The sequence below is a fragment of the Bradyrhizobium sp. CCBAU 51745 genome, assembly GCF_028128715.1.
GTDB classification, from domain to species: Bacteria; Pseudomonadota; Alphaproteobacteria; order Rhizobiales; family Xanthobacteraceae; genus Bradyrhizobium; species Bradyrhizobium manausense.
On record NZ_LBJP01000065.1, the window covers coordinates 1 to 55,530 of the forward strand.

General features: G+C 59.6%; 33 protein-coding genes and 10 pseudogenes. 25 read left to right on the top strand and 18 right to left on the bottom strand.

Annotated features, from left to right (window positions below; genetic code table 11):
• Positions 1–48: 48 nt before the first annotated feature.
• Both XH98_RS15650 and XH98_RS15655 read left to right on the top strand, forming a co-directional pair.
• Positions 49–243, top strand: a pseudogene (locus XH98_RS15650) (transposase zinc-binding domain-containing protein); the annotation flags it as partial.
• A 392-nt stretch (positions 244–635) separates the two neighbouring features.
• Entirely contained in the window at positions 636–932 is a 297-nt protein-coding gene (locus XH98_RS15655; RefSeq protein ID WP_333932055.1) for a transposase domain-containing protein, read from the top strand.
• A gap of 1,257 nt (positions 933–2,189) precedes the next feature.
• On the opposite strand, the pseudogene XH98_RS41120 reads toward XH98_RS15655, so the two are convergent.
• A pseudogene (locus XH98_RS41120) lies at positions 2,190–2,482 on the bottom strand (integrase core domain-containing protein); the annotation flags it as partial.
• 331 nt (positions 2,483–2,813) lie between these two features.
• On the opposite strand from XH98_RS41120, the gene XH98_RS15665 reads away from it, so the two are divergent.
• Positions 2,814–2,972 (top strand): hypothetical protein, encoded by a 159-nt coding sequence (locus XH98_RS15665; protein ID WP_200469582.1) that lies wholly within the window; start codon positions 2,814–2,816, stop codon positions 2,970–2,972.
• A 17-nt stretch (positions 2,973–2,989) separates the two neighbouring features.
• Here the strand turns inward: XH98_RS15665 and XH98_RS15670 are convergent, their stop codons facing one another.
• Entirely contained in the window at positions 2,990–4,306 is a 1,317-nt protein-coding gene (locus tag XH98_RS15670) for an MFS transporter (protein WP_271596969.1), read from the bottom strand.
• Between the two features lie 70 nt (positions 4,307–4,376).
• Between XH98_RS15670 and XH98_RS15675 the strand changes: the two are divergent.
• From XH98_RS15675 to XH98_RS15685, 3 genes and pseudogenes are all read left to right on the top strand, one after another.
• Positions 4,377–4,863: pseudogene (locus XH98_RS15675) on the top strand (integrase core domain-containing protein).
• A 109-nt stretch (positions 4,864–4,972) separates the two neighbouring features.
• Positions 4,973–5,323: a hypothetical protein gene (locus tag XH98_RS15680; protein ID WP_271619172.1), complete on the top strand. Its 351-nt coding sequence runs from the start codon at positions 4,973–4,975 to the stop codon at positions 5,321–5,323.
• 560 nt (positions 5,324–5,883) lie between these two features.
• Positions 5,884–6,823 (top strand): annotated as a pseudogene (locus tag XH98_RS15685) (IS481 family transposase).
• A 14-nt stretch (positions 6,824–6,837) separates the two neighbouring features.
• Here the strand turns inward: XH98_RS15685 and XH98_RS15690 are convergent.
• Both XH98_RS15690 and XH98_RS15695 read right to left on the bottom strand, forming a co-directional pair.
• A complete protein-coding gene (locus XH98_RS15690) occupies positions 6,838–7,440 on the bottom strand; it encodes a plasmid pRiA4b ORF-3 family protein (protein WP_271619149.1) in 603 nt (200 codons plus the stop codon).
• Positions 7,437–7,639 (bottom strand): annotated as a pseudogene (locus XH98_RS15695) (transposase domain-containing protein); the annotation flags it as partial. The gene XH98_RS15690 and the pseudogene XH98_RS15695, both read right to left, overlap by 4 nt.
• 532 nt (positions 7,640–8,171) lie before the next feature.
• On the opposite strand from XH98_RS15695, the gene XH98_RS15700 reads away from it, so the two are divergent.
• The 5 genes from XH98_RS15700 to hemN all read left to right on the top strand — a co-directional run bounded on the left by XH98_RS15700 (position 8,172) and on the right by hemN (position 14,951).
• On the top strand, positions 8,172–8,453 hold the full coding sequence (locus tag XH98_RS15700) for a hypothetical protein (RefSeq protein WP_271596968.1): 282 nt from the start codon (positions 8,172–8,174) through the stop codon (positions 8,451–8,453).
• Between the two features lie 759 nt (positions 8,454–9,212).
• A complete protein-coding gene (locus tag XH98_RS15705; RefSeq protein ID WP_271596967.1) occupies positions 9,213–9,938 on the top strand; it encodes an outer membrane protein in 726 nt (241 codons plus the stop codon).
• Positions 9,939–11,613: 1,675 nt separating this feature from the next.
• The gene (locus XH98_RS15710; protein ID WP_271619150.1) at positions 11,614–12,330 is read left to right on the top strand and encodes a sulfite exporter TauE/SafE family protein; all 717 of its coding nucleotides are present in this window, start codon (positions 11,614–11,616) and stop codon (positions 12,328–12,330) included.
• A 566-nt stretch (positions 12,331–12,896) separates the two neighbouring features.
• Positions 12,897–13,046, top strand: coding sequence for a hypothetical protein (locus XH98_RS15715; RefSeq protein ID WP_271596965.1), 150 nt, complete (start codon positions 12,897–12,899; stop codon positions 13,044–13,046).
• A 567-nt stretch (positions 13,047–13,613) separates the two neighbouring features.
• On the top strand, positions 13,614–14,951 hold the full coding sequence (gene hemN / locus XH98_RS15720; RefSeq protein WP_271619151.1) for an oxygen-independent coproporphyrinogen III oxidase: 1,338 nt from the start codon (positions 13,614–13,616) through the stop codon (positions 14,949–14,951).
• 406 nt (positions 14,952–15,357) lie between these two features.
• Here the strand turns inward: hemN and XH98_RS15725 are convergent, their stop codons facing one another.
• A complete protein-coding gene (locus XH98_RS15725; RefSeq protein ID WP_271619152.1) occupies positions 15,358–15,876 on the bottom strand; it encodes a hypothetical protein in 519 nt (172 codons plus the stop codon).
• Positions 15,877–16,322: 446 nt separating this feature from the next.
• Between XH98_RS15725 and XH98_RS15730 the strand changes: the two genes are divergently transcribed.
• From XH98_RS15730 to XH98_RS15740, 3 genes and pseudogenes are all read left to right on the top strand, one after another.
• Positions 16,323–16,733 (top strand): hypothetical protein, encoded by a 411-nt coding sequence (locus XH98_RS15730; protein ID WP_271619153.1) that lies wholly within the window; start codon positions 16,323–16,325, stop codon positions 16,731–16,733.
• A gap of 764 nt (positions 16,734–17,497) precedes the next feature.
• Positions 17,498–19,621 carry a prolyl oligopeptidase family serine peptidase gene (locus XH98_RS15735; protein WP_271619154.1) on the top strand — a complete coding sequence of 708 codons (2,124 nt, stop codon included), beginning with the start codon at positions 17,498–17,500 and terminating at the stop codon, positions 19,619–19,621.
• Positions 19,622–20,119: 498 nt separating this feature from the next.
• Positions 20,120–21,446: pseudogene (locus tag XH98_RS15740) on the top strand (IS5 family transposase).
• A gap of 203 nt (positions 21,447–21,649) precedes the next feature.
• Here the strand turns inward: XH98_RS15740 and nopM are convergent.
• Positions 21,650–23,365 (bottom strand): T3SS effector NEL-type E3 ubiquitin ligase NopM, encoded by a 1,716-nt coding sequence (gene nopM / locus XH98_RS15745; protein WP_271619155.1) that lies wholly within the window; start codon positions 23,363–23,365, stop codon positions 21,650–21,652.
• A gap of 708 nt (positions 23,366–24,073) precedes the next feature.
• On the opposite strand from nopM, the gene XH98_RS15750 reads away from it, so the two are divergent.
• Positions 24,074–25,900, top strand: a complete 1,827-nt coding sequence (locus tag XH98_RS15750; protein WP_271619156.1) for an NEL-type E3 ubiquitin ligase domain-containing protein — start codon at positions 24,074–24,076, stop codon at positions 25,898–25,900.
• A 668-nt stretch (positions 25,901–26,568) separates the two neighbouring features.
• On the opposite strand, the gene XH98_RS15755 is transcribed toward XH98_RS15750, so the two are convergent.
• From XH98_RS15755 to XH98_RS15765, 3 genes are all read right to left on the bottom strand, one after another.
• Positions 26,569–27,609 (bottom strand): pectinesterase family protein, encoded by a 1,041-nt coding sequence (locus XH98_RS15755; RefSeq protein WP_271619157.1) that lies wholly within the window; start codon positions 27,607–27,609, stop codon positions 26,569–26,571.
• Positions 27,610–27,829: 220 nt separating this feature from the next.
• Positions 27,830–29,128 carry a glycoside hydrolase family 28 protein gene (locus XH98_RS15760; protein WP_271619158.1) on the bottom strand — a complete coding sequence of 433 codons (1,299 nt, stop codon included), beginning with the start codon at positions 29,126–29,128 and terminating at the stop codon, positions 27,830–27,832.
• Between the two features lie 1,692 nt (positions 29,129–30,820).
• Positions 30,821–31,114 (bottom strand): hypothetical protein, encoded by a 294-nt coding sequence (locus XH98_RS15765; protein WP_271619159.1) that lies wholly within the window; start codon positions 31,112–31,114, stop codon positions 30,821–30,823.
• Between the two features lie 53 nt (positions 31,115–31,167).
• Here XH98_RS15765 and XH98_RS15770 point away from each other — a divergent pair, with 53 nt between their 5' ends.
• The gene (locus tag XH98_RS15770; protein WP_271619160.1) at positions 31,168–31,497 is read left to right on the top strand and encodes a hypothetical protein; all 330 of its coding nucleotides are present in this window, start codon (positions 31,168–31,170) and stop codon (positions 31,495–31,497) included.
• 139 nt (positions 31,498–31,636) lie between these two features.
• On the opposite strand, the gene XH98_RS15775 is transcribed toward XH98_RS15770, so the two are convergent.
• The 4 genes from XH98_RS15775 to XH98_RS15790 are packed head-to-tail and all read right to left on the bottom strand — an operon-like array spanning position 31,637 to position 38,397.
• Positions 31,637–32,806 carry a Wadjet anti-phage system protein JetD domain-containing protein gene (locus XH98_RS15775; RefSeq protein WP_271619161.1) on the bottom strand — a complete coding sequence of 390 codons (1,170 nt, stop codon included), beginning with the start codon at positions 32,804–32,806 and terminating at the stop codon, positions 31,637–31,639.
• A 2-nt stretch (positions 32,807–32,808) separates the two neighbouring features.
• Positions 32,809–36,219: an SbcC/MukB-like Walker B domain-containing protein gene (locus tag XH98_RS15780; RefSeq protein ID WP_271619170.1), complete on the bottom strand. Its 3,411-nt coding sequence runs from the start codon at positions 36,217–36,219 to the stop codon at positions 32,809–32,811.
• 20 nt (positions 36,220–36,239) lie between these two features.
• On the bottom strand, positions 36,240–36,878 hold the full coding sequence (locus tag XH98_RS15785; protein ID WP_271596951.1) for a DUF4194 domain-containing protein: 639 nt from the start codon (positions 36,876–36,878) through the stop codon (positions 36,240–36,242).
• Positions 36,868–38,397 (bottom strand): Wadjet anti-phage system protein JetA family protein, encoded by a 1,530-nt coding sequence (locus XH98_RS15790; protein ID WP_271596950.1) that lies wholly within the window; start codon positions 38,395–38,397, stop codon positions 36,868–36,870. Before XH98_RS15790 ends, XH98_RS15785 begins: the two co-directional genes overlap by 11 nt.
• Positions 38,398–38,720: 323 nt before the next feature.
• Between XH98_RS15790 and XH98_RS15795 the strand changes: the two genes are divergently transcribed.
• Positions 38,721–39,887, top strand: coding sequence for a nucleotidyltransferase family protein (locus tag XH98_RS15795; RefSeq protein ID WP_271619162.1), 1,167 nt, complete (start codon positions 38,721–38,723; stop codon positions 39,885–39,887).
• An 86-nt stretch (positions 39,888–39,973) separates the two neighbouring features.
• Here the strand turns inward: XH98_RS15795 and XH98_RS41125 are convergent, their stop codons facing one another.
• Both XH98_RS41125 and XH98_RS15800 read right to left on the bottom strand, forming a co-directional pair.
• On the bottom strand, positions 39,974–40,303 hold the full coding sequence (locus XH98_RS41125; protein WP_442868592.1) for a transcriptional regulator domain-containing protein: 330 nt from the start codon (positions 40,301–40,303) through the stop codon (positions 39,974–39,976).
• A gap of 160 nt (positions 40,304–40,463) precedes the next feature.
• A pseudogene (locus XH98_RS15800) lies at positions 40,464–40,736 on the bottom strand (DNA -binding domain-containing protein).
• Between the two features lie 690 nt (positions 40,737–41,426).
• Between XH98_RS15800 and hisC the strand changes: the two are divergent.
• The 3 genes and pseudogenes from hisC to XH98_RS15815 all read left to right on the top strand — a co-directional run.
• Positions 41,427–42,527: a histidinol-phosphate transaminase gene (gene hisC / locus XH98_RS15805; protein ID WP_271619163.1), complete on the top strand. Its 1,101-nt coding sequence runs from the start codon at positions 41,427–41,429 to the stop codon at positions 42,525–42,527.
• Positions 42,528–42,818: 291 nt separating this feature from the next.
• Positions 42,819–43,844, top strand: a complete 1,026-nt coding sequence (locus XH98_RS15810; RefSeq protein WP_271619164.1) for an LLM class flavin-dependent oxidoreductase — start codon at positions 42,819–42,821, stop codon at positions 43,842–43,844.
• 8 nt (positions 43,845–43,852) lie between these two features.
• Positions 43,853–44,260 (top strand): annotated as a pseudogene (locus XH98_RS15815) (outer membrane protein); the annotation flags it as partial.
• Positions 44,261–45,653: 1,393 nt separating this feature from the next.
• Here XH98_RS15815 and XH98_RS15820 read toward each other — a convergent pair.
• Positions 45,654–46,484, bottom strand: coding sequence for a class I SAM-dependent methyltransferase (locus tag XH98_RS15820; protein WP_442868593.1), 831 nt, complete (start codon positions 46,482–46,484; stop codon positions 45,654–45,656).
• 1,469 nt (positions 46,485–47,953) lie between these two features.
• Here XH98_RS15820 and XH98_RS15825 point away from each other — a divergent pair.
• The 4 genes from XH98_RS15825 to XH98_RS15840 all read left to right on the top strand — a co-directional run bounded on the left by XH98_RS15825 (position 47,954) and on the right by XH98_RS15840 (position 53,520).
• Positions 47,954–49,429, top strand: coding sequence for an acetyl-CoA carboxylase biotin carboxylase subunit (locus XH98_RS15825; protein WP_271619166.1), 1,476 nt, complete (start codon positions 47,954–47,956; stop codon positions 49,427–49,429).
• 1 nt (position 49,430) lies between these two features.
• Complete coding sequence (locus XH98_RS15830) at positions 49,431–49,934, top strand: acetyl-CoA carboxylase biotin carboxyl carrier protein subunit (protein ID WP_271619167.1); 504 nt, start codon at positions 49,431–49,433, stop codon at positions 49,932–49,934.
• Position 49,935: 1 nt separating this feature from the next.
• Positions 49,936–51,543 carry an acyl-CoA carboxylase subunit beta gene (locus XH98_RS15835; protein ID WP_271619168.1) on the top strand — a complete coding sequence of 536 codons (1,608 nt, stop codon included), beginning with the start codon at positions 49,936–49,938 and terminating at the stop codon, positions 51,541–51,543.
• A gap of 456 nt (positions 51,544–51,999) precedes the next feature.
• Positions 52,000–53,520 (top strand): class I adenylate-forming enzyme family protein, encoded by a 1,521-nt coding sequence (locus XH98_RS15840; RefSeq protein ID WP_271619171.1) that lies wholly within the window; start codon positions 52,000–52,002, stop codon positions 53,518–53,520.
• A gap of 285 nt (positions 53,521–53,805) precedes the next feature.
• Here XH98_RS15840 and XH98_RS15845 read toward each other — a convergent pair.
• A pseudogene (locus tag XH98_RS15845) lies at positions 53,806–53,937 on the bottom strand (HipA domain-containing protein); the annotation flags it as partial.
• 174 nt (positions 53,938–54,111) lie between these two features.
• On the opposite strand from XH98_RS15845, the pseudogene XH98_RS15850 reads away from it, so the two are divergent.
• A pseudogene (locus XH98_RS15850) lies at positions 54,112–54,279 on the top strand (IS630 family transposase); the annotation flags it as partial.
• Here the strand turns inward: XH98_RS15850 and XH98_RS15855 are convergent.
• A partial coding sequence (locus XH98_RS15855) for an NEL-type E3 ubiquitin ligase domain-containing protein (protein WP_271619169.1) occupies positions 54,227–55,530 on the bottom strand: 1,304 nt, incomplete at its 5' end. The pseudogene XH98_RS15850 and the gene XH98_RS15855 sit on opposite strands and share 53 nt — an antisense overlap.

Below are 55,530 nucleotides of genomic sequence, written 5' to 3' on the forward strand. Positions count from 1 at the left end.
CTTGACCGGCTCCGCCTGGAGGTCGTGCCGCCCGGCTGAGCGGACCTGATGGCTCCGGTTCTGGAAGTGGCGGATATCTTCCGCCGCTACGGCGAAGCGTTTCGGCAAGCTCGTGCCGGACATCTGGGCCGCGCCGAGCGGCGCGTCATGGGCGCAATCACGGCATGCCGGACGGCTGTGCTTGGCGGCCACATCGAGCAATGCGACGACTGCGGTGCCACCCGGATCGCCTACAACTCCTGTCTTATGGGCAAAGCCGGTAATGGGGAGCTGGCCGTTATTTGATCGCGCTCCTGCACCAATCACCGCCAACCCCGCTCTCCATTACGAGGTACGCCTGAGAAGTTCGATCAGCTGGTCGGTGGGCTGGAAGACGCCGCGCCGCAGGTGGGGCGGCACGATCGCCTCCATCGCATCGAGCTTCTCGGTTGGATCACCGTTGTCTCAGGAGCCAGTGGCTTGCACGACATCTACGGATCCGCGCTCGCAGCGCAGCCGGGCAAGTCGTAGGGGGCGGCCAAGTAACAAAGCGAGCTCACAGCTCATGGTCATGGCGGCCTGCCACCGTTTCGTGCTCCAGCGCCCTATCCCGGCTTCGACAGACTAATCCGGACGACCAGTCCTCTCCACCGGGTTTGAGCGCTGAAAACATCATGCCCTTTAACAATTGCGCTGAGCGTGCATTGAGAGGCATTGTCTTGGGAAGGCGCAACTGGACCTTCGCTGGCAGCCAACGTGGCGCCGACCGTGCCGCTATCATGCTGACGATGATCACGACCTGTCGCCTCAACGACGTCGATCCCAAGGCTTGGCTCGCCGGCGTCCTCGCCCGGATCGCTGATCTTCCCACGACGCGTCTGCGCGAACTGCTGCCCTGGGAATGGAAGCGCCTGCACCAAGCCGGCAAGTCCGCCGATCAGCAAGCCGCCTGACCTTCACGCAACGCCATCGTAGAACTCGCCGTGCTCGCGCGCATGCGTCAATCAGGCGGCCTTCGTCGTATGCGTACGGCTCATGAGCCGCGCAATGGAAGCACGCGTCGCGGCGGCTTCGGGGTGCGCGTGACGCCGAAGAACCTGGCGCGCGAGGGATCGAACGTGTCGCTCGCAATCCCGAGTGCCTTCGGCTGCGTGCGGTAACGATCGCAGGAATCAAACCTGCAACCGCAGCGCATCAGATTCTCGGCATGCCGGATCGAGAGGGTCAGTCGCCTTTCGCGTTGGCAAGCCCATGACGGCCGTGCCCGAGGATATTGGCGAACGGCGGCAGCGCTACGTCTGTCTCGCCTATCAGGACGATCCGCTGCGCGATCCCGCCGCCCGCAAGTGGGCGGAGAGCCCTTGCGGCCTCCGGCCAAGTAGCCTCGAAGGAAATTTGCATCGGTATCCAGGGGAGCTAAGGCCGATTGTCGGAGTCGTTGCTCGTAGGGCTCCTCCTTTTTGCCGAATTTACACTGCAACCTGTGCGCGACACAGAACTTCGTTGCACTTGCCACTCGGATCGCCTACAGAAAGGGGTGGGAGCTGGAAAATGAATGACAACGCGCCTTCAGCGCAAAGCGATTTGCAGGGACTTAGGTTGATCCGCGCTTTTTTCCGGATACGCGATCAACGGGCCAGAGACCAACTTGTCGAACAAGTCGAAAGGCTCGCCGCGGGCGGGTCGGTTTTGAGCCCGTCAGGTTCACCTGATTTCGCCGAGCATCCGGCGGACCCTCTCAGTTAGTCTCTGCACGCCTCCTTCGTCACCAACCCCACAGGCCGCGTTCCAGTGCCATTCCCGTCTGCCCTCGTTGCAAGAAGCCGACGACCTTGTCCGCAAAGTCGTGATGGTAAGGAAGCCCCTATGTGGCATTGCTTCAAATGCTAATCTGCCGATTAATCCCGCTCTGATCCAGTGCCGCGACAGGGTTGGGTTTGTGGCTCTGCCTCGCAAGAGCTAACGCGTTGCGTCGATGTCTGGTGTTCCTGTCCGAGGACGAGAAGCGGAACTACTCGATGGGTGGCGCGTCCAGCGCTTCAAGTCGACGCAGATGCTGTCATCCGTCCATTCTCGGCGGTCGCGGTCTTGCTACGGCGCGGGGAGCGCCGGTCTTCGCATCGTCACTGCCTCCTCCGCTAAGAACGACGAATTGAAAAACATAGATCGACGCAGCGGGTATCGCCGAACTGGTGGATGTCGCGACGTGGTCAGAGGACGTCGATGAGTCCAAGCCGGCACCGGATATTGTTTAGTCCCGGCATTAGCCGGAGCGGATTGAGGGTGAATCGTTCGGTTTTGTCCAGGCCCTGCAGATGAACTCATAGGGTGTGAGGCCTTTGAGAGTTTTGAGTCGCTTGGCGAAGTTGTAGGCGTTGACGAAGTCTGAGAGGTGGCTGCGCAGCTCGGCGTGAGTCTCGTAGTGGAAGCGCTTGACCGCGGCGACCTTGATCGTTCGGTTCATGCGTTCGACTTGACCGTTGGTCCAGGGATGTTTGGGCTTTTGCGAAAGGCCACGATGATGGCCTCCTCTACCCATAGAGAGGTGGACTTTGGCTCCTTGGGTCCTGTCTTCAGATCAGCGACGGAGCCGCGCCTCTTCAACTTGGCGACCGTTTTGGGATTGATCCCATAGCGCTTAGCCAGCGCTCTTAGGCTCTCTTGACTATTTTGTATTGCTCGACGGACCCCCTCCGTCGGTGGCGCAGCCGTGTAAAATTTGTCGCATCGCGCTTCCTTCGAATTGTGCGATAAGGATGCACCATCAAAGCCCGGGACTAAACATCTAGATGAAGTCAGGCCCCGCGTCTGCGCGGCCGGCTTCGGAGCTGGCGATGATTGCTGCACTGGCAAGAGCAATATCCCGCGCGACGGGAACCAATGTCGATGTCGAGACTCTGAAGATCCTCGTGATCTTCTCCGGCGCGGGCCTCCTGGTCTCGCTCGTGGCCGCGATGATCTACGGACAGGCGCTCAACGCCGCTCTGTTCTGAGCGCGTTGCAATTGCCGTCAGGCCACCGGTTCCTTGGAACGGCTTCGCTCACGCGGCGCCAGCGGCGGCGCCTGCTTCAGCGGAGCATCTTCGCGTGGCGTGGCGCCGCTGCCCGAGAAATGTTCGACCGGCGCAGGGCCGTTGTCGCGCCAGGCGACGAACCAGATCAGCAGGCCAAGGATTGCCAGCGCGGCGCCGACCGGTCCCGTCGAGGTCCAACCCCAACCCTGGCGAATGGCAAGCCCACCCAGGAACGGGCCGAGCGCATTGGCAGTGTTGAACGCCGAATGGTTGAGTGCGGCGGCGAGCGCCTGCGCATCTCCTGCAACATCCATCAGCCGCGTCTGCAAGACAGCACCGAGCGCGACACTGGCTCCGATGGCAAAGATGTCGATCGCGAGCAGCCAGGGATTGCCGGCCACAAGCGGAAAGGCCAGCAGCGCCACGGCCGCGAACACCAGGATGCCGCCCGCGGTCGGCATCAAGGCGCGGTCGGCGAAGCGCGGCACGAACAGATTGCCGAGCGTGGCGCCGATGCCGAAGATAGCCAGGAAGAACGGGATGACCTCGGTGCTGACCTTGGTGACCTCGATCAATGTCGTCGCGAGGTAAGTGTAGACGGCGAACATGCCGCCGAAGCCGATGGCGCTGATCGCGAGCGTGGTCCAGACCCGGCGGCTTTTGAGCGCGCCGAGCTCGCGCAGCGGGTTCGAGCGGCCGGCCTGGTCGCGCGGCGCGAACAACGCGCAGAGCAGTATCGTGAGCAGCGCCAGCACCGAGACGAGACCAAAGCCCGCGCGCCAGCCGACCGCCTGGCCGATCAGATTGGCGAGCGGCACGCCGATGATAGTGGCGACGGTAAGGCCCAGCATCACTTGGCCGACCACCCGCGAGCGGCGATGTTGCGGAACGAGCGAGGCGGCCACCAGCGCGGCGATGCCGAAATAGGCGCCGTGGGGTAGCCCTGAGAGGAAGCGGGCCGCGACCATCGAACCAAAGCCGGGCGCCAGCGCGGTGAGGGCGTTGCCGAGCGCGAATACGGCCATCAATGCCAAGAGCTGCGTGCGCCGCGCGAATTTTGCGCCGAGCACGGCAATCAGCGGTGCGCCCAGCGCCACGCCGAGAGCATAGGCACTGATCGCGTGTCCGGCCGTCGGCTCGTCGATGTGAAGGTCGGCCGCGAAGAAGGGCAGCAGGCTCATCGATGCGAATTCGGTGGTCCCGATCGCAAAGCCGCCCATCGCGAGCGAGAACAGCACGATGGCGAGATGAGGGGGCGCTGAAATGGATGTCGGTTTCGCGCTTGGCGAGGTCGCGTGAGGCGAGGCCGTCATGTGTCCTGCTTAGGTGTTTAGTCCCGGGCTTTGATGGTGCATCCTTATCGCACAATTCGAAGGAAGCGCGATGCGACAAATTTTACACGGCTGCGCCACCACGACGGAGGCGGTCCGTCGAGCAATACAAAATAGTCAAGAGAGCCTAAGAGCGCTGGCTAAGCGCTATGGGATCAATCCCAAAACGGTCGCCAAGTGGAAGAGGCGCGGCTCCGTCGCTGATCTGAAGACAGGACCCAAGGAGCCAAAGTCCACCTCTCTATGGGTAGAGGAGGCCATCATCGTGGCCTTTCGCAAAAGCCCAAACATCCCTGGACCAACGGTCAAGTCGAACGCATGAACCGAACGATCAAGGTCGCCGCGGTCAAGCGCTTCCACTACGAGACTCACGCCGAGCTGCGCAGCCACCTCTCAGACTTCGTCAACGCCTACAACTTCGCCAAGCGACTCAAAACTCTCAAAGGCCTCACACCCTATGAGTTCATCTGCAGGGCCTGGACAAAACCGAACGATTCACCCTCAATCCGCTCCGGCTAATGCCGGGACCAAACATCTAGCTGCCGCTGGATGAAAATTCAGCGGCAGGTCATACCCCACGCGCGCGCGGGAACCCAAGCTTGTCCAGTGTGCGCCTTGGCCGGAAGGTGCGATTGCTCGACCAAATGGATGATCTCGGCCTTTCCTAAGGCGATGAAACAGAAATCCGGCAGCGTCAGCAGACCAAGCGCTAAAGGACATTCGGCGGCAGACCCGCCGGCAGTATTCGGGGAAGAGGTGATTTGCATCGTGCTGGAAGGATTGCGCGGCGAGGACAGCATATCCGAGCTTTGCGCCGAAAAGGCATTGCTCCTGACGGCTACGATGAACCAGAAATCCTCCTTTCGTTTGGCCGGCCCTGACAGCGAACAGGGTTACTCGGAGTACGGAGCCGATCCTCTGACAGCAGCACGAGCCGTGTCGGAATCGACGTCCGACCTCGCAATCGCGAAAACAGGCTCGGAAGGAGAGGTTCGCTGATTCGGTGAGGGCGATGCGTCGGTGACCTGTTACGAGGCCAGACCCGACTCGCTATCGCCTTATCGTCGGATCCGCTCGCCGGCCATGACAGCGTTGGCGCCATCGCTGAATCCAAGGAACCCGGACGATCAGGTGAAGAAAAACCGCCAGGACATCGTTTCCCCCCGCCCGGCTTGTTGATCCTGACGTTACGTCACGTTGTATGAAGATTGGCGTCTGGCTTAATTCGGCGCTGCGCGCGTCGGTCCACGCATGCAGCCAGACCACCTTCGACAATTAAGAGGTTCAAGCGATGCTATTCTTCTTCTTGCTCTCGATCGCTTTCGCTATCATCGGCACAATTTACGCCGTGAGCGCATGGTGTTCCCGCCGCCCGCGCAGCCGCAACTTAGTTTTAGTTCGTCCCACACACAAGTCTAAGCGGAAAGAGGGCTTGCAGCGTTTAGACTAGGTGTTTAGTCCCAGACTTTGATGGTGCATCCTTGTCGCACGATTCGAAGGAAGCTATGGGACAAATTTAACACGGCTGCGCCACCACGACGGAGGCGGTCCGTCGAGCAATACAAAATAGTCAAGAGAGCCTAAGAGCGCTGCTAAGCGCTATGGGATCACCCAAAACGGTCGCCAAGTGCAAGAGGCGCGGCTCCGTCGCTGATCTGAAGACAGGGCCCAAGGAGCCAAAGTCCACCTCTCTATCGGTAGAGGACGAGGCCATCATCGTGGCCTTTCGCAAGCATACCCTGTTGCCGCTCGACGACTGTCTCTACGCTCTTCAGGCCACGATCCCGCACCTGACCCGCTCATCGCTTCATCGATGTCTTCAGCGCCACAGCGTTTCGCGGCTGCCGGAAGATGGCAAAGGCATCAAAACGCAAGTTCAAGAGCTACCCAATCGGCTACTTCCACATCGACATAGCTGAAGTCCGCACCGCCCAAGGCCGGCTCTATCTCCTCGTCGCCATCGATCGCACGTCGAAATTCGCCTACACAGAGTTGCACGAGAAAGCCACCAGGCGCGTCGCCGCTGGCTTCTTGCAGAATCTCATCAAGGCCGTGCCTTACAAGGTTCACACCGTCCTCACGGAGGATGGCACCCACTTCACCGATCCGGCCGGCGACAGTTGGACCGCGGCTGACATCAAGGAGAAGATCGAGCGGAAGGAGTTGTTCTGGGCGCATGCTTTCGTCGTGGCCTGCGCCCGCAACGATATCGATCATCGCCTCACCGAGCCCAAACATCCCTGGACCAACGGTCAAGTCGAACGCATGAACCGAACGATCAAGGACGCCACGGTCAAGCGCTTCCACTACGAAACTCACGCCGAGCTCCGCAGCCACCTCTCAGACTTCGTCAACGCCTATAACTTCGCCAACCGACTCAAAACTCTCAAAGGCCTCACACCCTACGAGTTCATCTGCAAGGCCTGGACAAAAGAGCCAGAAGGATTCACCCTCAATCCGCTCTGTCGAAAGGTAAGCGTAGCTCTGCGGCCCTTTTGAATGGCGCTTTATGCCTATTTTGAGCGCATGGTGCGTCGCCGATGCTTCCATATTTCCGACAATGCATTGACGGCGGCCTCGAGCGCCTTCCGGTCAACGACGTTGGGATCGAACTGCTCGGGGCCCCAGAGGCGCATATGTTCGTGCTCTGGATGGGTGGGGTCGCCGATGGCGTCGAGGTATTCGGCATAGCCTGACGCACCACCGACATCTTCCGGAGGACAACGGCCGGCGGCCTCGAGCAAGAGGGGAAGTCCCTCCGTTGTCGTGTTGTCGAACCACTTTTCAAGCTTGATCACGTGATCCCAGCTGTCGCCGAAGTCGTAGAGATAATGGATCGTCTTGGCGCAGGTCTCTTGAACGATATTGGAGAGCCGCGTCTTGCGGGCATCGATGGGCTGAGGGTCAAAATCTCCATCGGGATCAGGGATACCCCAACAGCCGTCGCCGGCTAGGAACTCGAAGAGATGGCTGTTCGTCCAGCCAAACGCCGCCTGAAGCGTCAGATGCAGCCGATCAAGGCGCAGGGTGACGGGTACGACAAGGCAACGCATTACCTCTGGCTTTACGTCCTTGAGGGTTACCCTGATCCGGACGGCGGTCGTGTTGAGGCTCATGCTGCCAATCTCGGATCGAGCCCATGCATCGTGCAGGTCGACGCCCAGGGAAGCAGTTCGTCTAGTCGCGCCGCCGGCCAGCCATTAACGAGCTTGGCGAGGACGTCGGAGAGCCAAAACTCGGCGCTGACGCTATTGAGCTTACAGGTCTTAACGAAGCTAGTACGGCCCAACTCTTAGCCCCCTCGTCGCAACCCGCAGCTCTGCGGCCGCCAGTAGCGCCGAAAAGCCACGCGCAGTTGACTCACACGGCAATTGGCCATCGAGACATGTCAAAAAGCCGACAAAGAAGTCGCATCCGGAACACGCTACATGATCACAATCCGACATCACAAGGAGTATTGCGGTCTGGACGCTTCTTGGCCTGAGGGTGGGAAGGAGCAGGGCCATTCCATTTTCATCCTCGGCTTTAATCGCGACTGGTTGGAGACGATCTTCCGAGTGAATAAAGAGGAGCCACAACTTGTGACTCGTGACCTAGCAACAGGACCACTACGGCGATGAATAGTGCGACAACCCGTACTCGTTTCAAAATTATTCGAATTGTGCCTGGCACATCGTTCGGTCATCGCAACTTCAACAAGCATCTTTATCCTCTCCTGAAAGCACCGTGAGCAGCTCGGTAGAACGTCTGCAGAGACTGACGTCTTTCTTGCTGAGACATGCAACACAATCTCGGTTTGCTTTTGCGAAGGTACTTCATTGTATCAGGATGTCGAGGAGTGTTTGAGATGGATCAGTTCTCTTCCCCCCAGGTGAAAAATGCCGTCTTGAGCGTCGCATTTGAGAAAGCTTGGAGCTTTGTCGAGAAGGATCCGCTGCTGGCACATAATCGCAAGGCCGCCCTTCAAAGCCGATTGCGCACTTACCTCGAGTATTCAATAAGAAACGGAGAACGGAATACTCTGAATTTGGCAAACGAGGCGATACGCAATTTGCGGACTGAACTGGCGCTGCCGCCCGAGCGACCACGCGCTTGTACATGGACCGGCGAGAGCGTCCGGCACCGTTAAGGTATTCAGGGCGCCTTTACCGATAGAACAATCGGGTCAGCACGTGGTCGAGCAGACTTTTCTCTACTCACGTGCGGCCCCGTTGACGAGAACGTTCCCGAAAGTTGAGGCCTCTAGCTCCTCTGGCGACCCGAGATCAGCAAGCTGAATACAGGCCCAATGGACGAGACGGGGTGGCCGCGCTAGCATTCGCTCGTGACAGGAAGCCGACCATTTTTTTACCTTCAGCTCGGCACGGGCTTGCGCAATTTTAAGCAAGAGCATTGTCTAGCATAGCCACAGCAGGCTTCGCGACCATCGATCGATGGTAGAAGCTGACGGACTTCGAGCTACACTTGTGGTCGTTCCCGAGCCAAAGATCCTGCAATCGGTCGGCATTGCCTCGCTCAAGCGATGGCACACCGAGCCGCAAGAATGACCTCGAGCGACCAAGGGCGCCATCGGTCCATCATTGTAGGGCGCCGCCTGGGTTTGTCGCTCCTTATCGGCAGAACAAGCCAAACACCTCTCAAATTGCTTCGCGTCGCAGCTCATCGTGAACAATTATGCCAAAGCACAATCCGCACGGCGCAACCGCTGCCGAGCCACAGCCTCTCCATAGAAGCGGAGCAGCCTGCTGAGTTGCGCGCTCCGCAATCTGACGCCACGTACGATTGGTGACATTTGTTTCGAGGACATGTGGTGCGGCAGTTACAGCAATTCGCGTTCATGTTGTTAAACGCACGGCGCCGGGGGGCACCGAAAGGAAACGACACGCGAATGAACAAGATTCTGATTCTGACTGCAATTATGGGCGCACTTGGTGCCGCCACTCCCTCATTCGGCGCGGACCTGGCCGGCCAGCCTGTCAAGGTCGAGGCGGCACCGCTGCCGGTCGCGGCCCCGATCATCGATTGGTCCGGCTACTATATCGGCGCCAATGGTGGCTGGGGGACGAGCAGAAATTGCTGGGATTTCAATGGCGTCGCTTCCGAGGGCTGCCATAATTCGACTGGCGGTACCATTGGCGGCCAGATCGGCTATCGTTGGCACATCTTCAACATGGTGTACGGCCTCGAAGGCCAGGGCAACTGGGCCGACTTCCGCGGCGCCAATGTCAGCACCGCCTTCCCGGCAGACACCGTTGGCACCACGACAGATGCATTCGGTCTACTCACGGGCCATATCGGATACGCGTTCAATGCTGTGCTCCTTTACGGCAAGGGCGGCGCTGCGGTGACCAGCAACACCTATCACGTCAACTCGGTGACAATTGGCACAGAGATTGGCAAAAACAATGATGTGCGCTGGGGTGGCGTGCTGGGCGCCGGTGCCGAAGTCAGCCTTACGCCGAGCTGGTCAGCCGGCGTCGAGTATAACCACTTGTTCATGCAACGCAGCAACATAAGCTTCCCCGCGGCCCTTGGCGCGGATCGGGTGCACCAGGACATCGATCTCATCACGGCACGGCTCAACTACAAGTTTGGCTCGCCGTTTGCCAGATAAAGACCCCCACGCGCTCGCATGAATCGGGACCCCGACCGGCGGTCGGGGTTCTTTCCTCAGCTGTTCCTCTCCCTTAGAGACCTTTGTCCCACTGCCGGAGCAAGCGGTGCGAGCTCGTCTGAGCAAAGGATCACCCGCTGGATGCAGAGAGCCATGCACCTCTCACCGACCCTACGAAGCCCCAGAAGCTCAGCCAATGCGAGATGCAGACTTGCCCAAAGGAGCGCTATATCTGCGAGTTCACCGAAAGCGCCATGCTCAGTTTGCCAGAAAACAGTTGGCGGTCGTTTCTCAACTGAATTCAGACAACGTCGAGGCGAGTAGCTGTCGCGACTGCTTGAATCCGACTGGTCACCGAGCTTTCCGACATGAAAATTGATTGCATTGTCGCTGGTTCCCAGGATCATCCCAATTTCCCATGACAATTTTCCCTCTCCGACGCCATTTGCCGCATTCATTGCTCTGCCGCCGAATGCGCCAGGGTGATCACCGCGTCAAGCAGCCGAAATAGCGTCATCATCCTTGCTCCGAGGCGATCGACAAGTGCTCGCTGATGGCGGAGCTGGCGAAATCGGAGATCATCGCCTGTCGTCCGTGTGGATCGACTCAATGCGAACACAAGGATTCCTCCACCTTACTCATGCCGGCCGTGACGGACTGAGGGCCGCGGGACTGTGCTGGCGACAAGAACCCGCAGCACTAACGGCTAGATGCTTGGATCTGTTTATCTTTGATGGCGAAAAAACGCGGTCGCCTCCGAACGACGCTTCGCTTTCTCTCGAGTGCGAGCACGAGGAGATCCCGGGCTCTGAACTGCGCGGTACACGTAAGGGAGAGCACGCGCTTGTCGGTGCGGGACTCGATCTGCGTCTTGTCAGTACCAATTCCCTGCTTTCAGATGAAGACGACAGAAGCGTCATCCTTTTTCCCAATCTTGCGAATCCTCCATCGCTAACCTGTTGCTGATCGTCGGCGTGTGACAGCGTCGGTGACGCGATCGATGAGCAGCACGAAAGATCCGATGCAGACGCCATGCTCCCCGCATCGTTGTCCGGCGCTTCATCGGACCCGTCCGGCAGGCCCGGTAGAAACGAACCGAACGGGCGGAAAAGGGCCACGTCAAAAGTGCAACAAGAGATAGCCGCAGTCGCGAGACCTGCTTGATGCGGAAGACATTTTGCATGCGCATCTCCAAAGGTGAGAGCCCCCCGGATCGGACCAGCAAGTGCCATACCAACTGTTGATTTCGCCAAAATCAATCGTCGAGAAGGGCTTCAAACGCGGACGGCTGGTTGCGAGCTAGGTGCCTCGAAGCATTCATGACATGGGGAGCGAAGGCGACAGCACCATTGCGAGCCACGACATGAGGTGAGCTACAGCAAGAAATGCAGCTCACCTCGGCAGCTCGCCTCGGCGGCCCCCTCGAGTGCCGTCCTCTCAGGGATTCAAACCCACCCCTATTGGGCCCAGTCAACCACTAACCTCGGCGATTGATGGGAGGGTCCACACATGGCACTCGCTAAGGAACTTGAACTGACTGCACCTCCGGCCGCGTGATTCGAGCGAAACGCTTAGATCCGCCCCCGAGCGGAAACCCAATTAGGCCGCACCAGATGCACCAATCATGATTGGCTTGGTAAAACAGGGCGAAGGTCGTCGCCGAAATCGGTGAAGCATGGCTTCCCTGCTCTTCGCGATCATCTCCCTGCTATATGCGAGTGTTGGCCAGGCTGGCGGTACTGCATTCCTCTCGCTAATGGCATTTTTTGGGATGTCGTCGACAGAGATGCGCCCCACGGCGCTTGGTCTCAACATTGTCGTCGCGACCTATTCCACTTGGCTGTTCAACCGCAACAAGGTCGTTGACTGGACAATCCTGCGCCCTCTTCTTGTTTCGTCGATGCCAGCGTCGCTTGCCGGTGGTTTGATTGGGCTCGAGGAGCAGATGTACAAAACACTGACCGGGCTTGTTCTTCTTCTGGCGAGCGCAATGATGATCATGCAGCGCGGACGATCTGTCGATCGCGTCGGCGAAACTCCGCTCTGGGCAAGCGTGAGCATCGGCGCGATCCTTGGCCTCGTTTCCGGCCTGACTGGGGTGGGCGGGGGTGTGTTCCTCGCCCCGACGCTCATCGCACTGAATTGGGCATCACCGAGGCAGGCCGTCGCGCTATCACCCCCTTTCATCCTGGCCAACTCCACAGTTGGATTCCTCGGAGCTCTTTTCACTGGCCAATTTCCTTCCCCTGATTTGGCTCTTTACGCAATCGCCGTGCTGGCGGGGGCGGTCGCTGGAACAGTAATCGGCCTAAAATGGTTGAGCCAGACAGCCATCAGATTCATACTGGCGGCGGTTCTGCTCGTTGCCGGCATTCAATTGGTTCGCGCTTGAAGTCGAAACGACATCTTGCATGCGGGATGCCAGCGCGGTCAGATTGAAGTACAAGGTTTCTGCAAGCTGCGGCTCAAGCCTGGTCCGAGCGCCTTGCCCAACTCTGCAAGCCGACAATACGATCGCGAAAAGCCGTAGGGTCGAGCGACGGTGAGGCGGATCCGAGCGCCTTTCGGCTGATCGTCCTCGGCCGGACGGCAGCACTAGGTCGCATCCGGTTCGCGCTTCCAATCGACGGGAGGATCAACGTCGGGCAGGCCCGCCGAGCAAACGGGGCCATTCATCAGGTGCTCTTCGTCCGGCACGCTTGATTGAAGCCTCGCAAGGCCATACCCGAGATCGGCGACGCCTCACCAGGAGGCTTATGTGGAAATGAGTCTGGAGGTGCATCGCAGTGATGCGACGCCAATGAAGGCTAGCTGCACAGATATGCGATCTGACCGATCAACAACGGTGCTATCAGAAACAAAACGCCTCAACGATGAAGCAGAATAGAACGTATAGCAAATCGTTCCGAGCTCGCGTTTGCCATCAGCACGACGTCCAAGTCGTTTTGAGTCGGTGCCATGTATTTTGATCTGAACGAGACGCCGGCGAGCCAAGGCGACCCGACGCACCTTGCCGAGGGCGGTGAAGTGCGCCGGGGCTACCCCAACATCATCAGTACATCCGTGATGATGCTTGCTGCAATGAGACAAGTAGCGTGGCGGAATTGAGGCTCATTGATTTCATGCGTGAAACCAAGAACTTTTTTTCGTGAGCAGCTCCAAAAGTCTTGAATCGCACGTAGCGTCACGTGCTGCAATCGCACGTCGCGCTCTGATCTAGCAAGCTACTTATCTCCGTGACACTCCGACCTTGAACGGGAGGCATCCGTCGGTTGCGGAGCAACCAATTCGGACTTTCCTCGGAAAACCGGGTTGAAAGTCCAGCAATAAGCTCAGTTGCCATGCTGAGGTTTAAGATCCTGTTTCCGTCGCAAAAAGGCAGCACGCCAGGGAATGCGGAAACGACGCGACCCGATGAGAGGTTGATGCGCGGCTAGTCGCGGCACGCCGCGCTAATTCGAGCGTCCTCGTAGAAATTCATATGCCACCATAAACGTCCATATGATCGCGGACGAGCGGCTCCCACTTCCGGGCCTCAACCCCTACGCTGCGTTTGGCAGTGACATCGAAAGCAGGCCAAGTCTCAGGGACCGTTAGACCCCTTTGACATAACGCAAAGACATAACAGTGGGCATCGGGCAGCTTCATGCCGCTGGACCACGAGAAAGTTAGGGTTTGAAGACCTCTCTCCTGAACAAGTATTGCGACGCTCGCCTGCCTTGGTACACCATATACCCGACCGTAGCGGATTTCTCCGCAACTGTCGGTGCCAAGACTTGTGTGACATGGTTGAGGCGGCTGTCGCCCGACGATCCCGTGTCGCTATATATCCATGTTCCGTTCTGTCGTTCTATCTGTTGGTATTGCGGCTTTCCTACAAGCCTCACTCTCAACCAGCGACCGATCCGCAATTACTTGGCGGCGTTGCATGCCGAGATACGTTTGATCGCCGAGCAAGCGCCTCGCAACCTGCCGGTAAGCGACGTACATTTCGGCGGCGGGACGCCGACCACCATTGCACCGGCCGATTTCCTCGCCTTGATGGGACTCCTGCGACGCTGCTTCGCGTTCAGCAAATCAGCTACCATCGCCATAGAAATCGACCCACGTGCGTTCACGGCCGAGACGGTCGAAACATTACAAGGGGCCGGCGTCAATCGCGCGAGCATAGGTGTGCAAAGCTTCGATGGGGTGGTTCAAAGGTCGGTCAACCGCGTGCAGAGCGGGGTGCAGACGGCGTCTGTCGTCGAAACTCTTCGCCAGCATGGGATAAGCCGCATCAATTTCGACCTTCTCTTCGGACTGCCGCATCAGACGGTGCGCGCTTGCGTGGACTCTACACGGACGGCTCTGGCGATGCGGCCAGACCGGCTTGCGGTTTTCGGCTATGCTCACGTCCCCTCCTATATGAAACGTCAGCGCCAGATCGATGAGGCGGCGCTGCCGGACAATGTCGCCCGCGCCGAGCAAGCCGCGGCTATTGCAGATACGCTGGTCTCGGCCGGCTACCGCCAGATCGGGCTCGACCATTTCGCCCTGCCCGACGACGAGCTCGCGCTGGCGCAGAAAGCCGGTCGGCTGCGCCGCAACTCCTTGGGCTATTCAGCTGATACCTGCAAAACCGTAATCGGCTTAGGTCCGTCAGCCATTGGCCGTCTGGGTGAGGGTTACGTCCAGAATGAGATCGCAACCGCCTCCTATCACGAACACATTCAGGCTGGTCGTCCGGCAACCGCAAAAGGCTATTGTCTCACCGCCGAAGATCGCCTCCGCGCCGCAATCATCGAGCGTCTGATGTGCGATTTGCAGGCCGACGTACCAGCGATCTGTGCTGCTCATGGGTTTGATCCGATTCCTCTTCTCAATTCGGCCAACCGGCTGGGAATGCTTGCCGAAGACGGGATAGTGGACATTGAAGAGGGATTCATTCAGGTCAAGCAGGAACACCGGTTTCTGATTCGTGCTGTTGCTGCCGCATTCGACAGCTATCTCGACCGTACCCCTATTAACTAAGCCGCGCATGTGAGCAGATCTCAAACATCTAAGCTCTTCGCGACGGAATGATCTGAAGAGGCACCTCCGGCAGACAGGTCAGATTTCGAGGATGCAGCGGCGGTGTCATGGCAACGACCTTTCAGATATGGCCCCAAACCGGGAGGGCGGACTAAAAGGAAGGGATTTAAAAGAGAAGCGCAGCGGATTGCGCCGTTCAGGGCCACGGCTCGATCATGCCCAAAGGGCTCTGCCCCACCTCCCCTTGAGTGCTCTTGATAATGGTGACGGCCTCAGCGACGTGTCGCTGGAGAAGCCGTCGCTCGCACCAGGTTCGGAAATTTTACGGCTAGAGGCGGTTCTGCGAACCTGCGGTCCCCTCCTCGAACACAGTTGGACACTCGACCACGCCTGCAGCGGCTCAGACTCAAGGCTCGGCTTTCTTCGGTCCGGCGATCACTGGCGCGCCTCCGACGGAAACAGGTCCCTGTGGTTTGGACCGCCTGAAGCGTTTCCCGGCGGCGCTCGAAACAGTTCGGGCTGGCGAAGAAAGAGGCTCGGAAGCAGCAGAAGGGACAGGTGTTGAACTCTGCAGCGAATCGATCCGCGACGTCAGCATGGTGATCTGATCCAGGATATCTTTGAGGGCCTTCCGCTGGGCATCGCTCCGGCGGTTGAGTTCTGTGATCTCATCGCTAGCTTTCTGCTGCGCCCACTTTATCTCGAATAGGGATGCCCTGTCCTCCAGTGACAGGCGCATCGTTGAAGCGTCTTCCCTGCTTTCCGGCGTCTCGACAGGCTCTTCAAGGTTAGCCCAAAGCCAGGCGCCAGCAGCACACGAGCCGACGAGGATAAGCGGCAGCACCAAAACCGGGAGAATCCGTCTTGACGGCGCGTCCAAGAGCGGCCGCAAGTCTGAAGCGGCCGCTTGATCACTCAAGTCCATTGTCCCTCGCTCAAGATCCCATTCTAGCGGGCTTATTTGTCGATGCGATAGCCTGCGATGCTCCCCCGCTACAGGAACTACCAGCGTCGATACAATAATCAATAATCAATCTTGGCGAGCTTCCCGATCGGCTGCGCCTGCTTTTATGAAAGCTCCTTCTTGCGCAACGCAACGCGACAATTTGCGCGTTCTCCATGACAGCGCCACCAACGAGCAATGGGTCTCGTCTTTGTCGGCAATGGCGCAGCATTCTCTCATCATTCAGAAGGACCTTGCAGATTTTCTTACAGTGCCCCGGCACGAATGCAAACCGTCCGAAGATTCCTGCAAGCGTTCGATGGAGCCCGCCTCACGCATTGCTCAGACCAGCAACTTCGTCTGGGACGCGCCACGCAAGCGCCACGGCTGATCGGCCGAGCCGCAATCGCGCGATTGGACGGTAAACATTGCACCTGATCAACTACCAGTTCCAGCAGGTTGTTCGAGATGACGGGCACGTGGCAAGCGTAACCGACGAACGCCGCGCACATCAAGATTTTGGATGCAAGACAGGTTTTGCCGCGCCGACGGCAGCCAGCAACTGCTCGCCGATATCCGCCAAAGCTGCTCGATGGCTGATTTATTCGGTCTCCTGGGCCATCACGTTGGATGTTGTGGTGTGGTTGCCGCGCGCACAAATTCAAAGGCTCTTCGGCCTTCACGCCCGCCGATCGTCTCGTGTTTTGCTGACAACGATACTAATGAAGCGTTTCGCAAAGCCAAGCCTCTTGCACGACGAGCCTTGCTTTCTGGTAGCTGCCATTTGGTCCCGAAAGCCGCCTTCGATGCAGATGCGCGGCACCGCCAGACTCGCCTGACTTACAGTGAGCAGGGTGGACATTCGCAATGTTCTGGTGGCCAGGACAGCAAGTCCCGCGCGCTCGCGAACATTTGCCGAGCCAGCGCTCTCCGCTGGCCCTCCGCGCAACGGCGTCATGCACAAGCAAAATTTCGTATCAGATCATCATTGCGCCGCGAGCTGAGAGGTTCAGGACGCCTGAGTTTGTCGTCCCCCTCACCCTCGGACCCGAAACGACGCCGGCGATGCCGCTTGCTTTCGAGAAATCGACCGCGATCTTTGCCGGATCCCGAACTGTCATTTCGGACTGCTGCAGAGACCTTGTCGAGAGCTTCGCCGGTTCCTGCTCGATGCGCGCCCAAAACGCTGCATGGCCTCCTTTTACCACAACGTCTTCAGCGACAACCCTTCGCGCAAGGTTTGCGAGGTGAGCCGCATGCTCAAGGCAATTCATCCGAGCAGAGTTGTGAGTGGCCGAACCGATGGCGCAAACGCTCTTCGAAGATTTGCGTAGTGAGACGAGGAGCAAGGTGGCCGCTGCGCAACATGTCGCCTTTGCTACGAACCGACTGTCAGGTTTGAGACGGACGTCCAAAAGTCGACACTCAAATGGGTTGGGAACGTCGAAGAACCTCCCCTTTCAAGCGGCACGCTGCTTGCTCCATCGAAGGCCGGCGGACGCAATTCCCGCATGCCTCCGCTTTGAAGCCGAGTATGCATCTTCCGATTGCTTCCACTCACCTAGCAAGATGCCCAGGGCTGGTTAACTTCAGGACAACTTCCATGAAAGACTTCCTTTTTCTCGCAGCGTCGCTACCCATCAGCTGTTTGATGGCCGCGGGACAGTCCCCAGCGCTAGCGCCTGCGAGCGTGGCTGAAGATCCTTTTCTTTGGCTTGAGGAGATCGAAGGGCCGCGCGCATTGGCTTGGGCTCGCACCGAGAACGACAAGACGCTCAGTGCGCTCCAATCTGATCCACGTTACCAACGCTTCTATGGGGAAGCGCTCGACGTTCTTCAGGCCAAGGACCGGATTCCGTACGTCTCATTTGGCCGGCGCGGTCTCGACAATTTCTGGCAGGACGAGGACCACGTGCGCGGCGTCTTGCGGTGTACGACGCTTGAAAGCTACCGTACCGAGAACCCTCGATGGGAGACCATCCTCGACGTGGATGCTCTCGCTGACGCGGACAAGAAGAACTGGGTTTTTAAAGGGGTGAGCTGCCTTCCGCCGGAAGAGCGCCTCTGCTTGCTCAACCTGTCCGAGGGCGGAAAGGACGCTGAGTTCGTCCGGGAGTTCGACGCAATCGCCAAAACTTTCGTCACGAACGGCTTTGCACTTCCCGAGGGAAAACAGGAGGTCACTTGGGTCAATAGGGACACGGTCCTGATTACACGAGATTGGGGCGAAGGGACCATGACGCAAGCCGGTTACCCTTTCGTTGTGAAGGAGCTCAAGCGCGCTCAGTCGCTCCCGGAAGCGCGCGAGGTCTTCCGTGGCGAGCCGACCGATGTCGCGGCCACACCATTCGTGCTGCGCGACAGTGAAGGCACGATCCATGCGATCGGCGCCGTCCGCAGCATCAGTTCGTTCGAGCATGAGTATGTTCTCTTTGGGTCCAAGCCGACCAAGCTCAATCTGCCAAAGAAGGCGACCATCGGGGGCATCGCGAGTGGTCGGTTGCTGGTGACGCTAAACGAAGACTGGATGCCACCGTCTGGAGACACCCCCTTCTCAGCCGGCTCGATCATCTCGTATGACCTGACCGAATGGAAGCAGGATCCGCTGCGCGCCAGACCCACGCTCGTTTTCAAGCCTGGGCCTCGACAAGCGATCAGCGGATTCACCGCCACAAGAAACTTGCTAATCCTAACGATACTCGACAATGTTCAGAGTAGGGCGTTCGTCTACAAGTACCATCAGGGCGCCTGGCAGGCCACGCCGATCCCTCTTCCAGAGGATGCGAGTGTCGGTGTAGCTGCGGCATCGCATGAAACGGACGAGGCGATGTTCACCGTCTCCAGCTTTCTTAGCCCGACGATGCTCTGGTATTTCGACGGCGCAACCGAACGCCTTGAGACCCTGAAGACGACACCTCCTAGGTTCGACGCCTCGAGACTTGTCGTCGAACAGTTCGAGGCAATCTCGCGCGATGGCACCCGCATTCCTTACTTTCTGCTACGACCCAAGAGCGCAAGGTTTGACGGATCAACTCCAACGCTTCTCTATGGCTATGGCGGGTTTCAGATTCCGCTCGTACCCTTTTACGCGGGTCTCACCGGGCGACTCTGGCTCGAGCAGGGCAACGCGTATGTTGTCGCGAACCTGCGCGGCGGCGGTGAGTTCGGGCCCCAATGGCACCAGACTGCCCAAGGAGCAACGAAGCAGCGGACATGGGATGATTTTATCGCCGTCGCGGAGGACTTGATTCGGCGCAAAATCACTTCTCCCCGCCGGCTGGGCGTGGTCGGCGGTAGCCAAGGAGGCCTCCTGGTAGGGACCGCAATCACTCAACGACCCGACCTCTTCAATGCGGCCATCTTACAGGTTCCGCTTTTCGACATGGTTCGCTTCACCAAGCTGGGCGCCGGAGCCTCCTGGATCGGCGAGTATGGCGATCCCGGCATTCCCGAACAGCGCAAGTGGCTCGAGGGCTACTCGCCCTATCAGAGCTTGGTGCCAGGCAAGACCTACCCGGCCCCCTTCATTCTCACGTCCACCAAGGACGACCGCGTGCATCCAGCGCATGGCCGCAAGGCTGCAGCGAGGCTCGCTGCGTTGGGCCAACCGTACCTTTACTATGAGAATACCGACGGGGGGCATAGCGCCGCCGCCAACCTAATTGAAGCGGCACGCCGGATCGCTTTGGAATATACCTATGCATTCCGGCGGCTTGTCGATGAGTGATGTCGAGGACTAAGATCGACTTCAATGATGACGCTTGGCGGACGACGTTATCGGCAGCGGCGTCAGCAAGCCCGTCTTCGCTCATTCTCGGCGGACGATGGTGTCTCCATGGGGATGAATCCGAGCGATCAGCTACCCCCTCAGTCTCGCCTATCAGTCCGGGTAGGTCACTCAAGGCCGATTTCTTGTTAATACCCGCGAGGCATTTCGTGTGGACAGCCCTCAAGGCAAAACGGTGCGTTAGCCTCTCGATCCCGTGGCTAACTTCATTGTCAGTGCGGATGCGGATAAGGATAGCGCCTGTCTCATCAAGTCCCCTCGACAGGCACCAAGTCGCATCCGCGCTGCGTTCCATCTATTGCTGACCGGCCTATATTGTCGCCCGTGGTTTTGAGATCGCGGGCTTTTGGGATTTGAGGCCTCGAAACCTTACAATTTGGCCTTCAAGATTCCGTCGAATCAGCAGGCGTGATTCCATGGTTGCAGCGGAGCGGACCGATGCGACCGAAGCAGCCGGAGACGACGGGGAAGGCGACCTGTTTCGCGTCGGTTGAATCAGATCATCAACCTGAAGCACGAGCTGGTGCAGCTGGCCACCACGATCGACTGAGACTGGATCGATCGCGAGGTCGCGCCGCTTTACAGCGACCAGGGCCGGCCGGGCATCGCAAGCCGATTCCTGATCGGACTATTGCTGCTCAAACACATCTACGGCCTGTCCGACGAGGGTGTCTGCGAGCGCTGGGTCTACGACCCGTATCCCAGCACTTCACCGGCTTTGAGTTCTTCCAGCACGAGTTTCCGCATGAGCGTTCCGACCTCAGCCATTGGCGCAAGCGGCTCGGCGACAAGCGTGAGCACGCGTTGGCCGAGCGCTTGAGGGTGGGGCATGAGACGCGGCGCATTGCGGACGCGCGATCTCAGGCGGGTGACGGTGGACACCACAGTTCAGCCCAAGGCCATCACCTTCACGACCGATGCCAAGCTGGTGCATGCGGCGATCAAAGGGCTCAATCGGCTGGCCCGCGAGCGCGGCCTTAAGCACTGCGCATCGCCCAACAGGCGGCGATGATGGCAGGACGCTATGCCCATGCCAAACAGTTCAGGTGATATCGGCGACAATTGCGCTGGCTGCGCACGCGGCCCGGCCGCCCCGATCTGTGACATCCGCCGCAAGATCGCCGGTCAGGGCGATCTTGAGGCTGCATTCGAGCAGCCGCTGTCGCGCGCCGCGCAAATCCGCTCGCAAGAGCAGCGCCAGCGTGGATCCAAGATCTATTCCCTCGACGCGCCCGAAGTCGGATGCATCGGCAAGAGCAACGCCTCAGCGCCTTACGAGCTCGGCGTCAAAGCCTCGATCGTCACCACCAATGCTCGCGCCCCAGCCGGCCAGTCCGTGCTGCACGCCAAGGCGCTGCCGGGCAGCCCTATGACGGACACACCCTCGGCGAGGTCATCACCGCCACCGAAAAGCTTACCGGCTGCGGAATCGAGCGCGCCTATGTCGACAAGGGCTATCGCGGTCACAAAACGGAAAACCCGCCCCGCGTCTTCATCTCCGGTCAGAAGTGCGGGGTGTTCGGCGTCGTCAAACGCAAGCTCAGCCGCTGCTCAGCCATCGAGCCCGTGATCGGCCATGAAGATCGACGGGCACCTCGGCCGCTGCCATCTCAAAGGCCGCGAGGGGGACGCCGCCAACGATGTCCTCACCGCCGTCGGCCACAATCTCCGCCTCGTCCTCGCCTGGCCGAGGCTTCTGTTGCCCCTAATCCGCAACGCCTTGTTGCGGATGCGCGCCTGGTCCACGGCTGAGCTCTCCTCCTGAAGCGGCTTCGACAGGACGCAGATGAGCCCTCGCCTCGCGCGCGGAAACTTTCGTCGCTCGGCAAGGCCGAAAGGGCCTCACCAACGGCCGGGCACTTTCCAAGGTGCAAGAGCACCTTGGAAGCGATGGGCGAGGCATCACGATCGATCTTTACGTACCGCCCGCAGAGCGATGATAAATATCTCTGCCGTGGTTTGGGAGCCTCATAGTTCGAGGCCGCGCTCTGTGAGCACACGGTGCATGACTTCGCGTTTGATCTCGCCACCGATCTCGTTTCGGACTTGGGCGCCAAGCACCCGCTCGGCATCCGGATCGCTGAGAAGACCACGCTCGGCCAGTCGCTGATCCAAGCGGGTTTGAAACTCCTCGCCCATGGCTTCGACGAGCCGGTCTTGCATCGCGGCATATTCGTCCGGAGCGATGCGTCTCAGCACCGTCTCCCAGGGTTGCCAGCGGCTTGCCATGTAGTCGGTGAACTGGCTTGCTTCCCGCCCCCGGACCAGGTCGAGCGCTTCCGTCGCATCATCCTCGCTTACGTGAGAAACCGTCAGAAAGCGCATGTCAGAAGCGACGTGGATCAGCTCCAGCGGCTCGCGCAGAAGATGTTGATAAGCCAGGTAGACCTCCACATCGTCTACGCCCGGGTCGAGGGTCACGAGCGCGTTGACCCTGTCGCGCGCGATCCCGTCCAGCGCGTCCAGGCGGAATGCAACGCGGCCGCGCTGGATCAATTCGGCGAGCCTATCATCATACCCCCCCTCCTCGACGTCAGCATTAAGGCGCGCGGTCCGCATACCGTTCCAGTGCAGAGTAACGCGGTCCTCGCAGCTCGCGTTGGCCTCTGAAGCCTGTGTGAAAAACTGCTCGCGCAATCTCGGATTGATCGCCGCCTGCCGCAGATCATCCGCCACGGCCTGCCGAAACTCGTCGCTGCCATAATTGACGGTGCCGCGTAGCCGATCTAGGAATCGGGCGTAATCCTGGGCGCCAGGCTCATCCGCAAAGTGCTGCCATTCGGCCAATGCCGCCTGATCGTGCCCTAGCCAGTGCGCCGCAGCCTCGGACAGAGGCAGCTGCCGAAGATGCGGCGCCGCGAGGTGAGCGCGGACCTCGTCCGGGAATGGATTATCACCGAATTCGACGTTCAGCAGCGGCCGGCTCAAACTTCCAGGTAGGAGATCCTCAGGCAGGCTGGTCAGCCGGTTACCGGTCAGATTGACCGATTGAAGCCAGCTCGGAAGGATTTCTGGGAGGTTGGCCAATTGATTGCTGCTGACATCGAGTTCAACGAGGCCCGATGGGAGGGACTCGGGAAGCGCGGTCAGCTGATTGCCACTAACCGCGAGCGAGGTGAGACTGCTCGGGAGAGCGTCGGGCAGGCTGCCCAGTCGGTTGTTGTTTGCGTTCAGGATCCCCAGCTCCGATGGGAGACGGTCTGGCAGACTGGTCAACCTGTTATCGCTCACCTCTAGTCGATAGAGGGTCGCCGGAAGAGCGTCCGGCAAACTGGTTAACCGGTTGTGGCTAACAAAGAGCTCGTGGAGCCCGGATGGCAGGCTAGCGGGCAGGCTGCTTAGCTCATTGTGCATGGCGCGGAGGTTTAGCAGCCTCGGCGCCAGGGCGTCGGGCAAAGCTGTTAAGGACAGCGATGACACATCGACCGAGTGCGAGCGCATGTTCTCCGCAGCCCTGATTCGCGAGCGCCCGTGTCGCCTGTTCTGGGCTTCGCCCTGCCCCTGTTCGGCAACCCAGTCGTCCAGGATTCGCGCCCGCGCGGAGGCCGGGGTTCGATACCCTGTCAAGCCTTCGACCAAATTCGCCAGGGCACGGTTGAAGCCGCCGAGGTAGCTTTCCCGCTCCGCTTCCTCAAAAGTGTCCGGGGCGGAACCTTCGCTCCGCTGTGCCTGTCCTGTGTCCATCATCTTTCTCCGTCGTCGGAATCTTGAAGACTACGCCGGCCCCTGCGCAAGGCTACGAAGCAGGTTGCCCGCTGCCACAACAATCATTGGGACGAGCGCACGTGGGCCGGGCGCCCCACTCCTGATCGAAGCGGTACGGCTTCACACGAGTTGGAGGCGGCGAATGGATCGATGCTGCTGCAACGTCTGCTGCCATTTCGTTGGGCGGACGGATCCGGGGGACCGCCAACACGAAAGCGTTCTGCCGCTAGCACGGTCACCTGTCGATCAGCTGACGAGCCTCGCTGCGGAACATCGAAGTCGCTCACTTTATCAACGGTGGCAAACACCAGCGTGGACCCAATTGCATTGGCAGGTGAAAGGACGGCCGCGGAGTTGGGCGTTCGAGCGACCGCCGCTCTTCGTCTTTCACGCACTCGGCCGAAAAGGTTTCATTGCCAACCATTGAGATATCCACCGTCAGCGGGCTGGGCGCGGGGGTTTAAGTTATGCTGCGCCAGTTAGATGCGGAAAACGTCAAGACGGGAGATAACTACCCGCGACCGCGATCAATTCCTTGCTCCAAATCGTTTTACCGACTTCTGCCGGCTTTGGTGCCATCGCTGCCCTTTCGGCGATAGGACTGTCAGCTTGTCGAAAGATAAATGCCCTAGGTCCAGATGCGTGTTGTCACGGGCTGGGTTGGCTCAGTGTCGTAAGGGGAGTGGAATGGATCCTTTTGAGCCAGGACAGATTCGGCACGGCGGAGGCATTGCTTCTGCATCTTCCCAACAAGAGGAGGCGGAGGGCGGGGGGGCGGCACAATGGGATGCTTTCGTGACGGGCTACGCAGCAAACTCCGGGCATTCAACCCATGCGGCGGCCGAACAAGACGAGGCGCTCGAGAATTGGGCTGCTGAACCGCACGTGGGCCCCCTCGAGGACCGGGACGAAGCGGCAAGGCGAGTAAATGCTCTGGGTGAAGACGCCATACTGGATCTCGGGTCACTGTCCCTTACCAGTTTGCCCAGACTTCCAAGCCAAATCGTCGTGCTCGATGTGCCCTTCAATCGGCTTACCAATCTGCCTGACGAACTCCCCGCTTCGCTCCAGCGTCTTGATGTCAGTGTCAATCAGCTGAGCAGCCTGCCCGCGATCCCGAGCGGGCTTAGAGGCCTCGACGTGAACTCCAACCGGCTGGAGAGCCTACCTGCCGTCCTGCCTGCCGGCCTCCAATTTCTTTCCGCCAACTACAACCGGTTGCTGAACCTACCCGAACCCCTCCCTGCTTCGCTCCGATTTCTTCACGTCAGCCACAATCAGTTGACGAGCCTGCCGGTGGCAGTCCCAGCTAGGCTTGAGTTTCTCGACGTAAGCCAAAATCAACTGACAGATCTGCCGCCGGCTCTCCCAGCTTCGCTCGCGTTTCTCGACGCAAGCCAAAACCATTTGACGAGTTTGCCTGAGCACCTCCTGACGGGATTCGGCGCTGGTGCCACCATAGTTCTGACTGATAATCCGCTATCTGAGCAGGTGCTGACGAACCTGAGTACAGTCCTAAGCGCCGAGGGTTATGTCGGTCCGACTGTCCACCTTTCGCGCGACGTTGAAAGTGAAGCGTCCGAGACAGACGATGAACAGGCCGATGCGCTCGCTGAAACAGTTGCAGAATGGCTCAAAAGCGATCCACAGGAGGGCGATCGGGAGGTGCTTGCCGCTTGGCAGAACCTTGCACAAGAGCCGGGCGCTCGGGAATACGGGCTTTTCCTCGGCAAGCTGTTCGACTCCGTCAACTCTGGCAATGAAGGATTCCGGCAGTCGGTGGCCAATGATCTGCGGCACGCGGCAAAAAACCCGCAATTGCGTGCCCAGAACTTTCAACTGGCATGGGACGCCAACCAGACCTGCGAGGATCGCATAACTTTGACCTGGAACGGCATGCAGACCGCACGCCTCATCGCAGACGTCGAGAACGGCGTCTATGACAACAAGGCCCGGCTTCCCGATCTCGTCGATCTGGGACGCGTCATGTTCCGCCTAGACGCGCTGGAGGGGATTGCGCGCGAGAAGGTTCACTCGCTAGGCTCGGGCAACAACGTCGAAGACATCGACGCCATTGAGGTCTTTCTTGCTTATCAAAACAAGCTACGCGAGCGGCTGGGACTGCAACACGTCGCGCCGGACATGCGCTTCTTTGAGGTCTCCGGCGTCACCGACGCTGACGTTGAAAGCGCAGAGACATCCGTGCGGAACAGGGAGGCGGCGGAATTCGCCGACTATTTGGCGGTGGACTGGCAACCTTGGGACGACGTGGTGCGTCGCATCGCACCGGAGGACCACGCCAGGACGCAGGACCAGCTCATTGCTGCAATGGGAAAGGAGTTCGACAGCCGACTGGAGCAACAGCTCGCCGACAAAGGCTTGAGCGGGGTTGAAGCCGGCCTCGTCGAGGATGCCAAGCGAGAGTTGGGTGCCGCAGTTCGAAAAGAAATTGCCCGTGAGATCAAGGGCGCTCTAAGAGACAAGGTGCTCAATGATCTCGGCCTCACCCTGTAAAGCCAGCTTTGCTGCAGGAGGCTGTTAATTCCTGCTACAGTTTCCCTCTGGTGCGCCGGTTTGCGCCCGAGAGTCTTCACGATGCGCAACAAGCGCAGCGCCGCGCCGATCTAGAAACCGGCGCAGCGCGACTCTTTCCAGTGGGTGTTTCCCGAAAGCGAGGATGGCCGATCTCGCGATGAGGCGGATGCTCGTCGGCTGCTATCGAGGGCCGCATGGATACGGGCGAATTGTCGAAATCGGAGAGCCGATACGCGCGTTTATACGGCTCCGAGCCGGCATGAAGAACGCCGGACGCCACCGTACTTACACCGCGCGGATCGGCTGATCGAGGCGCCGGCGGTTGGCTGAACTATGAGGGGCCTGACCATCACTGCCCGAACGAAGATAGCCGCGAAGCATCAGCCCACTCTCCGGAGAACTGCGCAAGGCGCTGAGCAAGACAATCAGCCGTTCCCGATCGATGGCGGCGGTGCTGACGTGAGGTCCGTAGAGCTTGCCGACACTGATCCGCCAAGACGGGACGAGATCATTTACAAGCTGGAGCGGGCGCATGTGGGTGGACCGCGAACAGATGAGATCGTCGCGCCCGCCCCTTCTGTCGGTGTGACTCCGGCGGCAGTTGGGTTGATGTACAAGACTCTCCATCACGATCAGGCTCCCTCCCGTCATTCATCCGAGGATCGCCGTTGAACCTCTTCAACGTGAAGGTTGTCTTTTGTGCCATGCTGATGGTTCGTTGGCAGCCAATCTGTGACACCTCCGAAGAACACGCCCAGCGACCATCTCGCGGCTTCGCCATCTGTCAGTTGATGGGAATGAGGCTCGCGGCCTGAGGGGTTAGCCCCGACGCCGAAGGATCTGTACTCAGCATAATAGCTCGTCCTCAACATATTGGTCGTGCCGGGCGTCCATTCGCGCCACCCTTCCGCGATCACGGGGGCATCTATCTTCGCCGACAGGAAGACCACGGTGGCGTAGGGGCGCCAGGGGCGGCCAAGTGCGATATAACGCGCAGCAGGGTCGGCACTTAGCCTGCAATGATCAAAAACATAGCCGCTGTCCTCATCCGGCGTTGACTTGCTCTGGGCGGTATAGATGACCGCTTGATTGGCGATGCCGTGCAACTCACATTGCCGGAACCAGGCCTTGGCGTTGCCAAATATAAAATCGACATGCCCTTCGATGTAGCAGTTCGAGAAGTATTGTCGTGACATTCTGCCGTTTGGTCCCTTGCCGGCAAACAGCGTGTCCTGGGCGCCGAGCAGGCGGACACGCGTAATGACGTCCCTATCTCCGGTAACGGACAGCGCCACCGCCTGCGAAGGTGGATTGGCTGGATTGAGGGCGTAGTCGTTCTGGATGGTCAGATTCTCGAGCCGAAAGTCATCGCCAGCGGCATCCAGCGTCGCCGAACGGGCGGTTCCTCCTACATTGATCGCGCCGTCGCCATACACAATGACCGTATCTTCCGGCTTGTTGCCAGTCCCTGCGAGATGAACACCGGATTTCGTGATTTTGACCTTCTCGCGATAGATGCCTGGCGCGATCCGGATATTTCCGCCCTCCGCCGGCAACGCGTCGATGGCTTGCTGCACAGAGTGATAGTCGGCATTTCCGGCATGCGACACCAACAGTGGATGAGCGTACGCCGCGGGGATGCAGAAACATCCGGCCAGAAGTACAGCGGAGGAAATGAAAATTCGCATGTGATCTTACACTTCGTTTCTCAGCGGGATAGCCGTCGCGCATCGACACGAGATTTTCATCGCCAAATCAGAACCTGCACGTCGCCTTGGCATTTCCGGCCTCGCAAAACCGTCGGCCAATTGCGACCAACTCGGGACATGAGGCCGACCTTCGTCAGCCCCAGTGATCTTGGCCCCAGATGCGGAACTCACCACCCTGAGTTCGGCACCGGTGTAGTGCTTACCGATTGCCGTCTCGGAATGCCGTGGAACATTCCTCAGATCCACGCAGCAGCGATTGTGAAGCTCGCCCGGGCAGCGGCGGCGATACGTCAGAGTGATTTGCGGTGACGTTGGCATGTTCAACTTGCCAAGTCGCGGAATCGGCAAATCGGACATCTTCGAGTGTCACGTCGAGTTTATGCCCCTCGTCTAAGCCGCGCATCAGCAACACACCAGTGTCGCCATGCACATGACGGAGAACGACTTGCCGATAGACCGGAACCCGCGTGCCTCGTGCGCGCGGATCATATTTTGTATCGAAAGCCATTGGCCACCGGTTGCCCCTCAGGCACACGTACTCATAAGTCACCCTCTCGACGAGCCCACCTCGACTAACATCGCTCTTGATACGCAGCCCCGACGTCGTACCATCGAGCGTCAGATTACGCACCAATATGTCTCTGACCCCGGAATTGACCTCACTGCCGATCGACATGCCATGCCCCCAGCCAAAATAATTATCAACGATCGAGATATGGCTGCTCGAGCCATTGTCGCCGGCCTTGATCGCGACGTTGTCGTCACCGGTGCGGATCGAGCTATGGGTGATGGTTACATCCTGACTTGCGCCAGGGTCGATACCATCCGTATTGCGGGCATCAGCCGGTGAATCGATCGTGAGGCCCCAAAACGTGGCGCCTTCGACCCGGTTCATCGCGACATGAAAATTCGGAGAGTTGCGCAAGGTGACACCGGACAACGTAATATCCTGCGCATGATCGATCTGGATCAAGCGCGGCGCGTTCTGGTTGCGGCCCTCGGCTTGGGCACGGCGGGCTAGCTGCCACCAGGTTTCCGCGCCGTGGCCAATCAGTGCGCCGCCCTGACCATCGATGATGCCCTCTCCGTAGATGCCGCCGCCGCGCGTTTTAGAAAAGCTGATGAATGGCCGGCAGCCGTCGCCCTTTTCCGCAATGCGACCGCATTGTCCGAGGCCCTTGTCGTAAGCAGCAGGTTCGGGGATGGCGATCAGTGTCGCACCGCGTCCGACCCATAAGGTCACGCCCGATTTCATTTCGAGTGGACCTGAGTGAAACTCGCCGCGCCCGAGATAAACTGCAGCGCCAGCGGGGCAATGTTGAATGGAGTCCTGTAGGCTAACTGTATCGTTCTTGCCGGAAGGCACAGGGCGATCGCAGACCGTATTAGGTACAACGGGTTCGGCGATAGTCCGGCGGTCTTGCGCTTTTGCGGCGGGGCAGACAACCATGGAGGCGAGTATGGACAACAGGGCCCAGTTGCGAAAACGCTTTGTCATTGACCTGCTCGTGCTTTGTCACGCGCATCCTTGGCGCGTGCCTTGTCTGGTATTGAGCGCTGCCTCGATGGAGGCACCGCGCACGTCACTGGCCCGCGTAAGATGACATTTATAAGACGCAGCAGAGGCCTGAACCTTGCGATTGCGCAGCAGCACCTTGGCCTGCGCGAACAAGACGAAGCGTTGTGCGATAGTCCAAAATCCAAATAGCTTCTTAGCGTTCTCACACTGAGAGAGTGCCCAACCGGTCCCGATTTTCGGCATCAACAACTGCGCGTGAATTCAGACGCTGCGTCGCATCGCGCCTGATCGACGAGCCGCACGACAAGAAGTGGCAGGAACGCCCACCGTCACCTGATACCGAAGCCGCCGTTCAGCCGGGAAGGCGCATCGCAAGATTGTAGCGACACGTCGTGGCACAAACGCGGGGCGCGATCCGCTTTCACGGCGGCAAGATCGAGGTCGAGCGCCGGTGGGTTTAAGGACATGGCGTGTTTACTGCCGCTGGCGCTCAGAGCTGTCGAAGGCGATCTGTTGCGCTCCGATTGAGCCGCCTCCAATTGGCCGCTGCCAGATCGCCTCAGTGGGAGCAACAGGTGTGCGCCCGACCTAAGCCGCGGCACGCCCGCGCCTGACCTTGACTGCTGATGAACCTCCGCGCTGTCCTTGAAGCGCCCGCAAAGCCATACCTACTGTTTGTCTCCTTGAACACGGGGTTGGAGAGCCGATTTCGTGCATTGTCATCACTGGCGTCGAGCGACCGGTCGCGCTCGCCGGGGAAACGAGCGCCACCTTGTAAAGCGTTGAAGATACTTCTCAGCGGCCAACCGTAGTTTCGAGTGCTGACCCCGCTCATCATCTCGTCAACCTAATCAAAATCTGCGATCGACACATTCGGCAGCGGTTTGCGGCGGGGGCGTCGGGCAAGGCCAGCGGAATCGTTCCCGCGCGCCGCATCCAACTGCTGCTCAAGGCGCCGTCTCCGGCGTGGTTCGACTGCTGATCGTCTGGCCCGGCGTGCTGTTCCGATGGCGAAGGTGCTGCGTTGGACGTCGAAATTGTGCGAGTCCATGCCAACCTCCCGTCCAGGATCACATCAGCGGGTAGTCTGTATTCGGAGAAGCTTTCGAGAAGCTGACGAGGCTACCGCCGGAACCGGATCGCATTCGTACCGGGAACCCTCTTCCTGGGTTCTCACGAACCAAGGTGACTGCCGTTACCTGCCCTTTTCGGATCGCATTGTGATCGCTTGCGCAGAGGCATGGTCAGTTACTGCGGTCAGCACCGCCCATGACTCGCACGCCTTGCCTCGAGGCCATAGCGGACAATCGTGTCACTGAACCCGCCCCCTCCACACAGGTCTACCGGTTATTTGAAGGCTCTGAAGACGGACAAACGACCGAACTGACAGGCGCAGGGTGGAGAGCTCTTTGGTATTTGATTGGGGGCATCTACGTGCGCAGCCCCGAAATAGGAGGCTCTAACCAAAGAGGCGGCGATACGTCCCCTATCTGGTGCTGCTCTGCGCGCATCCCCTGGCGGACGCACCGCGATCAGCCAAAAGGCCGAGCCTATCGGCAGGGCGCACCTAATTATCCAGTTCGCCCGCCGGGTTCGCAACACCATGTGTCTGGAGATCTTCGCCAGGTCCGGGACAAAACCTGTCGCCGTTAACGTGCGCGGCGGCAGCTTTCAGCGGTCCCATGATCGAGGCGAAAACGCCACGGCAGCATCCGGGTTAACAGGATCATCGACACTTCGCGATTTGCGCGGTCGTGCGTTGCCTATTGAATTGTTTGCCGCAGAGTTGCGCTGGCGTTCATCGATCGAGATCGCTCGACACTCAAGCCTTCGCTCCAGATCCGCCAATCCTGCCTTACATTCGGCGACAACCGATTGGGCGCGAAGCAGCTTGACCTTGAGCTCGTCCTGTTGCCTGAGTATGTCCTCAAGATTCCAATCGTTCTGCATGAGCTGATTGACCATCTGCAAGCACCGATGCAAGGCCGGCACTTAGCTTCAAGAACGGAGGGCTCCGCATGTCGCAGCTGCCCTGCCCTGAGCCACGGGCTAAAGCGATGCCAAACGATCCTGCTGAGGAGGCCTTTACGCTGACGTTCTTGTTGAGAACCACCATTCGTTGCGAGGCCCCTTGCGACACAACGGCACTGCCCGGCAAACCGGAGCGAGATCCGAAGATGGCAGAGTTCGCGAGGCAGGCGCACGGTTGGGAAAGCGCATCAGGGGACCTCTGCCATCGATCAAGCGGGCAAGTTTCATCTGAACACCTCAACCGGATGCTGAACGAGCATCATAGTTACGGTGGTTGCGTGACATCTTCAAGCAACCGGCATGCCAATGCCGGTTGAGCGTGTTTTATGAAGAAACGATGTCGGATTTCCCGCAGCACGTAGATGCAGGCCGTGCTGTTGTCGCGCTTGAAACAAACGACGTCTTGAGCGAGACAGCCAAACCCGCAAGCACGAGCGCCCGCGCGCATTTTCTAGTCTAGTGAAACTCTGGCAGGACTGGATCGAGTTCTTCCTGTTCGAGTGTCTTGGCTCCATCTTTGGCGAGGTACGCTGCCAGAGCTGCGATACCGGAGACCGGTGGACATCGAGCGGGTGCCGATTTTTTGAACGGCACTTGCCCCAAACGCTCAGCAACTTCGACGCTCATGAGGTGGGGACGGATCGGTCGATCGACCGCGCGCTCGATGGTGTGGAAGATCCAGGTGCCGTCCGGATCGATGTCCGACCAATGAAAGATCGGCGTCTGTTCGGATACCAAGCCTGCGATTGTCCGCAGCGCCTGCTGGGTGGCAAGCGAGGGGTACCCGCCGACATACATGGTCGTTCCCAATCGGCCGGGGTCCGCCTCGGCGATGTGCCGGTTGAAGCTTGCGAAGTTTTCGATCGTTAGAACGTAGGCCGGCGGCTCCCGGAACCGGACGCGATCTGCTTCCTTGGGAGTGATTCCGAGATAGTGCGGCGATATCCTGGAAAGATCGGCTCCGTCGAGATCGATCTTGCCCGCGATCAGCAGGGGCGGCGCGAAGCGCTCCAGCCCGATGGCTCGCAGTGCCTCGCGGGGGCGGGCGCCAGGCGGAAAGTCCATTATGCCGCTCAAAAGCCGGACCACGGCCCCCTCGATGCGCTCGAGTATCTTGCTGTGTCCCACCGTACGTCGCGAGAAAGTTTTGTAGTCGACGTCCAGATGCTTGTTATCAAGGATTGCTTGGGCCAGAACGAATGCGTGGCGCAGCGTGTCGACGTCGGACGAACCGAATCCGTGCCACGTCTTACCTCGCGCCCACACCTCTGCGATTTGAGAGCCGCTGTTCTTCAAGGACTCGTGCAGCGCCACTCCGGCTACAAGCCGCACGGCCGCATGCTCGGCGATGCGTGAGGCCGGGGTGCGGCTGAGATATCGGTATAAGATCTCCGCCGAGGCCAACCGCACGTGCGCCACTTGGTCTCGGTTGGCGCCGCGCCCCCAGCGAATCGAGACCGCGCCGGCACTTTCGGCTTGCCTGATCTGTTTCAGGAAGGCGTCCGCCGCGACGACTGATGGGAAGCCTGGGTAGTCCGGATGGGCGATCGGGCTTGCGGCTCCGGCCTCGAAGCGGTTGAGCAGGTCGTTCAGCAGGCCGATCGCATCCGTGAAACGCCGAGCCATGGCTACTCGGCGGCCAGACGGGTGGCGAGCTCATCTTCGGACATCAGGTCCGGATCGATGGCCATCAGCTCGCGCTTGGCCTTCTCTTTCAGTTCCACCACGGTAGCCCTGGACTGCTCGCCGATCCGGTCCACCTCCACGATGGTGTCCATGTGCTCGAGCACGGCGACGCGTTTCTCGAACGGCGCAGCAATCACGAACTGCAGGCCGAGTTTCTTGTAAAAGCTCATCATCTGCCGCTGGTTCTTGCCGTCCATCTTAGAGAAGGCCTCATCGAACATGGCGAGCGCAAAACCGGCGGGCTTGCCGGCACGACGCTCCGCGCTGCCGTAGACGGCGGCCAGCGAAGCGCCGATGGCAACGTAGATAGGCACCTGCTGTTCGGCGCCAGACCCGGTGCCGCGCCGCTGCTCCCAGCGGGTCGAGCGGCCGGTGGCAACATCCTCCATGTGGATCTCGAAGGTGTAGAAGTTGCGGTAGTCCTCGAACTGGGTGAAATCCTTGTCGGGGTCCTCGAGCAGCGCCTCGAGTGCGAGGATCGTATCCTTGTGCGGGAAGTCATCGGGCACGTCGCCCCGGAACAGCATATCGAGCGCCTCCGGAGAGGTTTTGGCGATCTCGATGATCTTCAGGATGGGCTGGAATTCCACCATCTGGGTGCGGTGGAAAGAATATCGCTCGCTATGGAACGGATGTGCGTAGAGACTTCGGTTCAAGGATTGCAGCTCCCGCTCCATCTTTCCGATCCGGGCCGTGAGCGCGTTGATGAACTCGCCGCGCAGCAGGGTGGACGCCTTCTCCGCCGCTTCCTGCGCTTGCCGCTCGTACTGGCGCAGCTCATTGGATTCGATATCCGAGATGAGCTGTTCCATCCATGGCTTCACCTCCCGCAGCGGCTCGCTCTCCGCGCCGACTTGCGAGCTCATCCCGAACTGGTCGAAGTAGTCGTAAAGGAGTTCGCGGACCCGTCGCTCGATCCGCGCGCGCTCGTTGTCGAAAGCGTTGGCATCCTTCAAGGCCTTCTCGGCAATGGCCCGGTGTTTCTCCGCAAAGCCCTTTTGGGCTGCGGTATCGAGGCGGTCGCGGTAGACGGCCCTGCCTTTCGCGGTGGAGTAGAGTGGGAAGAACTTGCGGTATATCGACCGGGCGACCCTGAGGTTGAGCTCGGAGCCGGGCACGTTCTCGCCCTCTCCGAGCCTCCTCTCCGTCGACCTGACCTCGCCGTCATGCTCGCCGAACGCCTTCTGCTGTGTCTTTCTCTCCTCCAGCCTCTTCTCCTTCAGCTTCTGCTGCGCCCTCTTTTTGTCGCGAAGCCCGCCGTCGCCCGCGCCGTCGAGCGCTTCGAGCCTCGCCTGGGCTTCGGCGATCTCGGTCTGCGCGGCTGCGAAGGCAGCGGCGCAAGCCTTCAGATCGTCACGTCCCTCGCAGATATTCTTCAGAGCGGCAAAGGCCTGCTCTGCCGCGTGGGCCTGCTTGCTCTTTTCGGTTTGGAGCCGATCCAATTCCTCGGCCTGATCCTGCAGGGAGCGCAGGGCGTTCGCCTGGGCCGCCTTTCCAATCTTGTGCTGCGAGGCTTCGATCCAGCGATGGGTCCTTACGAGTCCGTCATCGTAGAGGCCGTCTTTCATGACAGCCCGGCCGGGCCTGTTGAATTGGTCGAGCGTGTCCGCGAGGCGGACCGTGCCGTAGCGGCGCATGATGAAGGCCATCGCGTCCGGATCCTGGCTCCGGAAGATCGAGGGGAAAGTGCCGCGCTCCGGCTTGGCCCTGAACTGCTCGAGCTTGTTTAGGCTCACGAGCGATGCGTGGCGAAACTCGCGCCGACCTTCCTTGAAGATTGACGTGGCGGCGCTGATATCCGCTCTGTCCACGAACACAGCTTCCCGGTCGCGGCCGAGGAGCGCCTCGGCGGCTCCCACCCACTCGGGTTCGGCGACTTCGATGATGTCGCAGAGCACGCGCGGGACCATGCCCCTCTGGCGCAGCCTGCGGCAGAGGAGTTCGGTGTTGTCGCCAAGATAGGCGCGCGCCCCTCCGGCCGCGTGCTGTCGGATCCGTTCGAGCACCTCGTCGCGCCGGCCTCGGAGGCCGGAAAGCTCCGCGATGATCCTTTGACGCGCTTCGTCGATCTTCGGCAGCCATTTGGCGCCGCTTGCCGCAAAGGACTTCTCGGCTGCGGGGACCTCGTCGGAGACGCCCCCGATGTCGGCCCCGGCGGTGGCAGTCACAAGACGCTCAAGCGCAGGAACGAAGTCCTCGAAACCGTCCGCGCACATCGCGCGGAGCGGCTCCAGGCGACGGATGTTCTCCATGCGAGCCTTGAAGTCCGCCAAGGCGCGCTGCGCCGCCTGCCCGGCCACATCGGCGGTCTGCTGCAAGGACTTTCTGCCGGCCTTGGCATCGTGCTCGGCGATCGCGGCCGTGAGGCGTTCGATCTCGTTATCGATAGCCTTGACGTCGTCGTCGATGAATTCGAGTTGTTTTGCTGCGGCCTCCCGGCGCGCCATTTCGATACGCCGCTTGGTCTTGAAGTCCAGGTTTGTCGCCCGCGCCGCGAGCCAAGTCGCGCGTTTTGCAATCCACTCCTCCCTGAACTTGATCTCGAGCGCCTCTTCAAGCGCGGCAAGCACGCCCCGAAGCGCCCTCAGGGCTTCGAGCCTGAGGCGCATCTTTCGGATGGATTCGCTGATGTTGCGGTAGGTCTGGATCGACTCGCGCAGCACCTTGATGCCGATCGGACTGTCCTCGAGGATGTAGTTCCGCACGAACTGCGTCGCCGTCTGGTTGTGGTCGAGCGTCATCGCGTTGACGATTGATTTCTGCAGGGCGCTGGCGTTCTGCTCGCCAAAGGGCGAATGCGGCAGAAGATGGCGCATGTACTCTCGGACGTAGTCGCTCGCCCGGTCGCGATGATTGACGAAGTTGCCCTCGCCGACCGCCGCGACGATCCGGGCGCGCACGTCCTCCCACGGCGCCGGGAATTGCGACTTTTCTCGCTGCTCGATGAAGTCCTTGGAGCTCAGAATGGTGCCGACGGCGACGAACAGTGCCAGAACGGTCTCCCTGCTGTCGGACTTGCGCGCTTCAAGTGCCATGCCGATCGTGACCGGCGGCCGGGCGCCTTCCGTGTCTTCAAACCCTAGCGCCAGGTAGGTGCGCGCCTCGTCGCGCCGGCGCTGGTCTTCGCCGAGCGTCCCAAGGCAGTAATCGACGACGCTGCGCTTCGAGCCGCTGCGCGATTTTCCGCTGTCGCCGGCGACCGCGTTCAGGCGCAAGAACCGCCGGCTCGCGCCGGTGAGAACGACCTGTGCCATGTCGAGGATTGTGGATTTGCCGGACCGGTTCTCGCCCAGGACCCCGACGTGTCCTGTCACGTCGATGTCGGCGACGTCGAACAGGTGCCAGTTCACCATCGTCAGGTGGCATAGCTCGATCATGCCTCGTCTCCTGCGGGCTGCGGAAACCGCGCCTCCTCGCTACGGACGTAGCGCTCAAGCCGTTGGAGGGCATCGCCGCCGCTGATCAGCTTAATCATCGGGCGGATCCTGACCTCACAGTCCTGCTGTTCGTCGTCAAAATCACCAATTTCGACCAAACTGCGCTGGGCGGCCTCGCGCAGGACGTCACGGAAACGGGCGGCCGAGATCGCGCCTCCGCCGCCATGTTGCGCCATCTCCCGGTATCGGTCGAACAGGTCGTTCAAGGTGGCAACAACGACGGCCCGGTCCTCGACCGCTCCGACGTTCACCTCTTGCTGCCAGTACGCCGCCAGCACCAGCATGACGATGGTTTCGTCGAGCTTCATCCGGGGCAGCGGCACGTCCTCGTCCATGGCGACGATGCCGGCCCACTGCGCCTCCGGATCGCGATGGAGGCGGTATCCGCAACTATCGAAGAAGCCGTCGACCACATCGCGGAAGCGGCCGTCCATGATCGTGTTGTAGACTGTCCCGGTCCGAGGGTCTCCCGCGAACACGAACTGCCGCCGTAGCAGGAAGTGCAGCGCTTTGCGGAGGTCGGCTGCCTTTTCCGCGCCGAAGGAGCGCTCGACGTTCTCGAATTCACCGAGCATGAGCCGCCCTCGCCTTCCGGAGTGCGCCCGATCGCTTGACCAGGAAGTTTGCGCAACGGAGCCATTCGCTGTCGTGGGGTGGCGTGTCGGGACACGGTTCGAGTTCGAACCCGGCCGCGACCTGCGCAGGAACCTCGCCCGTCAACGCATATCGGCGGGCGCAATCGAAGGCGAGAAAGTCGTCCACGGTATCGATCTCCATGAAGCGGGCTTCCCTGGTTGCGAATGGCGGCACCTGGCCCTCAAGGAATCGTCTGACATCCTCGGGGCGGGGCGCGATGCGAGCGATGTATTCGAGGCGGAGCTTCTTGCGCAGTTCGTACAGCGGATCCGACGGCGGCTCTGAGAGCTCTCTAGCTTCGACGGGACGGCGCGGCTGCCTGGCCGGGGCCTGATGGTGCTCCGACCAGGGCGACCGCAGCGGCTCGATGCTCCATTCGATTGTCGCCTTGTGGTGTCTGCCGTCGCGCAGTAGGGCATCCAGGCGCCGCACCAGGTCGCCGGCCCGGCCGACGAGTCCCTGCCCGCCCCGCTCGGCGTACTTAATGGTGTTGCGGACCCGGGCTTCGAGCTGCCTGCGGAAGGCCTCGATCCTGTCGAACATCTCCCCGATCTGATCGAAGATGCTTTCGATAGCCAGCAGGTCGTCGACCGCGGCCATTCGACCGTCCTCGATGTCGGCTGCCATGCTGGAAGCTGTGTACTCCTCGGCGAGGACCTGCATGGTTTCCGGGGTGTAGGAGATCCTCCGCGCGAGATCGACGATGGCGTCGCGGAAGCGGTACGGATGGTTGACGGTGAGGATGGACTCGAAATCCTTCAGCAGGAGCTGTTCGACGAACTCCTCGAAAAAGGCTTCCAGCCGGGTAGCGACTGTTTTCGACTCCATGACGGTCCGTCGGACGCGCTTCAGGTCGGCCAGAATGGCCCGCAGGCTCTTAGTGAACTGGTCGGCCTGATTGCGCGCCTCGCGGACGGCGAGCGCAGCTTCGCGCTGCTTGCGGTCGGTGATCTCGGGCCTCAGTTTTTCGACGGCCTCCAGGTTGAGGCGGATTTGCACGATCAAGCCGCCGAACCGCTGCGAGAGATCTTTATTGAGGCTCGCGAGCCGCTGGATCACGAGCAGCGGTCCCATAGCCATGTCCACGGTGACGCGAAGCCCGTATTCCTCCTCTTCAAGCCATCCCCAGGCGAGCAGCCGGGCGTAGAGTTGTCGGGCAAGACCGAGCGCCTTGTCGCCCTTCTCGGAGGCGAGCGCGACGTCGGCCTTCCGGATCCGTCGGCGTCCCGCGGAGATCATTTCCGGCAGGCTGCCGAAATCATCGCCCTCGTTCCAGAGAGCGGGGTTGGCGCGCATGACATCGTAGATGGCATGGACGACCTGCTGCGGGGTCGGAAACGACGGCGCGCCTGAAAAGAAGCGTTCGTGCAGATCGAGCAGGCAGGCCGCGTACAGGTGCTTGTGATCGCGCGAGAAGGCCAAAAACGCGTCGTCATGCAAATGGCGGAACAAGGTCAATGACGCGACTCCTGGGCCCGACTTCATGCTGAGATGGCGACACTAAGCGCATGATGTGCCGGACAACATTGTTATTGAGAGTGGGCCTTGAAAATACAACCGGAAGATCTGTTCTTAGTATGTTCCAACACAGGTTTCCAGCTCAATCGCTGTCGAGGCGCCAAAAGCTCGATCGGCGCTGGGTGCCGGTCTTCGATCCGGACAGTGCGGGCTCAAGTCATTGAATTCCCTGTTGTTACCATTATGGCAAAATGGATACAAGGGTTTGCTAAAGGGAACACAAATCCATTGTTACCATTCCGCCAAAATGGTAACAAATACCTATGAAGCAGTTTTCCAACATCGACCAAGTCATCTTCTCCGACCTGGTTCAGAAGGCGACCGACGCGGATTTCGACGAGAACTTCCCGGAAAACGGGACCTTTCTCAAACAGAAGCGAGCCAACCGCGAATATTATTACTACAAGGCCTACGAGCCCTCTGGTGGCGAGGGACCGACGAAGACGACCCTCAAATATGTCGGTCCGGCCGATGATCCCGAGATTGCCAAACGCGCGGAAGCTTTCCAGCGCACCAAGATTGGCTATCGCGCGCGACGCGAGCTGGCAGCGAAGTTGAGGCGGGCCGGCTACCCTGCCCCTCCCCACATGGAAGGTCTCGTCGTCAACGAACTCGCGCGCGCGGGACTTTTCCGGCTTCGCGCCACGCTCGTCGGTTCGATGGCGTATCAGACATACAGCGGCGTACTCGGCGTCAAGCTGCCCGACGAGCTCGTGACGACCGAGGATATGGACATCGCGAAATTCTACGGCATCTCGATCTCGATCGATGAAAGCATGCCTGACATCGAAGAGATCCTGAAAAAGGTGGATCCGACATTTGCGCCCTCATTCTCCCCCGATGAAACCAAGCTGTTCAGCGGTTTTGCCAATGCCACTGGCTTCAAGGTCGAATTCCTTACACCAAACCGTGGCGACGAGGGCTACTCCTCCAGACTGACGCAGATGCCTTCATTGGAGCCGTCTGTAGGGGCGCAGGTCTTGCGGTTCCTAGACTACCTGATCCATGAGCCCATCCGCTCTGTGGTCTTGCACGGCGCCGGCGTGCCGGTTCTTGTACCGGCCCCGGAGCGGTACGCCGTCCACAAACTGATCATCGCGACCAAACGGAATGTGTTCTTTGCGGATAAGGCAAAAAAGGACATGAACCAGGCTGGCGCGCTCATTCAAGCATTCAATGCCGTCAAACGTAGTAGCGACCTAGGCTTTGCGTGGATGGAAGCGTGGGAACGCGGAGCCAGATGGCGACGACGGCTTGGTGTTGGCGCCCTGCGTCTTTCGGACGACACTTTCGAGATGCTCGCAAAGGGCGTAGCCGAAGCGGCCAAACTCGACGGCAAGCCAACAGAGGAGTACGGGCTTACGGGAGGCAAGGAAGGTCTTCTGGCGCGCGTTTCAATTGCGAAGCCGACGGCGTCGCCAACGCCATGATGCCACCTCGACATGTCGACGAGCCTCTCTCGCCCACCGGCAGATTCGAGCCACCAGCTCTACATCGATCATCAGCTTTAGTTTTTTTAAAATTCCGATAAGAGAGGCAGAGTGGGATCGCGGGCTTCATAAGTAAACGCGGAAACGTATAATCGATAGACATTCGCGATCGCGTATACTGACGATTTACGCATTGGCGCATGGTAGCTTATGGATACGATTGCCCGCACCCCGCAACAGCCCCACTTTCCTCGCAACTGCTCCGTGTCTGCGCTGGATTGTTGGCGGCGAGACAAGCGCCTATAATCCACTTGGCAATCGGGATCTCGGCGCAGCCATTCCCAGGCCACGTCGGCAGCTTCTGCCTTCTTGAAGTCGCTGTATGCTTCCTCAGATCTCCAGTCGGGACCCCGCATTGTCGCAACTTCCCCGCAAGATTACACATGCGAGCAAATGCCTCCCATGATTGTGGCGCTTTCCGGCTGCGTACGCACCGCGTACCGGCCCTGCACTTAATCGATGGAATGATCGTTTTTGCGATTGCTAGAAATTCCCCGATCCTGAGAGCGGCGGTGTTCATTGCTTTGGCCAACCGCCACGCAGCAGATCACGATAGCCGTGGCCTGCTAGCCACCTGGCCCGCGTCAGATGACTTTCGAAGGTGCGTCGCGCGCGATCCGGTTCAACGGTCGGGTCAAGCCCAAGCACAACGCGCGCGATTTCGGTCCAATCTGCCTTCTCAGCGTCGGCATCGAGAAGTCGCATGTAAGTGACGGGGTGCTTCTTGTCATATGAGGTGAGCTAGGGCGCGCTGGGAGCCAAGTCTGCGATCTTCGGGTCGGCCGGCACTGACTGAAACTCCTACCTTGAACAACGAAACCCAGAATAGCTTGAGAGCCCATACACGCCGGCGCTCCAACCGCATAAGACGGAAATGTCGCCGTCGTCCATAACGGAATTATCGATAACTCTCGCGAGTTGCGCGCTCAACCTGAGCAGAATGGCGCCAAATTTGCTTCGACACGAACACTGAGGTCGTGAAACGGGTACCGAGCGAAGAGGCGGCGTGGAAAATGGCGCTGCCAACCCGCTCGATAGTTCGAGCTCGCGCGAGCCGCCCGGCGGCACGTCGACGGGACTTGATTCGCACGTAGCGTCAAATTGTAGGTTCGAGAAACAAGCCGTCGCGGCCTTTGGAAAAGCCGTCGCAGGCCTGCGCCTCACCGGGAGCATCGCATGACGCTGTCACCTATGTACCGACTTCTAGGCCAAGGCTCGCTGCATCAGTCTGGAAGGCTTGGCTTGCCAACTCAGCACCGCTGCACGCAGTCGCGCTGAGATCGACAAGACGCTCGCAACGTCGCGCACCACCGACCAGGGCCTACGAGAAGCGGGCTGTACTTTAGTCGCCGACTTTCGGCTCGCGCACCGCCAACGCTCTAGATCGCGCCACGCCACGTCCGCAAAACGGACTGCTGAAGGAACGCCTTGCGCACTCCCGATGGCAACTGCCGTCTGCGCATCAAGAGGGAAAAGGACATGATCGATGTAAAACTGCAAAGTGTGCTCTCTTCTCTTGCGCAGCCGGCTAAAGAGCTAGGCGCTCAATCGCCCGGACGGCGGGCGCCAGATGCACGTTACGTGAAGCTAAACACCAATGAGAACCCATTTCCACTACCAACAATGGTATGGCGAAGTGCGATCTCCGCGCTTGAACGTCAGTATTTGTATCCGGAAGACGACAACATCGGCCTGAGAGAAGCTGCCGCTGATGCCTACGGCCTCTCAAAGGATCATGTGATCGCCGGCAACGGATCGTCGGAGCTTCTCGCCCTGATCTACAGGGCCTTCGTTGGACCTGGCGACAGCGTCGCGATGATGTCTCCTGGGTTCTCGTTCAATCGCAAGCTTGCTCTGTTGCAGCGCGCCAAGCTTCTCGAAGTGTCGTGCAGCGACTCGCATTCCATTCCGATTGAACAGTTGCTCCTCGGTCCGGCAAAGGACGCCAAGTTCATCCTGCTGGCCAATCCCAATAACCCAACCGGGACGTTCGTCTCTATCGACGATATCGAACGCCTCGTTGCACAGTCTGATCGCTTAATCGTGCTGGACGAGGCCTATGTCGACTTCGCGCCGGATAACGGTCTGAGGCTCGTCCACCGCTATCCCAACCTTCTGCTCCTGAGGACTTTGTCGAAGAGCTATGCGGCCGCGGGCATTCGGGTCGGCTTCGGCCTTGGTCATCCAGAGATTATTGGACGGCTGCGAAACATCCAGAACGTCTTCAACATGAACATCATAGGGCAAGCGGTCGGAGTCAGCATCCTCTCACATCGCGCGGCCTATGAGGAGAATCACAGGCATATCAAGGACGAAAGAGAGCGAGTTGCGACCCAATTGCGTCAATTCGGATTCGGTGTAGCGCCTTCTCATACCAATTTCTTGCTGGCGCGGGTGCCGAATGGACACGACGGCAAGTGGTGGCATGCCGCGCTGGAGAGAGACGGCATACTCGTTGCTGTCTTTGCAGATGACGGCCTTGACGACTGCATTCGCATCAGCATCGGCACAAAGGAGCAAATGGACTCGTTCTTGACAGCGGTTGCCGCGATCTCAGAGGGCATGAAAAGAGATGAATAGCCAGCCGCCCGCCGATGTGCGCTCGTTTCACTATACCGCTAGTGGAAGAAGGCCGCGACCGCGCATCGTGCGAAAGCAGACACCCCATGCAACTGAGGGCCAAGCGGTCGCCAAAAAATCGCTTCCCCTCCGGATCCTGCGGAGCCGACGCATCACCACGATGTCGCGCGATCTTCGCCATGGGTACCGAGAGAGGACCGGACCCGACAGTCAAGAGATGCGGCGCTAGCAATTCGTTCTTTGAATCTCCAGAAAACGGTTACGTAGCCCGCCCAACCATGGATTTTTCTGATGACACACCAGCCTTCGTCAAAACTCACTTGCGGCATTTTCGATCACCTGGACGACGACGGCCGCGATCTCGGTCGTCAATACGAAGATCGCCTCGTCTTGGCGGAGGCATACGATCGCCTCGGCTTCTATGCGTATCACGTGGCCGAGCATCATTGCACGCCACATGGAAGGAGTCCCTCGCCAAGTCTTTTCCTGTCGAGTGTCGCGCAGCGTACGCGACGCCTTCGTCTCGGCCCATTGGTCATGCTGCTCAATTCCTATCATCCGCTACGCGCATTTGAGGAAATCTGCATGCTCGATCAATTGAGCGGCGGCAGGCTGGAGCTGGGCTTCGGACGGGGCACTCTCCCAATCGAGCTGAATTACTTTGGAATTTCCGATGAATCGGCGCCAAGCCGGTATGAGGAAGCCAACGAGATTCTCCTGAACGCCATGAAGGGTGGGGTCTTGTCTTACCAAGGTAGGCATTTCCAGCTGAACCAGGTTCCCCTGACTTTAACCCCTCAACAGCGTCCATACCCCCCCATATGGGTAACAACCAATCGTCCCGACACGGCCATCTGGGCCGCAGGCAATGGCGCAAACCTCGCCTGCATGGGGCCGGCCGCCGTTGTGCGCAAAGTTACCGATGCCTACCACACACATCGAGAGCGCAGTTCCAGTTGTTCTGGTCGTGAGCCATATGTCGGATTGCTTCGCATGATCGTGATTGGGCGATTCGAGGCGGATGCGTATTCCCTAGCCCGGTCCGCTTACGAGCGATGGTTGCGGAACTTCAAATTTCTCTACGAGCTCAATTGTATCCCGACGCCAAAGCCCCTTCCGCTGACATTCGATGCGGCCATCGAGAGTGAATTGTGCGTGGTCGGAACGCCAGCGTCCGTCCGGCGCGTTCTGCTCAATCAAATGGACGAAGCCGGCACAAATTACCTGCTCTGTCAGCTCGCGTTCGGTGATTTGCCCCTAGATGCCTCGCTATATGCAGCCAGGATCATCCAATCCGAACTGCTCGGCCGGACCTGAGTCCTACGGGCAATTGGGCCGATTTCAACGATTCGAATGTCAGTGCCGCCTTCCCAGCGAACATCAACCAGACCAAGACCGACTCGTTCGGCCTGCTTACAGGCCAAGTCGGGTACGCCATCAACAATGTATTGCTCTATGCCAAGGGCGGTGCCGCGGTGACCGGAAACACCTATGAGATCAACTCCCTCACCGGCGCACAACTGGCGAGCACGGACAAGACCCGCTGGGGCGGCGTGGTCGGTGCGGGCATCGAACTCGGCTTCGCGCCAAATCGGTCGGTCGGCGTGGAGTACGACCACATATTCCGGCAAGACGCTAACGTGAACTTCACCACCGCCGCCGGCTGGGCCGGTAGCGATCGCATCCGGCAGGATTTCGACCTATTGACTGCCCGGCTCAACTACAAATTCTGAGATTCTATCGCGTAAAGCGATGGATAGAGAGCCCCGGCCCAAGGCCGGGGCTTCTTTTTTGACGATCGTGGTGACGCTCGAGGCGATCTCGAGCTTTGCCTCGTATCTGCCGTTGTACTGGCAACTGCAGATCATGGCTGGCCGAGGCATCCATATTAACCCTGCTCGACTGGATGTCACGTGCCGCCCGGCGCTGAAGAGCCTATTAGCATGGTCTCATCATCATCGTTTTTGGCGGCAGCCGCTCGAGGGATCCGACTGATGGCTGCAGACCTTTATCGGCCAGGATCCTGCCGCCTCCACTTCGCCGTGCTCGACGGCAACGTTGCCAGAAAACGCGGCGAGCCCGTATCAATGAGCCGGTTCGGCTGGATCTGCTGGGTATCGATGATGCTTCCAATCACGGTGGCGTCGCTGCGTGTACGTCGACTTGCGACGTCGATCGGACGTGCTCCCAGCACGCCCTGAGATCAGACTGCGGTGCGATCACCGCATGCCCGAAGCTTCGACAGCCCCTCGAAAGCGTCGCCAGCTCCAACCCCGGCTTGTCCTGAATGCGCGCTCCACTTATCTCGATTGCCGCCAAGCCGCAGGTCTTGTCCGTCAGGCCGCATCCAACGGCCTCCTCTGTGCCGACGAATACGCTCGGACTCGTTAGCATTGACATCAAACGTCGCTGACGGCATGTCGTATCTTGACCGCAACAGGCGGCTTCAATTTGTGAGCGTTCAAGGCGATTGTGAGCGCTTTTACGTTCCTATCGAGCGCCAATCGCACTCTCGCCATCAGCCTTTGCGCCCCGCGAGGTGGAACGACGCGCTTCTCCGAGAGGCTGGGCCGCGGCTGGCCCCGTCGTGGGGAAAGTCGGCTCTGCATTCCAGACGCGCGAGGTCGTTTTGCGGGATTCGAGCTCGGCAGTTGCCGGCTTTATCATTCCGTTAGGGCGCAGCTCGAGCAACTCGCCGCGCGTTCGGATAAGGCACTCGTGGCCGTGCCGTGAACTGGCTCTTTCAGGCAAGCGCAGCAAGCTCATGACTGCCATTCACGTCGTCCGGATTTCTCCCTCAGGTTGGATCCTGCTTGCTCGACGATCCGCACGGCAACGGATTATGGCAACGCGCGCCAGCCATAAGTTGATGAAGAGAGAGACGTCTCGATTGAATTCGCGACATCCCGCTCAACGCGCGCCGCAGGGCATTGGGCTTGGTCAGCGTCGGGCTCTAGGATGCAATCAGCCTGAGAAGCACGCTGCCATCCGTCGCCCGCCTGCTGGTCAGCGCGCAGACCCGCCTGCAGCCCGTCTCATCATGCTGCAACACCGAAAGGTTGAGAGCATAATCTACCTCGGTACGCCCTTACGGGACGCACGCGCGGCTATCTTCAAAAACACCTCTCACGGCTCCAGTGCGACCTGCAAACCCTCGTGACCTGCAACGTGAACGTAACGTGGTCCGATTGGCCGACCTCGACCGCTGGCGACAGTGACGATGTCCTCCAGCGGAGCAACGCGTGCATCCGATTCAGGGCGTGACAAGATCAGGTCGGCGTGGAACAGACCTTCCGATTCCAGTCCGGTTGCATCGATGCCAAGAGCTGCCAACGTGGACAACGTCCCCTCAAATTCCTCAGCATCGCGAAATCGCCGCTGAATAAATGTCGCACCGGTCAGGCGTTCCGTCACAAGGCCATGTTTCGCGAACGTCGCGGCCAGGGAATCATATGGGAACATCCGCAACACGAAAGAGATGATCCACGGTTGCTTCTGTGTAGCATCGAGAATTTTGCTGAACGTCTTTTCAGTCACGTAACCGATGCAGCCCGTCGACATGATAACATCGGTGGAACGGAGAACACGCGCGCTTTCTGTCGAAAGCGGTTCTTTTTCAAGGTCGGCGACAATACCCTGCTCAAGCAGGCCAACGGCCGTTGCATAGCGGATCGCCGGAGCCGATACATCGAGGCCGACAAATCGTGCAAGACCAACATCAGGCCAAGCCGAGTAAAAATTGCGGTCGAGACCCATCAGTGTCTCGGAACCGATCGCCCTTATCTCGCGCCGGGCATAGCGGTGGCGCAGGCCGCTGAAGGTCAATGGAAAACGATGCACCGCCGCGTTGATGCCGTATGAGCAGCCGACATCAAGCACGATCGGCTTAACGCTGGTTGCAGACGCTTTCGCGGCCAGAATCTGACGCACGATCGGCTCAGCCACATCCGGGATCATATAATCTAAGGCTCCAAGAACAGAGAAATACGCTCTTGGATCATCCAAGGCATAAATGTCATCGAAGACAGCTTTATCCCGATTGATACGCGAAAAATCTGCTCGCAACCCAAGGTCTCCACGTTCAATTTGCACGCAAGCCCAAGGCTCTTGCCTTGGCCGGGAGGCTCTTACTGCAGATCTTGGCGGATATATGAACCTTACTGCGCTTTACTCTCTGTCTAACCCCAATTTCTTGAATGGCCAGTCATTCTCCCTGCTTGAGGCCTGCAGCTTGTCGGGTGGATGCCGATGCTGGATATCGAGGCTGGGTGAAGACGCGGCGTGGTGAGGGTGTCCAAATGCGGACCGCCTTTAGTATTGGGCGCGCGCCTTTGTTCGCCCCAGATACTTCTGACGGCGTAACGCTCTCGACCGATTCTGACGAGCGGCTCAAAAGGGGCTTGAACCGCACGTAACGGGAGATTGTATCATCATACGGGTAAGCGGCGGATCACGTCCGACCGTGGGTTACTTCTTGACGCGTGATGAGACTCGTGAACCTCTCAGAATTTCGAACCTGTATCGCGATGCTCCGTTCTGATGCCCGAGTACTTCCCAAAGGGACAAGCGGTCATCATGCTAGGACAGCCGGTCCGGCGTCCGCTGACTCCGTCTTCCGACAGCGCAAGCCGCCATTCCGGTATCATGGCGGGACTTGTCGCAAGCTCGCCCATCGCGATGTCCGATGCGATGGACGCCACATCCGAACCACGCCAACTACTCGCGGAGTCAAGCACGACGTCGACGTCTCTTGCGCACTGGTGCCGTTGCTGACAGCCCCCGGTACTGACGCCGCAGTTTGAAGACCATTGCGTCAGACATTGCTGGATCAAGCACTCTGGAGTGAGCGCTGCCGCATACGATCGCTCGAATTGTGCCGCCGATGTCTGGAATGCGGGCATATCACGTGCGGCATGAACAATATCGTAGATCGCCGAGAGAGGATGGACGTGAAGCACAAGCAGCGAACCAACGAGCCGTCGCGCCCCAAAGCGCATCATTATACAACCTTCATTTTTGGACTTGCGGTGACGACGGCTCTGTGCTGCGGAAGTGCAGGTGCGCGCGATTGGCCGGCCCCAGCGGAGGCGCGACAGGCGTGCACACCAGATGCGTTTCGCCTCTGCGGCGCTCACATACCTGATGAGGACGCTGTCGCGGCCTGCCTCAAATCTAACACTCAACGCTTGAGCGTACAGTGTCGCAAGTTCATCTCAGTTCGGGATGCTCCCGCAAGTGATGGCGTCCCAAGATGAGGTCTTCGCGACACCTGGTTTCGGCGGATCATATCCCTCTCGCTATGGGTGGCGCCGCCTCCGACCGATCTGATCAACGGTTGTGATGTGTCACACGGGGCTGGCAGGACGATCCGCCGCGGCTCTCTCAACGTCTGTTGCCGCTCACACTAAATAGCTGAAGATACCGGGATGCATGATCTGCCTTTTGATACCGTCCTGATCGCCAATCGGGGGGAGATCGCTGTTCGGATCATCAAGACCCTTCGCAAGCTGGGGCTTCGTGCCGCGATCGTTTACCACGATATTGATGCGGGCACGCTTGCTGTCGCTATGGCCGATGCAGCCATCGCGATCGACGGACGCACGCCGATTGCTGCCTATCTCGACATTGGGCAGATCGTCGCTGCCGCCCGAAAAGCGAATGCTGGTGCACTGCACCCAGGTTATGGATTTCTGTCGGAAAACGCCGAGTTTGCCAGGGCGATTACAAGCGCCGGCATCACGTTCATCGGGCCTGCCCCCGAAAGCATCGAACTGATGGGCGACAAGATCCGGGCCCGCAGCTTCGTTCAGCGGCACGGGTTTTCGGTCGCTCCTTGCGCCATTGAGGACGATGATCCGGCAACTTTCGTCCGCAGAGCCCGGGCTATGGGTCCCCCTCTGCTCGTAAAACCTTCCGCGGCTGGGGGCGGCAAGGGCATGCAGATTGTGCGCGACATCGGCGCCCTGGAGGACGCGATTGCGCAGGCGCGCAGCGAGGCAGAGCGCTACTTCGCAGATGGCCGGCTTTACGTCGAACGTTACATCGAACACCCGCGCCATATTGAAGTGCAGGTGCTGGGCGACGCGTTCGGAAACGTTACTCATCTGTTCGAGCGCGAGTGCTCAATCCAGCGTCGGTTCCAGAAGGTTATCGAAGAGGCGCCCGCGCCGCGGCTATCGTCTGCGTTGCGTCAACGGATCTGCGATACTGCCGTCGGCATCGCCCGTGCAGCCACCTATCAAGGCGCAGGCACCGTCGAATTCATCCTTGGCGGAGAAGAGTTTCATTTTCTGGAAATGAATACGCGTTTGCAAGTTGAGCATCCCGTGACCGAAGTGATCACCGGCGTCGATCTTGTTGCCGAACAGATCCACATTGCTGCGGGCCATCCACTGAGGTTGGCACAGTCCGACATCGTGCCGAGAGGGCATGCAATCGAAGCCAGGCTGTGTGCCGAAGCGCCGGAGCGCGGATACGCTCCAACAACAGGCAGGGTCCTTGTGCTCGATTACCCCGATGGCGACGGTATACGTGTCGACGGTGGCCTTTCGCGGGGTCAGAGGATTACGACGGCATTCGACCCCCTGCTCGCCAAGATCATCGTGCATTCGCCCACGCGTATCGAGGCTGCGCAAAAAGCGCATCGCGCGATGCGGGAATTGGTGCTTCTCGGTTGCGCAACCAACGCAAGCTTCCTTGCCCGGATCCTTGCGGACGACGGATTTCTTCATGGGCAAATTCATACGGGGTATCTTGAGGAACATCCGCATATCGCCGCTGGGGAGCCCCTGACCGATCTATCGGATTTCCTGGCAATAGGCGCCCTCCTGACCGGACCGGTCCGCGAATCGGCGGATGCCGTGTCCGACCTTCATGCGGCGCTGGGCAATTGGAGAAACTAACTTGAATCATTCTTTTGAGGTTGATGGCGTCGAATACAAGCTATGGATGTCCAGATACCGAGAGAACTACCGTCTCTGCTTGCATGACAGGGTGATTGCCCCCATCGCGTTCTCCGATCGCGGCGACGGCCACGGCGTTGTTACGATTGCGAATGAAAGCCGGCCGATCCGCTTCGCTATCGATGGCGAAACCGTTCACGTGCACATAAGCGGCGAAACGCGCAGTTTGCGTTACCGCGACCCGCTGCGAACGCTTGCGACCTCGAAGCAGGAGATAAGCCAAGCCGTCGCTCGCGCGCCGATGCCGGGCGTTGTCGTCGTCACCCGTGTTTCGTCTGGTCAGTCCGTTTGCGCGGGAACGGCCCTGATGACGATCGAAAGTATGAAGTTGGAGACTGTCATACGTTCTCCACAAGATGGCATTGTCGATCGTATTCACTTCGAGGAAGGCGAAAGCTTTGAGCAGGATGCCGTATTGGTTACGCTCATCGAGGAGCGGTCCTGAAATGCAGCAGCTCTCGTCCTTGGTCGATGTCAGATCGGAAGACTATCGACTCAACGAACTTCATAACATGCGACTTGCAAAAGAATTGGAGGAGCGTCAGCAGGCCGCACGCTTCGCGCGTCCGGTGCGGGATCTTGAGCGCCTCAAGCGGCAAAACAAGCTGTTTGTGCGTGATCGGATCGAGGCTTTGCTTGATCCAGATACCCCGTTCCTCGAGCTTTCGACGCTGGCGGCGAACAAAGCCTATAACGGTGAGGTGCCCGGCGCCGCTCAAGTCGTTGGGATCGGCATTGTCGCGGGCCGGGAGGTCGTTATTCACGCAGACGACGCTAGCGTCAAGGGAGGGGCGTGGTATCCGCTATCGGTCAAGAAGATTGTGCGGGCCTTGGACATCGCGATCGAGAATTGCCTGCCGGTGGTCCATTTATGCGACTGTGCCGGCGGGTTCTTGCCCTTACAGGCGGAGTTCTTTGCTGATCGCTATCACGCGGGTCGGATCCTTCGCAATCAGTCCATTCTCTCAAAGATGGGAATACCGCAGGTTGGTATAGTCATGGGCCATTGCAGCGCCGGCGGGGCATACGTCCCTGCGCTTTGCGACTATAATATCATTGTTGAGGGCGCGGGCGCGATCTTTCTGGGTGGTCCTCCGGTCGTCAAGGCTGCCACCGGCGCAGAGATTTCTGCCGAAGAACTCGGCGGCGCACATTTGCATACCAGCGTATCTGGAACGGGCGACTATCTCGCAAGTACGGAGCTGCATGCAATCGCACTTGCGCGAGACGTCGTCGCTCGCTTCAGCCCCCCTGTAAAAGCCTCCGTCAATCGAGCCGCTTCGGAGCCGCCCGCTTATTGTGCATCGGAACTTTACGGCATTGTTCCGCGGGATCCCCGGACGCAATTCGACATGCGGGAGATCATTGCCCGCCTGGTCGATGGTAGTCGGTTCCACGAATATAAGCCACGTTATGGCGAGACCCTTGTGTGCGGCTTCGCGCGTCTGCATGGCTATCAGGTTGGTATTCTCGCAAACAACGGAGTGCTGTTGGGAGAAAGCGCACTGAAAGGCGCTCACTTCATCCAACTGTGTGATAGGTCTCGAACGCCTCTGCTCTTCTTTCAGAATACGACCGGCTTTATGGTCGGCCGCGACTACGAAAGGCGTGGCATAACCAAGGACGGCGCCAAGCTGATCATGGCGGTCTCCGGGGCATCTGTGCCAAAATTCACGATCATCTGCAACGCCTCCCATGGAGCTGGCACCTACGCTATGGCGGGGCGCGCTTTCGACCCTCGTTTTGTGTTTACTTGGCCGCAGTCGCAGATTTCGGCGATGGGCGCGGAGCAGGCAGCGGGCGTACTCACACACGTTAAGGCCAGACAGCTGGCCCGGCACAATGGCCACCTCGCCACGGAGGAGTTGGCAGCCATTCGTCAACCGATTCTGGAGGAATATCGGGAACGGTCGAGCGCGTACTATGCGACATCCGAATTGTGGGATGACGGCATCCTTGATCCCGTCGATACTCGAAACGCGCTTGCAATCGCTCTGAGTGCATCGCTCAACAGCCCGATTGCGTCGCCGCATTATGGCGTATTTCGAATGTGACGCTCCCAGCGAAGGTCGCGCACCGGGCGAGATGCCCCACGCCAGATCTCCTCATTATCAAACACGTCAACTATACCAATCGCCAGAAACCAGCTCACGGGCCTTGCGGATCTTGGAGGGGAGACCGAATCACCGCGAAGTCATTGAGGACTTGAAACTCGCGTGGCGTCAGGTTGTAGGCTCGAAAAGAGATGATTTGTCGATGCTGCACCGCGCGAGCCGCAATGGCTACACCGCAGTCCCGTCGTTTCGTCTTACCGCCCGTGCAGAAGCCGCGGTCTATTCGAAGTCGCCCCAACTCAAGGACTGAAAGAGATCTTCGGTGCACCTGTGGCAACGCACTACGGAGTCCAACTCTATTTGATTGCGATTGCCATCTCCGCCGCGTCGACTGAGTAGATCTTTATCCGAAGCGCCGGCGACAGCTGGTGCAACTGAACCCGCGAATGACTGATGATGGATCTTCCTACACTGATTGAGCGCAACGTGGCGTTCGCTCCGGACAAGCCTGCGATCCGTTTCGAGGGCGCGAGCTTAAGCTACCAGGTCTTCAATAGGCGCATCGAACTGACGGCGCGCGCCCTCAAAAGTCAGCTCGGCGTTGAAAATGGTGATCGCGTCGCGATCCTGAGCCTCAATCGGCCTGACTATCTGGTACTGCTGTATGCCTGCGCACGGCTTGGAGCAATACTCGTGCCGTTGAACTGGCGGTTGGCTGTCACCGAGCAACTCTTCATCCTGTGTGACGCTGGCGCTCAAGTGCTGGTGCTCGAGCAAGCTTTTGAGCCGATTCTATCGATTTTAGCGGAGAGACTGCCCTCAACTGCCGTCGTCGGTCTTGATTTCGCGCCACCTTGCGGAAGCAGCTGGGATGAGCTGCTTGAAGCAGGTCGGGGAGATGGTCGCAATGCCCGCGCTGACCTGTCCTGCCCGCTTCTGATTGTCTACACATCAGGCACTACGGGCCGGCCGAAAGGTGCCGTCCTGCGCCAGGAGGCACTATTGTGGAACGGGGTGATGAGTCAGCACATGCACGGCCTCACCTCAGCTGATCACGTCTTGACTGTGTTGCCGCTATTCCACGTTGGCGGCCTCAACATTCAGACGTCGCCAGCATTGCACCACGGCGCGACGGTAACGCTGCACAAGCGGTTTACGCCGGACACGACACTTGCTGCATTTGACCGGGATCGACCTACGCTGACGGCGATGGTCCCGACCATGATCCAAGCGCTGATCGATCATCCTCGGTGGCCGACGACCGACCTGTCCTCGTTGAAAGCAATCACTACCGGTTCAACCATGGTGCCGCAGCCGGTCATCACAGGAGTTACAGCGCGTGGGGTCTCGGCATTGCAGGTTTATGGATCCACGGAAACCTGCCCCATTGCGATCTATACAAAGCTCGGTGGCGATCTTGCCCTTGAGGGATCGACCGGTATGCCCGGCCTATGCTGCGAGGCTGCAATCATCAACGATGCTGGCGACAGATTGCCGGCAGGGACTGCGGGCGAGATCGCGGTGCGAGGACCCAATGTGTTCTACGAATACTGGGGCAATGGACAAGCAACGCGTGAGGCGCTGCGCGACGGGTGGTATCGTACGGGCGACATCGGACGTTGCGATGCCGACGGATATTTTTGGGTTCTTGATCGAAAACGAAATCTGATCATTTCCGGCGGAGAGAACATTTACCCGGCGGAAGTGGAGCGCGTAATCCTGCAGCACCCAGATGTCCGGGAATGCGCCGTCGTCGGCCGGCTACACCCCAAGTGGGGCGAGGTGCCGATCGCCTACGTGATTCGCCGTTCGGGGACGCAGGTTCAACAACAAGCGCTGATGGCGCATGTGCAGTCGCAACTCGCCCGGTTCAAAGTACCGGATGAGATTATCTTCACGGACGATTTGCCCCGAACGGCTTTGGGTAAGGTCGAGCATTACATCCTGAGAGCAATTCAAGCGAGATCGCGCCCCTAATGGTGTCAATCGGCGTTCGACTGGGACCCCCTATGGGCATCCAAAAGGGGCTCTGACTCGCTTTTGATGCAGTCTGAGGGATGTCTGGCGTTCTGATTGGAGGAGAATCAGCGCCATGCAGCAGGCACTCCACCGCTCCAGTTTGGTGACGCGTGGGTTTGTTGTAGAGAGTGCTTACTACGAGGGTGATCAGGCGACTGTTCTGGTTCGGGCTTCCGGGAGCGTCGGCCTGTGTCCGTCGTGCGGAACGGTTTCCCGACGTGTCCATAGCCGCTATCGAGGCCGTTGCAGCTTGCGCGCGGGCGGAACCGATAGTGCTTGGCAGCAGTCTTCCTGCGGCAGCCGCGACAGGCGGCCGTCGCGCGTCCGGGTGCGATCGAACCGCTCAACTGCGAGCACGCGGCGTCCGGCGAAATCGATCCTGGCTGGCTTCTCTATCGGAACAGGATCAACTGGAGGGGAGATCAATTATCTGAAGCCGACGCGCGACCGAGACCGCCAGGCATGTCATAAGAGCCACGGCAACGGTCGAATCGACTTGGTATTCTACCAGAACTAAGACGCTGACGGAGTTCACGCCGCTCAACCGGCCCCGACTTCAATCCGATCGAGAACGCCTTCGCCAAGCTCAAGGCGCTTGTGTGTCAGGCCGCAGAACGAACCGTCGACAGTCTCTGGAGCGCGATCGGTCGCATCATTTATCGCTTCACAGCTCAAGCCCGCGCTCCCCGAGCACCTGGCGCATCAGAGGGACCTTGATCTCGCGGGCGATCTCCTCGCTGATCTGGGCTCCGAATTGCCACTCGGCATCGCTATCTCCGGTTAGCTGATGGTCGGCGAGCCGTTGCTCAAGGCGGCTCGGAAACTCCTCGTCCATCGCCTGCCTAAGCCGGCCCTTCATCTGTGCATGAACTTGTGGGGCGATCCGGCTCACCACCGTCTCCCAGGGCTGCCAGCGAGTTGCCAGATAGTCGGCGAATCCCGCCGCCTCCTCATTGCGCACCTGGCTCTCGGCTGCGGTGAGGTCGTCGTCAGTGACGTGGGCGACATCAAAGAATCGCATGTCCGGAGCGATGAGCTGCAGGTCCAGCCGGTCACGTAGCTTGACTTGATAGGCGAGATAGACCTCGATCTCGTCGACGAACCCGAGCGCGTCGACCTTCTGACGGGCGATCGGCTCGAGCGCGTTCAGGCGGAACAGGACCCGCGCCTGCTGGATTAGTTCGCCGAGCCGATCGTCATAGGCTCCGTCCTCGACATCGGCGGTCAGACGTGCGGTCTGCATGCCGTTCCAGGTCAGGGTGACGCGATCCTGGCAGGTCTCGCTCGCCCCGTAGGCCAGCTCAAAAAACTGCCGCCGCAATGCCGGCCTGATCGCCGCCTGACGTAGATCCTCGGCCACCGCCTCTCGGAATTCGGGATTGTCATAGTTCACAGTCTTCTGCAGCTTGTCGAGGAAGAGCGCGTATTCCGGGGCGCCCTCCTCGTGGGCGAAGTTCTGCCAGGCGGCGATCGCCTCCGGCTCGCCGTTCAACCAGTCCGCGACCGCATTGGCGAGCGGCCGCTCCTGGTCCACCATCGTTCCTCCCCCCATTGAAAAGAAGACCCGCGGGCCGGCATAGCTCGGCGCATTCATAGCTGCCGCCAAATTCGTCCGCACCTGCTCGGGCAGCGCATTATCCTCAACATAAACCATGCACCCAGAACCGAGCCGGGTTAGCAGGGTCTCCGGCAGGTTGGTCAGCCGATTGTTGCGTGCCTCGAGCATCTGGAGCTCGGTCGGGAGGTTCTCGGGCAAGCTCGACAGGCTGTTGCCGCTGACGTGGAGTCTCTGGAGCTCAGTCGGGAGGGTCTCGGGCAGGCTGTTCAGCCGGTTATCGCGGGCGAAGAGCAACAGGAGCTCGGCCGGGAGAGTGTCGGGCAGGCTGGTCAGCCGGTTGCCGTCGGCTTCGAGCTCTCTAAGTTCGGGCGGGAGAGTGTCGGGTAGACTGGTCAACCGGTTGCTGCCGA

What these genes read in the sequence shown, in the direction of transcription:
- hisC (WP_271619163.1), top strand. Translation starts at nt 41,427, where the DNA reads ATGATCGATGTAAAACTGCAAAGTGTGCTCTCTTCTCTTGCGCAGCCG.
- XH98_RS15835 (WP_271619168.1), top strand. Translation starts at nt 49,936, where the DNA reads ATGCAGCAGCTCTCGTCCTTGGTCGATGTCAGATCGGAAGACTATCGA.
- XH98_RS15780 (WP_271619170.1), bottom strand. Translation starts at nt 36,219, where the DNA reads ATGGTGAACTGGCACCTGTTCGACGTCGCCGACATCGACGTGACAGGA.
- XH98_RS15775 (WP_271619161.1), bottom strand. Translation starts at nt 32,806, where the DNA reads ATGGCTCGGCGTTTCACGGATGCGATCGGCCTGCTGAACGACCTGCTC.
- XH98_RS15725 (WP_271619152.1), bottom strand. Translation starts at nt 15,876, where the DNA reads ATGGACTTGAGTGATCAAGCGGCCGCTTCAGACTTGCGGCCGCTCTTG.
- XH98_RS15680 (WP_271619172.1), top strand. Translation starts at nt 4,973, where the DNA reads ATGATCTCGGCCTTTCCTAAGGCGATGAAACAGAAATCCGGCAGCGTC.
- XH98_RS15665 (WP_200469582.1), top strand. Translation starts at nt 2,814, where the DNA reads ATGATTGCTGCACTGGCAAGAGCAATATCCCGCGCGACGGGAACCAAT.
- XH98_RS15760 (WP_271619158.1), bottom strand. Translation starts at nt 29,128, where the DNA reads ATGACAAAGCGTTTTCGCAACTGGGCCCTGTTGTCCATACTCGCCTCC.
- XH98_RS15715 (WP_271596965.1), top strand. Translation starts at nt 12,897, where the DNA reads ATGTATTTTGATCTGAACGAGACGCCGGCGAGCCAAGGCGACCCGACG.
- XH98_RS15705 (WP_271596967.1), top strand. Translation starts at nt 9,213, where the DNA reads ATGAACAAGATTCTGATTCTGACTGCAATTATGGGCGCACTTGGTGCC.
- XH98_RS15770 (WP_271619160.1), top strand. Translation starts at nt 31,168, where the DNA reads ATGTCGCAGCTGCCCTGCCCTGAGCCACGGGCTAAAGCGATGCCAAAC.
- XH98_RS15755 (WP_271619157.1), bottom strand. Translation starts at nt 27,609, where the DNA reads ATGCGAATTTTCATTTCCTCCGCTGTACTTCTGGCCGGATGTTTCTGC.
- XH98_RS15670 (WP_271596969.1), bottom strand. Translation starts at nt 4,306, where the DNA reads ATGACGGCCTCGCCTCACGCGACCTCGCCAAGCGCGAAACCGACATCC.
- XH98_RS15820 (WP_442868593.1), bottom strand. Translation starts at nt 46,484, where the DNA reads ATGATCCCGGATGTGGCTGAGCCGATCGTGCGTCAGATTCTGGCCGCG.
- XH98_RS15810 (WP_271619164.1), top strand. Translation starts at nt 42,819, where the DNA reads ATGACACACCAGCCTTCGTCAAAACTCACTTGCGGCATTTTCGATCAC.
- XH98_RS15710 (WP_271619150.1), top strand. Translation starts at nt 11,614, where the DNA reads ATGGCTTCCCTGCTCTTCGCGATCATCTCCCTGCTATATGCGAGTGTT.
- XH98_RS15825 (WP_271619166.1), top strand. Translation starts at nt 47,954, where the DNA reads ATGCATGATCTGCCTTTTGATACCGTCCTGATCGCCAATCGGGGGGAG.
- XH98_RS41125 (WP_442868592.1), bottom strand. Translation starts at nt 40,303, where the DNA reads ATGCGGGGTCCCGACTGGAGATCTGAGGAAGCATACAGCGACTTCAAG.
- XH98_RS15785 (WP_271596951.1), bottom strand. Translation starts at nt 36,878, where the DNA reads ATGCTCGGTGAATTCGAGAACGTCGAGCGCTCCTTCGGCGCGGAAAAG.
- XH98_RS15735 (WP_271619154.1), top strand. Translation starts at nt 17,498, where the DNA reads ATGAAAGACTTCCTTTTTCTCGCAGCGTCGCTACCCATCAGCTGTTTG.
- XH98_RS15765 (WP_271619159.1), bottom strand. Translation starts at nt 31,114, where the DNA reads ATGGTCAATCAGCTCATGCAGAACGATTGGAATCTTGAGGACATACTC.
- XH98_RS15700 (WP_271596968.1), top strand. Translation starts at nt 8,172, where the DNA reads ATGGATCAGTTCTCTTCCCCCCAGGTGAAAAATGCCGTCTTGAGCGTC.
- XH98_RS15750 (WP_271619156.1), top strand. Translation starts at nt 24,074, where the DNA reads ATGGATCCTTTTGAGCCAGGACAGATTCGGCACGGCGGAGGCATTGCT.
- XH98_RS15840 (WP_271619171.1), top strand. Translation starts at nt 52,000, where the DNA reads ATGGATCTTCCTACACTGATTGAGCGCAACGTGGCGTTCGCTCCGGAC.
- XH98_RS15690 (WP_271619149.1), bottom strand. Translation starts at nt 7,440, where the DNA reads ATGAGCCTCAACACGACCGCCGTCCGGATCAGGGTAACCCTCAAGGAC.
- nopM (WP_271619155.1), bottom strand. Translation starts at nt 23,365, where the DNA reads ATGGACACAGGACAGGCACAGCGGAGCGAAGGTTCCGCCCCGGACACT.
- XH98_RS15795 (WP_271619162.1), top strand. Translation starts at nt 38,721, where the DNA reads ATGAAGCAGTTTTCCAACATCGACCAAGTCATCTTCTCCGACCTGGTT.